Source organism: Pseudomonas sp. SWRI81 (assembly GCF_014268545.1).
In the GTDB taxonomy this organism is placed as follows: domain Bacteria; phylum Pseudomonadota; class Gammaproteobacteria; order Pseudomonadales; family Pseudomonadaceae; genus Aquipseudomonas; species Aquipseudomonas hamedanensis.
This window is the reverse complement of record NZ_JABWQS010000049.1, coordinates 1-41,273: the sequence shown is the minus strand read 5'-3', so window position 1 is coordinate 41,273 and position 41,273 is coordinate 1. Positions and strand designations below refer to the sequence as shown.

Annotated in this window: 35 protein-coding genes, 1 pseudogene and 2 riboswitches; of the genes and pseudogenes, 18 read left to right on the top strand and 18 right to left on the bottom strand. The window is 60.6% G+C overall.

Going from position 1 to position 41,273, the window contains the following annotated elements:
• Positions 1-82: pseudogene (locus tag HU765_RS27115) on the bottom strand (DUF2892 domain-containing protein); the annotation flags it as partial.
• Between the two features lie 21 nt (positions 83-103).
• Positions 104-553, bottom strand: a complete 450-nt coding sequence (locus HU765_RS23350; protein ID WP_064594159.1) for a YcgN family cysteine cluster protein — start codon at positions 551-553, stop codon at positions 104-106.
• Positions 554-717: 164 nt separating this feature from the next.
• Here HU765_RS23350 and HU765_RS23345 point away from each other — a divergent pair, with 164 nt between their 5' ends.
• The 4 genes from HU765_RS23345 to HU765_RS23330 all read left to right on the top strand — a co-directional run bounded on the left by HU765_RS23345 (position 718) and on the right by HU765_RS23330 (position 5,804).
• Complete coding sequence (locus HU765_RS23345; protein WP_186623276.1) at positions 718-1,311, top strand: nitroreductase family protein; 594 nt, start codon at positions 718-720, stop codon at positions 1,309-1,311.
• Positions 1,312-1,525: 214 nt separating this feature from the next.
• A complete protein-coding gene (locus HU765_RS23340; RefSeq protein WP_186623275.1) occupies positions 1,526-2,917 on the top strand; it encodes a GntP family permease in 1,392 nt (463 codons plus the stop codon).
• 7 nt (positions 2,918-2,924) lie between these two features.
• Complete coding sequence (gene hbdH / locus HU765_RS23335; RefSeq protein WP_186623273.1) at positions 2,925-3,698, top strand: 3-hydroxybutyrate dehydrogenase; 774 nt, start codon at positions 2,925-2,927, stop codon at positions 3,696-3,698.
• A 150-nt stretch (positions 3,699-3,848) separates the two neighbouring features.
• Positions 3,849-5,804, top strand: coding sequence for an acetoacetate--CoA ligase (locus HU765_RS23330; protein ID WP_186623271.1), 1,956 nt, complete (start codon positions 3,849-3,851; stop codon positions 5,802-5,804).
• Between the two features lie 38 nt (positions 5,805-5,842).
• Here HU765_RS23330 and HU765_RS23325 read toward each other — a convergent pair whose 3' ends face one another.
• Together HU765_RS23325 and HU765_RS23320 are read right to left on the bottom strand one after the other, a co-directional pair.
• Positions 5,843-9,610, bottom strand: coding sequence for a hypothetical protein (locus HU765_RS23325; protein WP_186623269.1), 3,768 nt, complete (start codon positions 9,608-9,610; stop codon positions 5,843-5,845).
• A gap of 124 nt (positions 9,611-9,734) precedes the next feature.
• A complete protein-coding gene (locus HU765_RS23320; protein WP_186623289.1) occupies positions 9,735-10,844 on the bottom strand; it encodes a PilT/PilU family type 4a pilus ATPase in 1,110 nt (369 codons plus the stop codon).
• Between the two features lie 129 nt (positions 10,845-10,973).
• Between HU765_RS23320 and HU765_RS23315 the strand changes: the two genes are divergently transcribed.
• Positions 10,974-13,511 carry a PAS domain S-box protein gene (locus HU765_RS23315; protein ID WP_186623267.1) on the top strand — a complete coding sequence of 846 codons (2,538 nt, stop codon included), beginning with the start codon at positions 10,974-10,976 and terminating at the stop codon, positions 13,509-13,511.
• 53 nt (positions 13,512-13,564) lie between these two features.
• Entirely contained in the window at positions 13,565-13,840 is a 276-nt protein-coding gene (locus HU765_RS23310) for a peptidylprolyl isomerase (protein ID WP_007912322.1), read from the top strand.
• A 312-nt stretch (positions 13,841-14,152) separates the two neighbouring features.
• Here HU765_RS23310 and HU765_RS23305 read toward each other — a convergent pair whose 3' ends face one another.
• The 9 genes from HU765_RS23305 to HU765_RS23265 all read right to left on the bottom strand — a co-directional run bounded on the left by HU765_RS23305 (position 14,153) and on the right by HU765_RS23265 (position 21,574).
• Positions 14,153-15,085, bottom strand: a complete 933-nt coding sequence (locus HU765_RS23305; protein WP_186623265.1) for a sugar kinase — start codon at positions 15,083-15,085, stop codon at positions 14,153-14,155.
• Positions 15,086-15,220: 135 nt separating this feature from the next.
• Positions 15,221-16,435, bottom strand: coding sequence for an amino acid deaminase (locus tag HU765_RS23300; RefSeq protein ID WP_186623264.1), 1,215 nt, complete (start codon positions 16,433-16,435; stop codon positions 15,221-15,223).
• Between the two features lie 38 nt (positions 16,436-16,473).
• Entirely contained in the window at positions 16,474-17,238 is a 765-nt protein-coding gene (locus HU765_RS23295) for an IclR family transcriptional regulator (protein WP_186546413.1), read from the bottom strand.
• Between the two features lie 144 nt (positions 17,239-17,382).
• Entirely contained in the window at positions 17,383-17,772 is a 390-nt protein-coding gene (locus tag HU765_RS23290; RefSeq protein WP_186546414.1) for a RidA family protein, read from the bottom strand.
• A 31-nt stretch (positions 17,773-17,803) separates the two neighbouring features.
• Complete coding sequence (locus HU765_RS23285; RefSeq protein WP_186623263.1) at positions 17,804-18,595, bottom strand: amino acid ABC transporter ATP-binding protein; 792 nt, start codon at positions 18,593-18,595, stop codon at positions 17,804-17,806.
• Complete coding sequence (locus HU765_RS23280) at positions 18,592-19,254, bottom strand: amino acid ABC transporter permease (protein WP_186623262.1); 663 nt, start codon at positions 19,252-19,254, stop codon at positions 18,592-18,594. Before HU765_RS23280 ends, HU765_RS23285 begins: the two co-directional genes overlap by 4 nt.
• Positions 19,255-19,263: 9 nt before the next feature.
• Positions 19,264-19,926, bottom strand: a complete 663-nt coding sequence (locus tag HU765_RS23275) for an amino acid ABC transporter permease (RefSeq protein ID WP_186546417.1) — start codon at positions 19,924-19,926, stop codon at positions 19,264-19,266.
• A 51-nt stretch (positions 19,927-19,977) separates the two neighbouring features.
• Complete coding sequence (locus HU765_RS23270) at positions 19,978-20,826, bottom strand: transporter substrate-binding domain-containing protein (RefSeq protein WP_186623261.1); 849 nt, start codon at positions 20,824-20,826, stop codon at positions 19,978-19,980.
• A gap of 331 nt (positions 20,827-21,157) precedes the next feature.
• On the bottom strand, positions 21,158-21,574 hold the full coding sequence (locus HU765_RS23265) for a hypothetical protein (protein WP_186623260.1): 417 nt from the start codon (positions 21,572-21,574) through the stop codon (positions 21,158-21,160).
• A 200-nt stretch (positions 21,575-21,774) separates the two neighbouring features.
• Here HU765_RS23265 and HU765_RS23260 point away from each other — a divergent pair, with 200 nt between their 5' ends.
• Both HU765_RS23260 and HU765_RS23255 read left to right on the top strand, forming a co-directional pair.
• Positions 21,775-22,197 carry a thioredoxin family protein gene (locus tag HU765_RS23260; RefSeq protein ID WP_186623288.1) on the top strand — a complete coding sequence of 141 codons (423 nt, stop codon included), beginning with the start codon at positions 21,775-21,777 and terminating at the stop codon, positions 22,195-22,197.
• A 134-nt stretch (positions 22,198-22,331) separates the two neighbouring features.
• Positions 22,332-22,646: a hypothetical protein gene (locus tag HU765_RS23255; protein WP_186623259.1), complete on the top strand. Its 315-nt coding sequence runs from the start codon at positions 22,332-22,334 to the stop codon at positions 22,644-22,646.
• A gap of 376 nt (positions 22,647-23,022) precedes the next feature.
• Here HU765_RS23255 and HU765_RS23250 read toward each other — a convergent pair whose 3' ends face one another.
• The 5 genes from HU765_RS23250 to cobW form a co-directional block, all read right to left on the bottom strand.
• Positions 23,023-24,582: a TerC family protein gene (locus HU765_RS23250; protein WP_186546421.1), complete on the bottom strand. Its 1,560-nt coding sequence runs from the start codon at positions 24,580-24,582 to the stop codon at positions 23,023-23,025.
• Positions 24,583-24,919: 337 nt separating this feature from the next.
• Complete coding sequence (locus tag HU765_RS23245; RefSeq protein WP_186623258.1) at positions 24,920-25,666, bottom strand: VWA domain-containing protein; 747 nt, start codon at positions 25,664-25,666, stop codon at positions 24,920-24,922.
• Positions 25,585-26,592 carry an AAA family ATPase gene (locus HU765_RS23240; RefSeq protein ID WP_186623286.1) on the bottom strand — a complete coding sequence of 336 codons (1,008 nt, stop codon included), beginning with the start codon at positions 26,590-26,592 and terminating at the stop codon, positions 25,585-25,587. The genes HU765_RS23245 and HU765_RS23240 overlap by 82 nt, the downstream gene beginning before the upstream one ends.
• Positions 26,593-26,733: 141 nt before the next feature.
• Positions 26,734-30,582 (bottom strand): cobaltochelatase subunit CobN, encoded by a 3,849-nt coding sequence (gene cobN / locus HU765_RS23235; RefSeq protein ID WP_186623256.1) that lies wholly within the window; start codon positions 30,580-30,582, stop codon positions 26,734-26,736.
• A 3-nt stretch (positions 30,583-30,585) separates the two neighbouring features.
• Complete coding sequence (cobW, locus tag HU765_RS23230) at positions 30,586-31,656, bottom strand: cobalamin biosynthesis protein CobW (RefSeq protein WP_238344758.1); 1,071 nt, start codon at positions 31,654-31,656, stop codon at positions 30,586-30,588.
• Between the two features lie 100 nt (positions 31,657-31,756).
• A riboswitch (cobalamin riboswitch) is annotated at positions 31,757-31,970 on the bottom strand.
• A 346-nt stretch (positions 31,971-32,316) separates the two neighbouring features.
• Here cobW and HU765_RS23225 point away from each other — a divergent pair.
• The 10 genes from HU765_RS23225 (at position 32,317) to cobM (ending at position 41,191) form a co-directional block, all read left to right on the top strand.
• Positions 32,317-33,069: a 2OG-Fe dioxygenase family protein gene (locus tag HU765_RS23225; protein ID WP_186623253.1), complete on the top strand. Its 753-nt coding sequence runs from the start codon at positions 32,317-32,319 to the stop codon at positions 33,067-33,069.
• Positions 33,069-34,349: a hypothetical protein gene (locus HU765_RS23220; RefSeq protein WP_186623251.1), complete on the top strand. Its 1,281-nt coding sequence runs from the start codon at positions 33,069-33,071 to the stop codon at positions 34,347-34,349. The genes HU765_RS23225 and HU765_RS23220 overlap by 1 nt, the downstream gene beginning before the upstream one ends.
• Positions 34,346-36,766: an ATP-grasp domain-containing protein gene (locus HU765_RS23215; RefSeq protein WP_186623250.1), complete on the top strand. Its 2,421-nt coding sequence runs from the start codon at positions 34,346-34,348 to the stop codon at positions 36,764-36,766. The genes HU765_RS23220 and HU765_RS23215 overlap by 4 nt, the downstream gene beginning before the upstream one ends.
• Positions 36,763-37,680 carry a sugar phosphate isomerase/epimerase family protein gene (locus tag HU765_RS23210; protein WP_186623249.1) on the top strand — a complete coding sequence of 306 codons (918 nt, stop codon included), beginning with the start codon at positions 36,763-36,765 and terminating at the stop codon, positions 37,678-37,680. The genes HU765_RS23215 and HU765_RS23210 overlap by 4 nt, the downstream gene beginning before the upstream one ends.
• Positions 37,670-38,368 (top strand): AzlC family ABC transporter permease, encoded by a 699-nt coding sequence (locus HU765_RS23205; RefSeq protein WP_186623244.1) that lies wholly within the window; start codon positions 37,670-37,672, stop codon positions 38,366-38,368. The genes HU765_RS23210 and HU765_RS23205 overlap by 11 nt, the downstream gene beginning before the upstream one ends.
• Complete coding sequence (locus HU765_RS23200; protein ID WP_186546431.1) at positions 38,355-38,681, top strand: hypothetical protein; 327 nt, start codon at positions 38,355-38,357, stop codon at positions 38,679-38,681. The genes HU765_RS23205 and HU765_RS23200 overlap by 14 nt, the downstream gene beginning before the upstream one ends.
• A gap of 33 nt (positions 38,682-38,714) precedes the next feature.
• Positions 38,715-38,936, top strand: a riboswitch (cobalamin riboswitch).
• 121 nt (positions 38,937-39,057) lie between these two features.
• Positions 39,058-39,255, top strand: coding sequence for a CbtB-domain containing protein (locus tag HU765_RS23195; protein WP_186546432.1), 198 nt, complete (start codon positions 39,058-39,060; stop codon positions 39,253-39,255).
• Between the two features lie 11 nt (positions 39,256-39,266).
• The gene (locus tag HU765_RS23190) at positions 39,267-39,956 is read left to right on the top strand and encodes a CbtA family protein (RefSeq protein ID WP_186623278.1); all 690 of its coding nucleotides are present in this window, start codon (positions 39,267-39,269) and stop codon (positions 39,954-39,956) included.
• On the top strand, positions 39,953-40,366 hold the full coding sequence (locus HU765_RS23185; protein ID WP_186546433.1) for a cobalamin biosynthesis protein: 414 nt from the start codon (positions 39,953-39,955) through the stop codon (positions 40,364-40,366). Before HU765_RS23190 ends, HU765_RS23185 begins: the two co-directional genes overlap by 4 nt.
• Positions 40,367-40,444: 78 nt before the next feature.
• Positions 40,445-41,191 (top strand): precorrin-4 C(11)-methyltransferase, encoded by a 747-nt coding sequence (cobM, locus tag HU765_RS23180; RefSeq protein ID WP_186623242.1) that lies wholly within the window; start codon positions 40,445-40,447, stop codon positions 41,189-41,191.
• Positions 41,192-41,273 lie beyond the last annotated feature (82 nt).

The window sequence follows — 41,273 nt, the reverse complement described above, 5'->3', positions numbered from 1 at the left end:
TTGCCGTTTCGGTGGCCACCTCGGCATTGGTTTTCAGCTTGTTCAGCTCTTCCCCGGCCCGCTCGATTTTCGCTCGCGATAGCGGTTTCCAATCCTGTAACTATTAACCCGCACGAAAAATCAGATGATCTTCCCAGTCATCCTCCGGCACGCTGCCTTCGGCAAGCATGCGTCCGGACTGGGAAATCCGCTCATGGTGCACCGCGTCGCGGTCGCCACACACCAGGTGATGCCATAACGGCAGGTCCTTGCCCTCGCTGACCAGACGGTAACCGCAGGTCGGCGGCAGCCATTTGAATTCTTCAGCCTGCCCCGGGGTGAGCTGGATGCAATCCGGAACAAACTGCATGCGGTTCGGATAATCGCTGCACTGGCAGGTTTTCAGGTCCAGCAGTTTGCAGGCGATGCGCGTGTAATAGACGCTGTTGTCTTCCTCATCCTCAAGTTTTTGCAGGCAGCACAGACCACAGCCGTCGCACAGCGATTCCCATTCCTCGTGGTCGAGTTGATCGAGGGTTTTACGTATCCAGAACGGTTCGACTTTGGCGGCCATGGCTCAAGCATCAACATCAGGTGGTGAAAAGGCCGCCAGTCTAGTGCCAGCGAACGCGGGGGCCAAGCGTTGGCGACTGTCGGTAAATCCGCTTGTCAGCCCCGGCGCCGCCCAGTAGGGTTTTTCGACGAACTTCTTATCCAACCGTTGCAAGGAATCCGTGCATGAGTGCCAACCCTCGCGTTGCCGATTACGCCATTCACCCGCAGTTCACTGACCGCTGGTCGCCACGTGCCTTCACCGGCGAAGCGATCGAGCAAGAGACCCTGCTGAGCTTCTTCGAAGCCGCGCGCTGGGCGCCGTCGGCGTACAACTCGCAACCGTGGCGCTTTCTCTACGCACGTCGCGATACACCGAACTGGGAACGCTATCTAGGTATGCTCAATGAGTTCAACCGCAGCTGGGCGCAGCACGCCTCGGCGCTGGTGATCGTCATTTCCAAAACCACCTTCACCGCACCGGGCGCGACCGAAGAAACCCCGGCACTGTGGAGCACGTTCGATACCGGTTCGGCGTGGGGCCATCTGGCGCTGCAAGCGAGCCTCAGCGGCTGGCACACCCATGGCATGGCCGGTTTCGATCAGGAGTTGACCCGCCAGGAACTGAACATTCCCCAGGAGTACGCCCTGCACGCAATGGTGGCGGTGGGCAAAGTGGGTGACAAGGCAACGCTGGCGGAGTACCTGCAAGCCCGTGAAACGCCCAGCCCGCGTCGTCCGTTGAGCGAACTGGTGGCGGAAGGCGATTTCACCCTCTGAGCCACAATGCAAAGCAAATGTGGGAGCGGGCTTGCTCGCGAAGGCGCCGTTCCAGACAGCACAAGTCTCAAGGAAGAGACAAAAAGCAAAAATCCAGCTTCACAAAACAAACAACGCCTTTATATTCAATAACTTAGCGATATGGCACAGTTCTCGCTAAGCCCTCTCCACACCCGTTCCACCCACAAAAATAACAATTCTGGAGAGACACACCATGAGTGTGATCATTGCCTTGGCAGCCCTGGCGCTGCTGATGCTGGCCGCCTACCGTGGCTACAGCGTTATCCTCTTCGCCCCGATTGCCGCCCTCGGCGCGGTCCTGCTCACCGACCCGTCCGCCGTGGCGCCCGCCTTCACCGGGGTGTTCATGGAAAAAATGGTCGGCTTCATCAAGCTGTACTTTCCGGTGTTCCTGCTCGGTGCGGTGTTCGGCAAGCTGATCGAACTGTCTGGCTTCTCGCGCTCGATCGTCGCCGCCGCCATTCGCGTGCTCGGCACCCGGCAAGCGATGCTGGTGATTGTGCTGGTCTGCGCCGTGCTCACCTACGGTGGCGTCTCGCTGTTTGTGGTGGTGTTTGCGGTGTACCCGTTTGCCGCCGAGATGTTCCGCCAGAGTAATATCCCCAAGCGCCTGATCCCCGCGACCATCGCCCTCGGCGCGTTTTCCTTCACCATGGACGCCCTGCCCGGTACGCCGCAGATCCAGAACATCATCCCCAGCACGTTCTTCAACACCACCGCCTGGGCGGCACCGTGGCTGGGCGTGATCGGCACGATTTTCGTGTTCTGCGCCGGCATGCTGTTTCTGCAACGCCAGCGCAACAAGGCACAACGTGCGGGCGAAGGTTACGGCACCGAGCTGCGCAACGAACCGGAAACCGCTGAAGACCTGCAACTGCCAAATCCGTGGATCGCCCTCTCGCCGTTGCTGGCGGTGGGCATCATGAATCTGCTGTTCACCCAGTGGATTCCGCAGTGGTACGGCAAGACCCACAGCCTCGCGCTGCCGGGCATGAGCGCACCGGTGACCACGGAAATCGCCAAGCTCACCGCCATCTGGGCAGTGCAGGCCGCATTGCTGGTCGGCATCCTCATGGTGCTTGCGTTCGGCTTCAAGGCGATTCGCGCCAAACTCGCCGAGGGCAGCAAAAGTGCGGTCAGCGGCGCATTGCTGGCGGCGATGAACACCGCGTCCGAATACGGTTTCGGCGCGGTGATCGCCTCGCTGCCAGGCTTTCTGGTGTTGGCCGACTGGCTCAAGCAAATTCCCGATCCGCTGGTCAACGAAGCGATTACTGTGACGCTGCTGGCCGGCATCACCGGCTCGGCGTCGGGCGGCATGAGCATTGCGCTGGCAGCGATGTCCGAGCAGTTCATCAGCGCGGCCCACGCAGCCAATATTCCGCTGGAAGTGCTGCACCGCGTGGCCGCGATGGCCAGTGGCGGCATGGACACCCTGCCGCACAACGGCGCGGTGATTACCCTGCTGGCGGTGACCGGCCTGACACACCGCGAAGCCTATAAAGACATTTTCTGTATTACGCTGATCAAGACCCTCGCGGTTTTCGTTGTGATCGGCACCTTCTACGCCACTGGCATTGTGTGAGGTATTCATGACCCTTCTTTCGGGCAAGACCGCATTGGTTACCGGCTCCACCAGCGGCATCGGCCTGGGCATCGCCCTGAGCCTGGCCAAGGCCGGCGCCAACCTGATCCTCAATGGCTTTGGCGATGCGTCGAAAGTGATCGCCGAGGTCGGCCAGTACGGCGGCAAGGTCGGTCATCATCCGGCGGATGTGAGTGATCCGGCGCAGATCGCCGACATGGTTGCCTACGCTGAACGCGACTTTGGCGGCGTCGATATTCTGGTCAATAACGCCGGCATTCAACATGTCGCGCCGGTGGAAGAGTTCCCGATCGAGCGCTGGGACTCGATCATCGCGATCAACCTGTCTTCGGTGTTTCACAGCACCCGGCTGAGCCTGCCGGGGATGCGCGCCAAAGGCTGGGGCCGGGTCATCAACATCGCGTCCGTGCACGGTCAGGTCGGTTCGACCGGCAAAGCCGCCTACGTGGCCGCCAAACACGGAGTGATCGGCCTGACCAAAGTGGTTGGCCTGGAAACGGCGACCAGCAATGTCACCTGCAATGCCATTTGCCCGGGCTGGGTGCTGACGCCGCTGGTGCAAAAACAGATCGATGATCGCGCGGCCAAAGGTGTCGATCCGCAGCAGGCGCAGCATGACCTGCTGGCCGAGAAGCAGCCGTCGCTGGAGTTCGTCACGCCTGATCATCTGGGCGAGCTGGTGTTGTTCCTGTGCAGCGAGGCTGGCTGCCAGGTGCGCGGGGCGGCGTGGAATATTGACGGTGGGTGGCTCGCGCAGTAACCGCGCCCCCCTGTAGGAGTGAGCCTGCTCGCGAAAGCGGTTTGCCAGGCACCGTCGCGGCGACTGACACAACGCATTCGGCGGAACGCCGCCCGGAACAGGCTCACTTCCACAAAGAGCAATGCGTAATCTGATAAAAAGAGGCAACCCATGTCCGACATCCTCTGGCAACCCGATGCCAACCGTATCGCCCGTTCGCGCATGGACGCGTTCCGGCGCTTTATCAATCAGCGTCATTCGTTGCACCTTGCCGACTACCCTGCCCTGCATCAATGGAGCATCGATCAGCGCGAAGCGTTCTGGCAGGCGATCGTCGATTTCTTTGCTATTCACTTTCATACGCAAGCCGACGCCGTGCTGCGCGAAGGCGCCCACATGCCCAGCGCCGAATGGTTTCCCGGCGCAACACTGAATTTTGCCGAGCATTTGCTGCGTCGTCGCGACGATGCCGTCGCCGTGGTCGCGGTTGCGGAAAGCGGTCAACGCGAACAGTTGACCTGGGATGAACTGGCCCGCCAGGTCGGCGGGTTCCAGGCCAGTCTGCAAGCGGCCGGCGTCGGTCTCGGCGACCGGGTGGCGGCGTGCATGCCCAACACTTGGCAGACGCTGGTGGCAATGCTTGCAACCACCAGCCTCGGCGCGATCTGGTCGTGCTCGTCGCCGGACTTCGGCACCCAAGGGGTGATTGATCGCTTCGGCCAGATCAAGCCCAAGGTGCTGATCACCTGCGCAGGGGTTCGCTATGCCGGCAAGGACATCGACCAGACGAGCAAGCTCAATGAAATCCTCGCGCGACTGCCTTCGCTGCAACAATTGATCGTCGTGCCTTATGCGCGGCCGCAGGCCCGCAGCGACGACTATCGCACGTCGGCCAACGTCACGTTGTGGGACGATTTTTATCAGCCCGGCGCAATCCCCCACTTCGTCCCGGTGCCGTTCGCGCATCCGCTTTACGTGCTGTACTCCAGCGGCACCACGGGCGTGCCCAAATGCATCGTCCACAGCACCGGCGGCGTGTTGTTGCAGCACGTCAAGGAACACGGTTTGCACGTCGATCTCAGTGCCGGTGACCGCTTGTTCTACTACACCACCTGCGGCTGGATGATGTGGAACTGGCTGGTCTCGGCCCTCGCGGTCGGCAGCGCCGTGGTGCTGTATGACGGTTCGCCGTTTCACCCAGGGCCGGAACGTTTGCTTGAACTGCTCGAAGATGAGCGCATCAGCGTATTCGGCACCAGTCCGAAATACCTCGCGACGCTGGAAAGCAGCGGCGTCAAACCGCGACAAAGCCATGACCTGAGCAGCCTGAAAACCCTGCTCTGCACCGGCTCGGCGTTGTCGCCACAGAGCTATGACTTCGTCTATCGCGACGTCAAGGCCGACGTCTGCCTGGCCTCGATGTCCGGCGGTACCGACATCGTTTCCTGCTTCGTCAATGGCAACCCGCTGTCGCCGGTAAGGCGCGGCGCGATCATGGGCAAAAGCCTGGGAATGGCGGTTGAAGTATGGAACGACGCCGGTCAGCCGGTGATCGGCGAAAAAGGCGAGCTGGTGTGTACCCGGCATTTCCCGGCGATCCCCATCGGCCTGTGGAATGATGCTGATGGAGAAAAACTGCGCAAATCCTATTTCAGTCTGTTTCCCGGCGTCTGGGCGCAAGGCGATTACGCCGAGCAATTGCCCGACGGCGCGATGATGATTCACGGCCGCTCCGACGCGGTGCTCAATCCCGGTGGCGTGCGCATCGGCACGGCGGAGATCTATCGACAGGTGGAAAAAATCAGCGAGGTGCTGGACTGTGTGGCTATCGGTCAGCAATGGCAGGATGACGTTCGGGTGGTGTTGTTTGTGCGCCTCAAGGACGGTGTGGCACTGGATGAAACGCTGCAACAGCGGATCTGCCAGATGATTCGCGCCAACACCACCCCAAGGCATGTGCCGGCGAAAATCGTCGAGGTCACGGATATACCGCGCACCCTCAGCGGCAAAATCGTCGAGCTGGCCGTGAGGAATATAGTGCATGGGGAGCCGGTAAAAAATACCGACGCCCTGGCCAATCCCGAAGCGCTCGAGCAGTTTCAGGATCGGCCGGAGTTGGCGGTTTGACCGGTCAAGGGGCAGGCGTCAACTCAACACCGGAGTCATCACACCGGTTTGTTCAACGTGATGAGCACTGGCTCGACAATGGCCTTGCCACCACTGGCACCCAGGGCACTGGTAATGACTGCCATGTTGCGGTCAAAGCCGGCTTTGTCAGTGCAAAGCTGGCTCAGCAACGAGGTCGCCACCGCCAGGGAATCGGCATTGGCAAACGCTTTGGACGGCGCGTGACAGACCGTGCTGTCCTGCGCGACCGGCAGGCAGCCCGCGGCAATATTGAGCAGCGCAGCGACATCGAGTCGCTGCCCGGTTTCAGCATCGCTCAGCGCATCGGTGGCATAGCCGATATCATCGGTTTGCGCGCTGGCATGAAACAGCTCATGGATCAGGTCATCGGCGACCACGTCATGGTTGAAGCCCAGGCTGACAAAGTGTCTGTTAAGGTTTTTTGTATAGACTTCGACGAAGGCTATATCAGCCCCTTCGCTGGCCCGCGCGCTTTTCCAGCGCGCATAACCGTCCACGTCAAATGCTGCGATCGTGCTGTTTTCCTTGAGGGTATCGAGCAGAATGTTACTCAAGGAAAAACCTGCGAAATCGAAACGGATCAAGCGTAGGTAGTTTACCAGTCGATCAATGGCGACCGATGAGGTATCGCCGAACAACGTTTTCATCAACAGATCGCAATCGCGCTTGATGTCATGCCGAGCGATGGCCTCGATCGCGTTATCGATTTTCACTCGGGCACGAGGCAGACTCTGCTCGATGAACTTGCGCGTATAGCTCTCTGGCAAGGTCTTTGGCATGTTAGGCAAACGCAGCGCAGCGTTATAGGAAAAGCCATCCAGCGGTTTGCCCCACGGGTTGCCACGACGATTCAAGGCGTACCATTTGTTGTCTCGGCGAGCGGCCAGCACAGCAACGGCGTCGCTCGCCGAGCCGCGTGGGCGCCAGCTACCGAGCCCCACTTGCGCGCCGCCGACGCTATCGATCAAATCATAGGACTGCCGGCGCCCAGTGAGCGTGTGCAATTGTCTGTTCGCCTTGGCGATAATGTCGTGGGTGTTTTTGTTGAACCGCAGCAGACCTTTGTGCGCCAGTTTTGCGCCGGATTGTAGACCCGAAGGTACGCCGTCGAGCGGATTGAACAAAGAAATTGCCGACGTGAAGGCCAGTTTGGTGAATCGCGCAGCTTTCGATGTCGTGGATATGGCCTTGGCCGAAACACTCAACGCTTTCGAACTGGCCCCAGCCACCGTTCCCACCAGTCCGATACCATCCATCAAACAGCCGTAGATCCCATCGACCACCTTGTTATGCTCACCGGACGCAATGTCCTCGATGCACTTTTTGAACGGCACCACCAGGTCGATGAAATAGGTGAGTAATCGCTCGCCTTCCTCCTGAGACTCCTCAAGCGGCGTTGGGATACGGACCAGCTCGCGCAGCTCCTGAGCATTGAGGAACGGTCGATACCTGACAATGAAATCGGCGATACGGGCAACCTCCGGAGCGTTGAACCGTGCATAAAATCCTTGCCTGAGCGCCGTCGCAGCAGCGGGCTCTTCCAGTGCGCCAAAATAATCGATGATCCCCATACTGCTGGAGACCGCGGAATCTTGGGCAACTGCATGAGTATGGCACTTCACGTTCAGTGGCAGTTCTTGCAGATGAGTCACTTCAAATTGAGTGGTCAGACTGGCAGCACGGCTCATTCTCGAACGTTGTTCGAGTTTGCGCTCGCGGATGATCAACGCACCCAAGGCATCGTTCTTGCGCAATTCCCCTCGGGATGTGAACAGCTCATAACAAATAAAGGCATTGTTGTAAGACGTGCACATCACCAAGCCAAACCGCCCGGTGGCAGCATCCCGGCTCTGTTGTGTTTCCTTGTCAAAGTCAATATTGAGCGGGCCGTGAATGAGAAGCCTGGTGGTGTAAATCGCCGATTCACGCACGGTGAAAAAGTCGATCCGGCCATTTATGAAGGCTTGTAAATCCGCTGAAGGCATTTGGGCCAGCGCGAGTTTCACCGTCGACGACATGGCACTGTTGAGATCCTTGAAATGCACCGCCAACTGCCGATCCATTTCGTCGTCACAGGATTTGAGTTTCAGTAGCGCTGGATAGCGTGTGTAAAGGCTGATACCCGACGGGTTGTAATTGATCGCCGGACGGGCTATTCCGTTGGTGACCAGGCGAACCGTGCGCCTGTCCCACTTGCCGGTGACGAGGTCACCTGATTGATGCAGGTCCACCATGGACATGACCTGTTGCCCGCCGCTCTCGGACAATGCTTTTTCGTCCAGCGTATCGCAGCCTGGCGCGGCGACTTTCAACGCTGCGCGGGCGATGCCTGCACGGCTGGGCAGCGCGGTCGAAAAGGCCCGGGCGATCTGGGTGAATTTTTCGGTGTGCTGTTCGAAGGCCTCAATTGCCCGTCGTGTGGTCGATTCCTCTGCCTGATCAAGCTCACCCGGGGTGACGACCTGATTGAGCAGCGCCCAATCGACAATCGGGTCAATCATTGCCAGATCGCGCAAATGCTTTTGCGAGTCACTGACCGGCTGCAAATCGGCATAAGCCATTATCTGCGAGTAGGTCAAGACGCGTGCTGCGCCGGTTTTCACCGCCTCGACCAGCACCACGGCGCGACAGAAGTTGATCCATGCGATCGATCCCATGAGAACAGACGCCGGGATGTCCCTGACGATAAACTCTGGCGCCGTGCGCGCGAGCAACAGGTGGGTGGCCAAAGGAACTAAACGGGCATCCACCTTCAGTCGGGTTCGTAGAAACGTCGTCAGTTCCTCGAGTACAACCGAAGGATGCCGGTCAACATAAGTGGCTGCATACAACTCGAACCCAGCGATCTTCCTGCGTTGACAAAAGTTTTCGATGGCCGGATCCAGATCGAGCAACAGCGCCGTCAACAACAGCTGTGGAAGAACCTGTTCGCCAATAGGTTCGCCCGCTTGGCCACCGAGCCACCCCAGTTCTTTCAAATACTTTTCAGCCAGTATGCAGGCAACCGGGTAGTTGACATATTCGTTGATTCGCTGGGCTGCGTTCTCATGCGATACCGGCGCATTACCCGTAACGTTATACAGCGCCGTCAGGAGACTTTTCCCCGGAAGAAGTTTGGCGGTCGCTTGGCCAATGGCTGAAAACTGTTCCTCGGACAGCGTGGCCAGCTTTTGACCGCTCGCTGCAAAATGTTCCCAATAATTGGCCGGCTCCTTGACCGCAGGATCAAACTTTAACAACTCGAGCAAGTTGCTGATTTTTGCGGGTGTGTCAGGGATATCTATCTCGTGAAACTTGAACCACTGATCCATCGTAATGTCCAGATCAGCCCATATATACCCGCGCGCCGCCTCGGCGAAATCAGCGATCAGCTTCAGATCATCCACCGTCGAGCGACTGTATTTAAAATGACCCGCAGCGACCAGATCAACCCAGCCGGCGGTGCCATACACTTCCATTTTGCCGTCAGCGGACACCCGCACAAGGCCGTTATGCTGACTGGCGCGCTCCTGGGAAAGTGCGCTGTTGACCGGACTGCTTTCAAGTAATTGATTGAGCAGGCGCATGCCGGGGTTATAAATTTCGTACAGTGACGAACCTTCCTGCAACTCCAGTTCGTGGGCATACCAGTTGACGACTTCATCAGCAGAATACTGACTCACAGCCTGCTCCAACTGCGCAATCATCAGCTGCCGCTCAGCGGCATCGGCTGCAGTTCTTAGTTTAAAACTGGCAACTACGACATGGTCCGACCAGATCACTTTATTTCTTTCTGCAAAACTCATTAAACAACCTCATCAATCGGTTACGCTGACCATTCAGCTTGATGACGTTGTACGACCGCAATACTTTATACTCCACACTTAAAATATTAAATGCTATTACTGCCAGCAAACTAATGATTGATTTTCAATCCATCAAACCCCACTCCCCCGCCTTCGGCTCATCGGGGTTTTTTATTTCCGTGGCGAACTTTATGCGCAACTTTAGATTATTCACCGAGTCGGCATGTTTTAACGCTTCCTCTTCACTGATGTCACCCTGTGACACCAAGGTGAACAAAGCGCCATCAAAGGTTTGCATACCAAGCTCCGCGGACTTTTCCATCATCGATTTGAGCTCTCCGAACTCACCTCGCCGAACCAGATCGGCGATGGTCGGCGTGCCCAGCAGCACCTCGACAGCCGCCCTTCTCTGACCGTCGAGGGTGCGCACCAGTCGCTGCGAGATAAAGGCTTTCAAGTTATTACCCAAGGCGTGCAACAGCTGCGGACGACGTTCTTCGGGAAACAGATTGATGATCCGGTCCAGCGCCTGATTGGCGTTGTTGGCGTGCAGCGTCGATAACACCAGGTGGCCGGTTTCCGCGAAGGCCAAGGCATGTTCCATGGTTTCGCGGTCACGGATCTCGCCGATCAGGACTACATCCGGCGCTTGGCGCAGGGTGTTTTTCAACGCGGCGTGAAAACTGCGAGTATCGACGCCGACCTCACGCTGATTGACGATCGAGAGTTGATGCCGATGGATGTACTCGATCGGATCTTCAATCGTCACAATGTGCCCGGCGCTGTGACGGTTACGGTGATCGATCAATGCCGCCAGCGAGGTCGATTTACCCGAATCGGTGGCGCCGACGAACAGGATCAGGCCCTGCTTGAGCATGACGGTTTCACGCAGTACCGGGGGCAACTTGAGGTCTTCGAAGCGTGGAATATCAAGCTTCACGTTGCGAATCACGATGGATACGTCGTTGCGTTGCTTGAACACGTTGACCCGAAAGCGGCCAATACCGGCCAGCGAAATGGCCAGGTTCATTTCCAGCTCACGGTCGAACACCTGGCGCTGCTCGGCATCCATCAGGGCGTTGGCAATGGCTGCCACTTCACCGGGTTTGAACGGCTGCTCGCTCAACGCTGTCAATACGCCTTGAAACCGCGCACTGGGTGGCGCTCCCGTGGACAGGAACAGGTCCGAGCCATGCTGGTTGGCCAGCCGTGTTAACAGCACATCGATTTCCATGGTCAAATTCACCCACCGGCTTGAATATTCAGACATGGCCCGCTGCTGTGGCGCAGCGGTACATTGAGCGTCTACCCTCTCGAAGAATAGTAGACGCCGCCTCACCGAACGACGCTCAGGATCGACGCAATGAACGCTGTACCCGGCAACGACGACGCCCAGACTCTGATCGCGCGCACCGACTGGAGCAACACCGCACTGGGTGCCGCCAGTCAGTGGCCGCAGAGCCTGCGCACCGCGGTGGACATCGTGATTCACTCGCCAATGCCGATGCTGTTGTTGTGGGGACCGCAGCTCACGCAGATCTACAACGACGGCTTCGCCATGCTGGCCGGCAGCAAGCACCCGCATGCTTTCGGACAACCGGCACACCAGATGTGGCCGGAACTCAGAGCCTTTACCGACCCGGTCTACAGCGCCGTCCTGCAAGGTCAGGTGCGTACCTACAGCGAACGCCGCTTCACCCTGCAGCGCGATGGCCAGGAATCCGACGTCTGGCTGGATCTGACCTACAGCCCGATCCGGGATGAAACAGCGCTAGTGGCGGGCATCCTCGTCACCGCCATTGAAACCAATGAACGCCGACGCATTGCCCTGGAGTTGCAGCAGCGCTCCGAAGAAAGCCTCAAGGCTCAGCACGAGTCCGAAGAGCGCCTGCAGCTGGCCCTGGCCGCCACCGACGCAGTCGGCACCTGGGACTGGAACATTGCTGAAGACCGGTTTATCGCCGACGCGCATTTCGCCCAATTGCACGGTGTCGATCCGGCCCTGGCCAGCCAGTTGCCGATCAGCGATTACCTGCAAGGCGTCCATCCGGAAGACCGGGCGATGGTCGCGCGCGGCATCAAGCACTGCATCACCCACGGCACCGAATACGCCGAGGAGTATCGCCTGCTGCAACCCGATGGCGAGTTGCGCTGGGCGTTTGCCCGCGGCCGCTGCTACAAGGATGACCATGGCCGGCCGACGCGCTTTCTCGGCGCGGCGCTGGACCTGACCGAGCGCAAACACACCGAGCAGGCCTTGCGCCAGAGCCAGACCGAGCTGCAACTGATCATTAACGCCATGCCGATCCTGATCAGTTACGTCGACCGCGAAGAACGTTTTCGCCTCAACAACGCCGCTTACCTGGACTGGTACGGTCTGACACCGCAAGAACTCTATGGCCGTACGATCCGCGAAGTAATCGGCGAAGAAGCCTACTTTCTGCGCGCGCCGTACATCGCCGAGGCGCTCGCCGGCCGGTCCTGTTCATTCAGCCTCTACACAACGCACCGTGACGGCAGCAACCGCCATGCCTTGATGAACTACCTGCCGCGCCACGGCGCCGATGGTGCGGTCAATGGGTTCTACATCTTTGTGATCGATGAAACCGAACGCAAGAAAACCGAAGAAGCCCTGCGCAACCTCAACGAAACCCTGGAAGAGCGCGTCAGCGCCCGCACCGAACAATTGGCCCAGGCCAACCAGCGCCTGCAGAACGAGATGTTCGAGCGTGAGCGCGCCGAGGACGCCTTGCGCCACGCGCAAAAAATGGAAGCGGTCGGCCAGCTCACCGGCGGCATCGCCCATGACTTCAACAACATGCTCACGGGGATCATCGGCAGCCTCGACCTGATGCAGCGCTACATTGCCGACGGTCGCGCCAATGAGATCGGACGGTTCACCGAAGCCGCCGTGTCCTCCGCCAACCGTGCCGCAGCCTTGACTCATCGTCTGCTGGCCTTTTCCCGTCGCCAGTCGCTGGATCGCAAGACCCTGGACGTCAACGAACTGATTCACTCGCTGGAAGATCTGATTCGCCGGACCAAGGGCGATCCGATCGAACTTAAATTGCGCCTGGCCGACAGTGTATGGCCGGTCAGCACCGACGTCAGTCAACTGGAAAACGCCCTGCTCAATCTGGTGATCAACGCGCGCGATGCGATGCCCAACGGGGGCGAGTTGCTGATCGAGACCGCCAACGTCTACCTCGACGGCAACGACATCACCACGCTTGAGCCGGTCAAGGCCGGCGACTATCTGATGCTGGCGGTCAGCGACAACGGCACCGGGATGACCCCCTCCGTACGCGCCAAGGCCTTCGACCCGTTCTTCACCACCAAGCCCATCGGCCAGGGCACAGGGCTCGGGCTGTCGATGATCTACGGTTTTGCCCAGCAATCGGGCGGCCATGTCAGCCTCGACAGCTTGCCCGACCAAGGCACCTGTGTGCGCCTGTACTTACCGCGCCTGTACCTGCAAATGCCGGAGCAGGCACCTGTCGAGACGATCACTGCGCCTTGCACGGCGACGTCCGGGGAAACCGTCGTGGTGGTCGAAGACGATCCGGCCGTGCGCATGTTGGTGCTGGATTTGCTCAAGCAACTGGGTTACCGGGCGTACGAAGCGGTCGACGCCACCGCTGCGCTGGCGCTGCTGGACACCATTGCCCAAGTGGACCTGCTGGTCACCGATGTAGGTTTGCCGGGCATGAACGGTCGACAGCTGGCGGAAATCGCGCGGCAGCAGCGCCCTGGCCTGAAAGTATTGTTCATGACCGGTTATGCGCAGATCGCCGCGGAACGCCAGGGCTTTCTCGAAGAGGGCATGGACATGGTCGCCAAACCCTTTGCGCTGGAACGCCTGGCGAGCAAGATCCGCACGATGATCAACCCGACGGCGTGACTTGAGGCATAATCCCGCGCCCCGCCGTCACCCCGTTATCAGGTACTGCCACGATGAAAGCTCAAGCCCGCCACATTCTGGTGAAAACCGCCGAAGAGGCCGAACAACTCAAGCAACGCATTGCCAAGGGCGAAGCGTTCGACGTACTGGCGAAGAAATTTTCCACCTGCCCGTCCGGCAAACGCGGCGGCGATCTGGGCGAGGTACGCCCGGGACAGATGGTGGGCGCGATCGACGCGGTGATTTTCAAAAAACCGCTGCGCACGGTGCATGGACCGATCAAGAGCAAGTTTGGTTATCACCTGGTGCAGGTGTTTTACCGGGATTGACTGGTTGGCTTTCGGGCCTCTTCGCGAGCAAGCCCGCTCCCACAAGGGTTTTGTGGGTTGCCTGGAATCTGAGTAGACCCGAAATCTTGTGGGTTGCCGCGAATCTGAATGCCACCGGAAGTCTTGTGGGAGTGGGCTTGCTCACGAAGGCGTCAGGTCAGGCAATTTTTCTGTGGCTGACACTCCGCTTTCGCGAGCAAGCCCGCTCCCACAAGGGGTTTTGTGGGTTGCCTGGAAATTGAGTAACACCCGCAACCCTGTGGGAGCGGGCTTGCCCGCGAACCGATTGCGCAGCAAGCGGCCATGCACTGTTTACTGGGGGATCAGCGCGCCATGTACTTGAATCACCCGACTGGCCAGTTCATGTCCCGCTTGCGCCGCCTCCGCCGGGTTGCCGCCGAGCAAACGACTGGCCAGATACGCCGCACTGAACGAATCCCCCGCTGCCGTAGTGTCGACAACTTTGGCAACTTTTTGCGCCGGCACTTCAAACGCTTCGCCCTCACATTGAATCAAACACGCCTCGGCGCCACGCTTGAGTACCACCTCCGGCGTGCCGATCTGCGCGTAAGCCTCGAACAGTGCCGCGCAATCGCTGAACCCGAACAGCGCCTGCTCGTCGTCCACCGTCAGTAACGCAAGATCGATATGAGGCAAGACGCTGCGATAGGCCGCGCGCGCCTCTTCGGGTGAGGCCCACAAACGTGGACGATAGTTGTTGTCGAAGACGATCCGCGCATCGCGCTGCCGGGCTTCGATCAGCACCTGGATCAGCCGCTCCCGGCCCTGGGCGCCAAGCACGGCCAAGGTGATGCCGCTGAAATACAGCACGTCGTAATCCGGCAACGCGGCCAGAATCGGTTCGGCGGCAGGCGTGGTGAAGCAATCGCGTACCGCCGCTTCATTGCGCCAATAGAGGAAGCGGCGCTCGCCGCTGGCGTCAGTCTGGATGCAGTACAGGCCGGGCAAACGACCCGGCAGGCGCTGCACTTGTTGGAGGCCGATGCCTTCCTCGACCCACTGCCGGCACATGGCGTCGCTGAAGCTGTCGTCGCCCAGCGCAGTCACGTAGTCGACCTGCGCCTTGTCGCCCATGGCGCGGGACAGGTAGACCGCCGTGTTCAAGGTGTCGCCACCGAAGCTTTGCTGCAGGCTGCCGTCGGCGCGCTGCTGCAACTCGATCATGCATTCACCGATCAGGGCGATGCGTGGGGTGTTCGGGCCCAGGGGGCTTAAGGTGTTCATTCTTGGTGGTGTCTCTGTTGATTCAATGGTGTCAGGGCGGACGCCTTCGCGAGCAGGCTCGCTCCTACATTTGAAATGCGTTTTCTGTCGGAGCGAGCCTGCTCGCGAATAGCCGCCGCGACGCAATCTCAGGCTTTAGAAACAAGTCTCCATGCGCTCGACCACCGACAACTGCTCATCCACCAACAAGCCCACCCGCCATTTGTCGAAGGTCAGGCACGGGTGGGACGTTCCGAAGGAGATGATGTCACCCACGCGCAATTCCACCCCCGGCGCGATCGTCATGAACGCGTGCTGGTCCATCACTGCCGTGACCTTGCACGCACCGATGTCATCGCCCATTGCAGGTACAACACCCGCCTTGTAGCGCAGCAACGGCACCGGCAAACCGGCATCGAATGCCACGTCACGCTTGCCCAGGGCAATCACGGCAAAACCCGGCTCCGGCAACGATTGCACATGGGCCCAGACCTCCAGCGCCGGGCGCAAACCCTCGTGCAGATCGCTACGCCGATCGAGCACGCAGCACTGCGCTTCTTTGTAGATGCCGTGGTCGTGTGCCACGTAACTGCCCGGGCGCAACACGCTGAGGAAGCGTCCGCTGGCGTTCTGCTCTTCGAAGGATTCAGCGATCAAGTCGTACCACGCCGAGCCCGACGCGGTGATGATCGGCTTGGCGATGGCGAAAGCGCCGCTGTCCTGCAACTGCACGGCAAGACGCACCAGCGAGGCAGCAAACGCACGGATTCCGCTGACAGCCTGATCGCCATGGATCACCCCTTCGTAACCTTCAATGCCGGTCAGTGCCAGCGCCGGTTGTGCGTCGATAGCTTTTGCCAGCTCAATGACTTCCTGCTCGCTGCGGCAACCGCAACGCCCGCCGACCACGCCGTACTCGATCATCACGTTGAGCCTGACCCCACGCGAAGCGAAATACGCGCCAAGGTCGGCGACGTTGTCCGGGTGATCGACCATGCAATAGAAATCGAAGTCCGCATCGGCCAGCAGGTCGGCAATCAGAGCCATGTTTGGTGTACCGACCAGCTGATTGGCCATCAACACGCGGCGCACGCCATGGGCGTAAGCGGCGCGGGTCTGGGTGGCGCTGGCGAGGGTAATGCCCCACGCACCGGCGTCGAGCTGACGCTTGAACAGCGCCGGCGTCATGCTGGTTTTGCCGTGGGGCGCCAGTTGCGCGCCGCTGCCACTGACAAACGTCTGCATCCAGCGAATATTGTGCTCCAGCGCATCGCGGTGCAGCACCAGCGCGGGCAGGCTGACGTCACGCGTCAACTGCGCGCCGATGGCGGCGTCACCTTTTTCTACTGCAGAGTTGATGGCAGTGGTCATGGTCGAATCCTCACAGTCGCGGCCGCAGGCAGCCGCGGTTATTCGTTGATACGCCGGGCGAGGCTATTGGCGCTGTCAATCAGCACCCGGCGATAGTCGTTGTAATTGTTCTTCGCATCGGCGCGCGGGGCGACGATGCACAGGGTGCAGATGGCCACGCCCTGCGCATCTTTGACGGGCGCGGCGAAGCAATGGGTGAAGGTGTCGGCAACACTGTCGAAGGAGAAAAAGCCATCGCTGCCGGCCTGACGGATCTCCGCCAGAAAACGTTCCAGCGGCAAGCGCTCGCCGTCGGGCAGGATGTAATCGTCCTCATCGATCAGGTCGATGATCTGCTGATCGCTCAAATGCGCCAGCAGCAAACGGCCCGACGCCGTCCACGGAATCGGCGCGTTTTCGCCAATGTCGGAAGAGATGCGAAAATGCCGCTCGCCCTCCTTCATCAACGCCACCGTGTATTTGCGACCGTTAAGCAGACACATCTGCGCGGTTTCGCGGGTCTGGCTGACGATCTCCTGCAAGGCATGATCGGCCTCACGGCTAAGGTCGAAATGACGCAAATGCGCCTGCCCCAGGAAGTACAACTGCCGGCCCAGATAGACATGGCCGTCCTTGCCCACCGGCTCGAGAATCCGCCGCTCCAGCAACGAGGCGACCAGTTCGTAGACCGTGGATTTCGGGCTGCCGATGCCGTTGGCGATGTCGTTGGGGCGCAAGGGCTGGCCGATTTCCTTGAGAAAATCGAGGATATCGAACGCCCGGTCCAGACCGCGTGCCCGGCGTTTGATGGTGTCTTCGGTCATTTCTTCAGTTCCCAATAAAAGTGCCGGGAGTTTACCGAGAGTCCCGTGTCGACAGTTAGACCACCATCGCGAGCAGGCTCACTCTTACAGTTGAAATGCGTTCTCCTGTAGGAGTGAGCCTGCTCGCGATAGCGTCACCTCCGTTCACATCTTCTTTTTGTAGGCAATGCAGTCGATCTCAACCTTGCAATCGACCATCATGCTCGCCTGCACACAGGCCCGCGCCGGGGCGTGTTCGGGTTTGAAATACTCGGCGAACACCTTGTTGAAGCTGGAAAAATCCCGCGGATCGTCCAGCCACACCCCGGCACGCACGACATCTTCCAGGCCATAACCGGCCTCTTCGAGAATCGCGATCAGGTTCTTCATGGTCTGGTGGGTCTGTTCGACGATACCGCCAACGATGATCTCGCCATCCACTGCGGGCACCTGACCGGACACGTGCAGCCAGCCATCTGCTTCAACAGCGCGGGCGAATGGACGAGGCTGGCCGCCGGCGGCAGTGCTGCCGGTGCCGTAACGCGTAATGCTCATGGGTATTTCTCCTGATTGCAAAAGTGCAGATTCAAAACCGCGTGCTTTTGAGAAACTCAGCCAGACGCGGCGATTGCGGGCGTTCAAACAGTTCCTTGGGAGGCCCCTGCTCTTCGATTCGCCCCTGATTCATGAAAACGATCTTGTCCGAGACCTCGAACGCAAAACGCATCTCGTGGGTGACCAGCAACATGGTCATGCCGTCTTCGGCCAGACCCTTGATGACGTTGAGTACTTCGCCGACCAGTTCCGGATCCAGGGCCGACGTGACTTCGTCGAACAGCATCAGACTCGGGTTCATCGCGATCGCCCGGGCAATCGCCACGCGCTGTTGCTGACCGCCGGACAACTGACCGGGAAAGTGATTGCGCCGTTCCAGCAGGCCCACCCGTTCCAGCCATTTTTCCGCGAGCACGACAGCTTCGTCCTTGTGCATTTTCTTCACCTTGAGCAGGCCCAGGGTGACGTTCTGCAACGCCGTCAGGTGCGGGAATAGATTGAATTGCTGAAAAGCCATCCCGGTCATGGCGCGATGGCGGGCGATGACTTTCTCCGCATGACGCACGCGTTTGCCGTTGACCTCGTCATAACCGATGGACTCGCCATCGAGCAGGATCTGCCCGCCCTGGAATTCTTCGAGCATGTTCACGCAGCGCAGCAGCGTGGTCTTGCCCGAACCGCTGGAGCCGATCAGCGTGACGACGTTACCGCGCTGCATACTCAGGTCGACGCCCTTGAGCACTTCCACCGCGCCGTACTGTTTGTGCAGGCCGCGGATATCCAGCAACGCCTGATGCTGTGGGGAAACTTGAGCTTGAGTCATGGCAGGGCCACCCGCTTTTCAATGTGCCGGCCGAGTAATTCGATGCCGTAGTTGATGACGAAGAACAGAAATCCGGCGAACAGGTAGAACTCCAGGGTCATGAAGTTCCGTGCGATGACCTGTTGGCTGCTGAGCAACAACTCAGCGACACCGATCACCGAGAGCAAGGTCGAGGCCTTGACGATTTCGGTGGATGAGTTGACCCAGGTCGGCAGAATTTGCCGCAATGCCTGGGGCAACAGGACGTAGCCGAGGGACTGGTAGAAAGTCAGACCGATGGCCTGGCTCGCTTCCATCTGCCCGCGCGGCAAGGCTTGCAACGCGCCACGAACAATTTCCGCAACGTGCGAGCCGCAGAACAGCGTCAAGCCCAGCGCACCGGCCTGAAACGCACCGATCTGCCAGCCCAGCGCCGGGGCCATATAGAAACAAGCCAGCACCAGCACAAACACCGGTGTGCCGCGAATCAGATCAACGTAAACGCGAAACGGCGCGCGCATCCAGAACTTACCGTAAGTCAGCACCAGGCCGGCGACCACACCGAGCATCGTGCCGAGCACAATGGCCAGCGCCGAAACCTGCACACTGGTCACAAAGCCCTGCCACAGCGGCTCGCGCGCCACCCATAATTCATGCAACCAACTGGGAGATTCGTACATCGCAGCCTCCTATCGGCGGATCGCCAGACGCTGCTCGAGAAAACGCAGCGCCATGGCAATGAGGTAACAGGCCGCGACATACAACGCAGTGGTCACCAGCCAGGTTTCGATCACCCGGTAGCTCTCGACGTTGATCTTGCGCGCGTAGTAGGTCAGCTCCGGCACCGCAATCGCGGCGGCCAGCGAGGTGTCCTTGAACAGCGAGATGAAGTTGTTCGACAGCGCCGGCAGAACATTGCGCAGCATCACCGGCACGGTGATGTAGGCCTTGACCTGCCATTCACCGAGTCCAATGGCCAGCCCCGCTTCGCGCTGTCCCTTGGGAATGCTCAGCAAGCCGCCACGGAACACTTCGGTCAGGTACGCCCCGGCGTATAACGACAGCGTGATGATGAACGAAGGAATCTTGTCCAGCCGGATACCCAGACCTGGCAAGGCGAAGTAGATCAACAGAATCAACACCAGAATCGGCGTGTTACGAATCACCGTGACGTACACCGAGGCCAGCACCCGCAAGGCGCGATGCTTCGACAGCAAGGCAAACGCCATCAGCAGGCCGATCACGCAACCGATGGCGATCGACAACAGTGCCAGTTGCAGGCCCAGACCGAGCCCCGCCAGCAAGGTGTCGAAATCGCGCCACACGGCGGCAAAGTTCAACTGATAATTCATGGTCAGCAGTACCTTGAGCGGGGCGATGTGACTCGCCCCACTCTCACGGGATCATTTGAATTCGACAGGGAAACCGATGGCAGGCGACGGCAGATCGACGCCAAACCATTGCTTGAAGGACGCCGCGTAAGCCGGGAACTCAACGCCGGTCATGGCCTCATGCAGCGCGGTGTTGACGAAGTTCAGCCAATCCTGATCGCCTCGTTTGACGGCGCAGGCGTAGGTCTGCGGACTCCACGCGTAAGTCGGGCTACGGTAGCGGCCAGGGTTCTGCACCATCAGGTATTTGACCGACGACTGATCAGTGGCGGCGGCATCGGCGCGGCCAGAGTTCACTGCCTGGTACATCAGATCGACGCTGTCGTACTGATCGACCTTGGCTTTGGGCAGTGCCTGGTGCACCAGTTCTTCGGCGTATACGTTCTGCAGCACCGCAACGGTAACGTCATCGCCCGCCGCTTGCAGGTCTTCGATTTCCTTGTACTTGCTGTTGTTCGGCAACAGCAGACCAACACCTTCGCGGTAGTACGGCAGCGTGAAGGCGACTTGCTGTGCGCGGCTGGCAGTGACGGTGATGAACTGGCAACTCATGTCGACCTTGTCGGTCAGCAGATTGGGAATGCGCGCATCGGACGACTGCACCACAAACTCGACTTTGCTCGGGTCGTTGAACAACCCTTTTGCCACCATCCTGGCGATGTCGATATCAAAACCCTGCAACTTGCCGTCCGTGCCCTGAAAGTGCCACGGCGCATTGGTGCTGCCAGTGCCGACGATCAATTTGCCACGGGCCAGAACACTGTCGAGCTTGCTGTCGGCGGCCTGGGCCAGGCCCATGACCGAGGAAGCAGCGGCAAGTACGAAAACACACGCTTTGAACAACGAAGGACGGTGATGCATGGCGAGCACTCCAGGTGGTGGTTATTCCGCTATACCGGAACACGGTTTGTTACTACGGAATACACAGCAGAAAGTGTGCCATAGCATCAGTTGGGCGTCTCGAGAAAATAATGGGCTTTTAAATCAGGTATATACGGAAAACGGGGATTGCCGTGAGTGATGAGGCTTGGGCAAGCCTGCGCTACATTTGGCTACATCGCGGGGTCTTGGTGACACATTAAGTGCACGCATCAAACATCGAGCAAGGCCGGTGCGGATTGATCAGGTGGCTTCGCCGGCAAACCCGAGCGTTCCGGCGAAGTGTTCATCGAAGTGGTTTTTCCACTGGTTTTTAGTTATTGGCTGCAAGGCTCAACGTGACGTTGCGATACTTACCACCGGTCAGCTTCCCAACAAGTCCCAAGGTAAAAATATCCTTTCCGTTCGAATCTACGTCGGTGACTGTGAAAGATAGCGCGTAGGGCGAATAATCATCCCCGCCCCGGACAGCTATTTGCTGACGGTAACCTGACAATTCCAGCGCCAGATTTACGTAGCTACCAGTGGTATCGGGAAAAAGCCCCTCAAAGGCCAAGCGATATTTACCGACTTCCAGCAGCACGCTCTGATCTACCGATGCGTCGTTCTGCACCTGGCAATAACCATCACGGATCTCGGCGGATGCGCCTGTACCTGGAGGCAGATAGATTCTCCAATGCGTTTCGCCCTGAGAAAAGTCACCGTTGAGAATTAAGTTTTCTGCGCTCATCTCTGTAACTCCTGTACTGAGTTGACGCCTCCATGCCTCACTGCGGATCAATGTGCTTTGGAAGCGAGCTATTGATTCAATACTCAAAAATGCTTTCGCACACCTGTCAACTCTGACAGTAGACGCGCTTGACGCTTCGCTTGTACCGTCATCAGGTTCCTCGGATGAACACTGAAAAAAAGGAGATGACAGTGAGCACGATGACGTCCTGTTCCAACCTGGCACCGATTTATCGCAAAGCCCTGAAAACCTGGCGCCCGGTCATCTTCTATTTCGCCAACGAACACTGCCCCGCCTGCGAATGGGCCGGGCCGATCTTTCGGCAGATTGCCGAGCCTTACCGACTGCGCGCCAATATCTACATGCTCAACACCAGCCAGTCACCCAGGCACCCGCGCGTGACAGGCACACCTACGGTGCTGCTCTACAAGGACGGCAGGTTGGTCAAAACGCTCAAAGGCATCGGCACCGAGGAAACCCTCGCCAGGGATTTCGCCTGGCACGTCGGCAAGACCAAGGCCCCGGCGGCGCCACGCAAACGCAGGCATGACCTGGTTTGGTTGCGTCAGACGCTTCGTGCCTTGCGCACCGTCTCGCGCTCGCGTCACCGGGTTTTGCGCTGACCTGCGCGCCGGAACACCGCCCGAGCGGGATTGGACAAGCCGTTATCTGCCTGCTTTGCTGTTGAGCGAATACGTTGCGCTCCCGCCCTCACGTTCGGGTGGTTGCCAGGATTGGCGCAGACAGCAGGAAGAGCATGTTCGAGACCATTGAAGCGCAAGCGTTGAAGCAAACCGCCTCGACCGAGTTGAGAGCGGAATTTCTTCAACGTGAGTTCGAGCGACTCAAACCGTTCAGCCTGTTGATTTACGCGGTCAGCATTTTCATGTGGCTGCTGTTTGATCTGATCGTGAGCTTTCTTGGCGGCCAGGGCTTCACATGGCGCTCGGTGGTGTTTCTCGCCGGTTTTGCGCTATTGACGGCGATTCTCGCGTTTACGCGCAAGGTCAGCCATTTCGATGTGCTGACCCTGCTGCTGGTCCTTGGTCTGACAGTTGGGGTGATTCGTTGAATCAGGCCCTGGTCAAGGCGGATGCAGCGCTGTATGAGTCAAAGCATACGGGGAAGGATCGCTTTACATTCCAGTAGCAAACGCAGCGTTCGAACGGATTCGCCGCCTGACACGCCCCTTCGTGAGCAAGCCCACTCCCACAGGGTTTCGCGGCATGACCAGGATTCAAGGCAATCCACAAAACCCATGTAGGAGTGAGCCTGCTCGCGAAAGCGGTCAGTCAGCTACAAATGAATTACCTGACCCGCCGCCTTCGTGAGCAAGCTCACTCCCACAGGGCCTGGGGCGTTCGCGGGACTCAAGGCAACCCACAAAACCCATTGTAGGAGTGAGCCTGCTCGCGAAGCGCTGGGTCATGGACAAATCCACTCAGACCTCAAGCAGCGTCACGCTCCAGCAATACTCGCGTCACCCGCCGTTCTTCAACCGCTTTGACGGTCAGTTGCCAGCCTTCGTACTCGAGTCTGTCGCCGGTCATGGGCAAACGATCCAGCAGACTCATCACCAACCCGGCCATGGTTTGATAGTCCTCGGTCGGCTCGGCGCCGAAGCCGGTGCGTTGGCGCACGCGGGCCAAGGGCAGCGCGCCGCTGACGAGGAACCCGCCGCGTTCTTCGACCACGTCCGGACCTTCGATTTCGCTGGCATCGGGTAATTCGCCGGCAATCGATTCGAGGATATCGGTCATGGTCAGCACGCCGACAAAATCACCGAACTCGTTGACCACAAAAGCAATGTGGGTCGAGGCCGCGCGCATCTGCTCCAGAGCATTGAGAATCGAGTAGCTGTCGAGCAGGTTGATGGTCTTGCGCGCCAAGTGTTCGAGGTTCGGCTCGTTACCGGCCAGGTATTCCTTGAGCAGTTCCTTCTTGTGCACAAAACCCAACGGCTCGTCCACGGCGCCGTCACGAATCAACGGCAGCCGCGAGTAGGACGAATGCATCAGCTTCGTGCGAATCGCCTCGGCATCAGCAGCCAGATCAATCGCATCGACGTCGGCGCGCACGGTCATCAGGTTGCGAATCGGCCGTTCGGCCAGTTGCAACACGCCGCTGATCATCACCCGTTCGCGGCGGTCGAACAGCTCGGCCACCGGCGCCTCACCGTTGTCGAGCAGGTCGGAGATTTCCTCGCCGACCTCCTCCACCGCCAGCTTGCGACCACCGAGCAAGCGCATCACCGCGTGCGCGGTGCGCTCACGCAGCGGACGCATGCCCTGCATCGAACGCTTGCGCCGCGCCCGGGCGATCTGGTTGAACACTTCGATCAGAATCGAAAAACCGATGGCGGCATACAGATAGCCTTTCGGGATGTGGAAGCCCAGGCCTTCGGCCGTCAGGGCAAAACCGATCATCATCAAAAAGCCCAGGCACAGCATGATCACCGTCGGGTGCGCATTGACGAAACGGGTCAGCGGCTTGCTGGCAACGATCATCAGGCCAATGGAGACGATCACCGCGATCATCATCACCGCCAGCTCGTCGACCATGCCCACCGCGGTGATCACGGCGTCGAGCGAGAACACGGCGTCGAGCACCACGATCTGCGCCACGATCGGCCAGAACAGCGCATAAGCGGTGTTGCTCGAACGCTCGCCGACATGACCTTCAAGGCGTTCGTGCAATTCCATGGTGGCCTTGAACAACAGAAACACACCGCCGAACAGCATGATCAGGTCGCGGCCGGAGAAGCTCTTGTCGAACACCTCGAACAACGGCTGCGTGAGCGTGACCAGCCAGGAAATGCTCGCCAGCAGGCCCAGGCGCATGATCAGCGCCAGTGACAGGCCGATAATGCGCGCGCGGTCACGCTGATGCGGCGGCAGTTTGTCTGCCAGAATTGCGATGAACACCAGGTTGTCGATACCCAGCACCAGTTCCAGCACGATCAGAGTCAACAAGCCCAGCCAGGCCGTGGGATCCGCTAACCATTCCATAAAACGTCTCGATCTCTCTTCAGTGAATTCAGAATGCCAGACACGGCAAAGCGCAACGCGAAGGCTCAAGAGCCGCGTTATCAACCATAGTCGGGGGTCGGAAAACCGGATGCTGCGAATGGATCAAGACCGCGCGAAGGCGCGCTGAAGAGTGCTGACTGGGAGGCTCCGAGAGGGTGTTCATGCAAATCCTGAATGAAAAATGGCCTTGGAGCGTACAAGCTCAAGGCACATTTTCCCCAGCGGCAAATCATTTCAAAATCTGTATAAGCAGTGGAAGTCGAGAATGTTCAGTGAGCAGGCTCGCTCCCACGGGGTTTAAGCGGCGCGGGGGTTATCAGGGTAAATCCAGCTCATCGATATGCTGATATTGCGCTTGCAGCGCGGTTGCCAGATCCTGCGCCCGGCCCAGGCGAATCGGCCCACGTTCGATGTCGATCAGCAATCCCGGGCACGCCAGTACAGGCAATCCCGACAGCGCTTTCAAGCGGCCATCGGTCACGATCAGGCAACGCTGCAGTTCGGCGGGAAAGCGCTTGCGCCGCATCGCCAGCCATTGCTGCGCCTGCCCCAACGCCGCGAGCAACGGCGTGCCGCCGCCGGCGCCCAGGCCGTCGAGCCAGACGCGCAAGCCACTGGAGGCTTTCAGGCCTTGCACTTGCCATTTCGGTGTCGCACCACTGGCGGTCAACAAGGCCAGCCGCGCCCGCTGCCGATAGGCATCGTCGAACAATTGCGCGAGCAAGCCTTTGGCGTCGTTCAAGGCCTGATGGCGACGGGTCGAAGCCGAGGCGTCGACAATCACCAGCCACAGCTCCTGCGCCGAACGGGTCCGCATGTGCAGCAGCAGATCGTCGCGCGTCTGCGGTCGCCCGTTGAGCAGTGTGCCCGGCCAGTTGACCCGGCCGCTCACAGCAGCATGACGTTTACCCTGGCGGCCGTTGCTCAGCCGACCGGCGCGGGGTCTGGCATCCGCCCCCACGTCGGATCGGGGGCGAATGCCTAGGGCTTTTTTGCCGGTGGCCAGCTCGGCACTTCGCGGCGCGCTCCGGTGGCCAGTGCGGGCGCCGGCATGTCGCCCCATAGCCCCTGCCCTTCGCTCGGCGCGGCGGGCGTTTCGGCCGGTGACGGTGCCGGTGGCTGAGGACTCGACGCCGCGTGCTCGCGACGCCGATGGCGCAGGGCGAACTCGGCGACGGCGTCGATATCGTCCGCGCCTATGACGTCAGCCCCACGCCATGCTGCGTGCGCGCGCGCAGCGCGCAACCACACCAGATCGGCGCGCAAGCCATCGACGCCAGCGGCGAAACAGCGCTCGGTAATCAGCGCCAATGCCGCATCGTCCAGAGGTATGTCTGTCAACCGCTTGCGGGCGGTTTCGCAGCGCGCGCGCAAGGCTTGTTGTTCGCTTTCCCACTGCGCGCAGAACGCTTGCGGATCGTGATCGAAATCCAGCCGGCGGCGGATGATCTGGCCACGCTCGGTGGGCGCCGTGTGGCCACTGAGCGCAACGTTCAAGCCGAAACGGTCCAGCAGTTGTGGGCGTAGTTCGCCCTCTTCCGGGTTCATCGTGCCGATCAGCATGAACTTCGCCGAATGCCGATGGGAGATGCCGTCACGCTCGATCAGGTTGGTGCCGCTGGCGGCGACGTCGAGCAGCAGGTCGACCAAGTGATCGGGCAGCAGGTTGACCTCATCAACGTACAACACGCCGCCGTCAGCCTTGGCCAGCACGCCGGGGGAAAACTGCGCTCGGCCCTCGCTCAAAGCGGCGTCGAGGTCGAGGGTGCCGACCAGGCGCTCTTCGGTTGCGCCCAGCGGCAAGGTGACGAACTGCCCGCTGGCCAGCAGATCGGCCAGACCCCGGGCCAGCGTCGACTTGGCCATGCCGCGCGGTCCCTCGATCAACACACCGCCGATTTTTGGATCGATGGCAGTCAGACACAGGGCGAGTTTCAGCTCATCGGCACCGACCACGGCGGACAGGGGGAAATGCGGGATGTCGGTCATTGTCATTACTCGGTCATGGTCGGTGAATTGCTTCAACTGTAGGAGCGAGCCTGCTCGCGATGGCGGTGTGTCAGTTAACTCGTTGTAAGCTGATGTGACGCTATCGCGAGCAGGCTCACTCCTACAGGGGATTGCAGTGGGTCAGGTGTCTTCTTCTATATCCAGCAGGAGGTTTTCCAGCGCTTCTTTGTAAGCCCCCGGCGCCTGCCACATCCCGCGTTGCTGCGCTTCGAGCATGCGCTCAGTCATATCCCGCAGCGCATGCGGATTGTGTTCACGAACAAAATCCCGGGTGGCCGGGTCCAGCAAATACGCATCCGCCAGCAACGCGTACTGATGATCGTCGATCAGTTGCGTGGTCGCATCAAATGCAAACAGGTTGTCGACAGTCGCGGCCAGTTCGAACGCGCCTTTATAGCCGTGACGCTTGACCCCGTCGATCCATTTCGGGTTCGCCGCCCGCGAGCGAATCACCCGGTTCAGCTCCTCCTTCAAGGTGCGGATTTTCGGCAGATCCGGCTGGCTGTGATCGCCGTGATAACTGCTCGCCGCCTCGCCGCGCAGGGTTTCTACCGCCGCGAGCATGCCGCCCTGAAACTGGTAATAGTCGTTGGAATCGAGCAAGTCGTGCTCGCGATTGTCCTGATTTTGCAGCACCGCTTGTACCTGGCTCAGGCGCTGGCCGAACTGCTCGCGGGCGGCAGTGCCTTCGTCGGAGCCGCCGTAGGCGTAAGCGCCCCAGTTCAGATAGACCTCGGCAAGGTCCTCGCGGGTCTGCCACAAACGGCCGTCGATGGCGCCCTGCACGCCCGCGCCGTAGGCACCGGGTTTGGCGCCGAAAATTCGCCAGCCGGCCTGACGCCGTGCGGTGTCCTCGTCGACGCCCGATTGCAATAAGGCTTCACGTTCGGCGCGCACCCTGGCGGCCAGCGGGTTCAAGTCGTCCGGCTCATCGAGTGCGGCAACCGCTTGCACAGCGGCGTCGAACAGGCGGATCAAATTAGCAAACGCATCGCGGAAAAACCCGGAGACGCGCAGCGTGACATCGACCCGTGGGCGATCGAGCAGGCTCAGCGGCAGAATCTCGAAATCATCCACGCGCTGACTGCCCGTGGCCCAGACCGGACGCACGCCCATCAACGCCATGGCCTGGGCGATGTCATCGCCGCCGGTACGCATGGTGGCGGTGCCCCAGACTGACAGCCCGAGCTGGCGCAAGTGGTCGCCGTGGTCCTGCAAATGCCGCTCAAGAATCAGCGTGGCGGACTGAAAACCGATGCGCCACGCGGTGGTGGTCGGCAGGTTGCGCACGTCGACCGAATAAAAATTGCGCCCGGTGGGCAGCACGTCGAGACGACCGCGACTGGGCGCGCCGCTGGGGCCGGCCGGGACGAAACGACCGCTCAGGGCGTCGAGCAGACCGCGCATTTCGGCGGGGCCGCAGGCATCCAGGCGTGGGGCGACGATGTCACGCAGGTGGTCGAGGATTGCATTAACCTCAGCCCAACCCGGTCCCTGTAGGAGTGAGCCTGCTCGCGATAGCGGAGTGTCAGCCAATATTGAGTCAACTGATACACCGCTTTCGCGAGCAAGCCCGCTCCCACAGGGGTCGTGCAGTGTCTGGGCGATAAGCTGGGTGGCGAACAATTCAAGCCGTTCGCGAGTGTCGCCGGCGCTACGCCAGATTTCATCGCTGAGGGTTTGCAACTCAATGGGGCGCGGACCGGTCCACGGATCGGCCAATGCGCAATCGAGCGGATCAAAACCCAGTGCAAACGCCTTGGCCAGCGCGCGCAACAAACTCGACTGCGCGCCCTTGCCATCGCCACGCGGTATGCGCAACAGCGCGAGCAAGGTGTCGATGCGCAACCGTCCGCGCGGCGACTCGCCGAAAATATGCAGACCATCGCGAATCTGCGATTCCTTCAAGTCGCACAAATAGGTGTCAAGACGGGGCAACCAGATCGCCGCGTCAGCGTCGCTGTCCAGTCCTGCATCCAGTTGCAGCTCACGGTCGATTTGCGTGTCACGCACCAGTTGCAGAATGTCGCGTTGCAGCTCACGGGCGCGGCGCGGGTCAAGCAACTGCGCTTCGTAATATTCGTCGGCGAGCAATTCCAGATTGCGCAACGGCCCATAGGTTTCGGCGCGGGTCAGCGGCGGCATCAGGTGGTCGATGATCACCGCCTGCGTACGCCGCTTGGCCTGGGCGCCCTCGCCCGGGTCATTGACGATAAACGGATAGATGTTGGGCAAAGGTCCGAGCAGCGCATCCGGCCAGCACTGTTCCGAGAGGCCGACGCCTTTGCCCGGCAGCCATTCGAGGTTGCCATGCTTGCCGACATGGATCAGCGCGTGCGCGTCATAGGCGCTGCGCAACCAGAAATAGAACGCCAGATAACCGTGGGGCGGCACCAGATCCGGGTCGTGATACACGGCGCTCGGATCGACCTGATAACCGCGCGCCGGTTGAATGCCGACAAAGGTCAGGCCCAAGCGCAAACCGGCAATCATCATGCGTCCGTCACGACACATCGGATCGTCTTGTGGCGCGCCCCAGCGCACGACCACCGCAGCGCGATTGGCCGGCGGTAGTGCGTTGAACATCGTCAGGTAATCGTCCATCGCCAGACTTTGCTGGCACGGACGCAGGTCGAGGCTGTCGAGATCGTTGCTGACACCACCGAGCAACTGCTGAATCAACGCGGTGCCGCTATCGGGCAATTCAGCGGTGATCGGGTAGCCCTCGTCCCGCAACGCACGCAGGATATTCAGCGCCGCCGCCGGCGTATCGAGGCCGACGCCGTTGCCGATGCGGCCGTCGCGAGTCGGGTAATTGGCGAGGATCAGCGCGACGCGTTTTTCGCCGTTCGGCGCTTGTGCCAGATCGATCCAGCGCCGCGCCAGTTCGGCGACAAAATCCATGCGCTCCGGCTGCGCGCGATAGCAGACCACATCCGACTGGCTACGCTCGCTGCGCCAGGCCAGGTCCTTGAAACTGATCGGCCGGCTGATGATGCGCCCGTCCAGTTCCGGCAAGGCAATGTGCATGGCCAGATCGCGCGGCCCCAGGCCCTGCTCGCTGTCGCGCCAGCCCGGCTCGTTGTCCTGCGCGCAAATCGCCTGAATCACCGGGATGTTGCGGCGAAACGGCCGCAGGTGCGGCGCCTCCGGGCTGGACTGGGCGAAACCGGTGGTGTTGAGGATCAGCCGCGCCTCGACGTCGTCCAGCCAGTCTTCGACCACTGCCAGGCAGCCCGGCTCTTTCAGACTGGCGACGGCGATCGGCAGCGGATTGAGCCCCGCGGCTTGCAAGCGCTGGCAGAAAACATCGATAAATGCGGTATTGGCCGCTTGCAGGTGCGAGCGGTAGAACAGCACCGCCGCGACCGGTTTTCCAGGTAGCCATTTGGCTTGCCAGTCGCTCAGCGCGGCGGACGTTTTGTCGGGGTGGTAAATCGCCGTGCGCGGCAACGCTTGCGGTTCGGCCCAAGGGTAATCGCGGGCGAGCCAACGGCTGGCCAGACAACGGAAGAAATCCAGCGCATTGCCCATGCCGCCCTGACGCAAGAACTGCCAGAGGCGATCACGATCCACTGCGTCGACGGTACTCAGGTCGCTGAGCTCAGGGTCGGGCCGGTCGTCGCCCGGCACCAGAATCACCTGCACGCCGCGCTCGGACAGTTCAACCAGACGCTCGACACCATAGCGCCAATAGGCGATGCCGCCGTGCAGCGAAATCACAATCACCTTGGCGTGGCGCAGCACCTCGTCGACGTACAGGTCGACCGACGCATGGTTCTGCACCTGCATCGGGTTGGCCAGGCGCAGGCTCGGGTAGTCATCGGGCAGTTGCCGGGCCGCTTCGGCGAGCAGTGCCAGGCTCGAATCGCCGCTGCACAGGATCACCAGGTCGGCGGGGGTTTGTCCAAGGTCGGCGATGTTGTCATCCGAAACGAAACCGCCGGGCTGGGTCCTGAGCAGGTGCATGGATTAAACGCTGAGCGCGGCGCGCAGTTGCGCTTCGAGTTGCACGGCGTCGAGTTGCTGACCGATCAACACCAGACGCGTCACCCGGGCTTCCTCGGCGCCCCACTGGCGATCGAAGTGCTTGTCGAAACGCGTCCCGACGCCTTGAATCAACAGGCGCATCGGCTTGTTCGGGATCGCCGCAAAGCCCTTGACGCGCAGGATGCCGTGCTGCACGACCAATTGGGTCAGCGCGTCGAGCAGCAAGCTTTCGTCAGCTTGCGGCAGTTCGATGGAGATCGAGTCGAAGGCGTCGTGATCGTGGTCGTCGTGATCGTCATCGCCGTCGTGGTGGTGATCGTGATGGCTGTGGCGGCTGTCGATGTGTTCTTCGGAGCCGGCGCCGAGGCCGATCAGCACGTCCAGTGGCAGGCGTCCGTTGCTCGCTTCGACGATTTTTACCGCAGGCGGCAGTTCTTCGGCGACTTCCAGGCGTACACGCGCAAGGTCTTCAGGGCTGGTCTGGTCGGCTTTGTTGAGGATGACGAGATCGGCGCTGGCCAGTTGATCGGCGAACAATTCGTGCAGCGGCGATTCGTGGTCCAGGTTCGGGTCGAGTTTGCGCTGGGCGTCGACCTGATCCGGGAACGCGGCGAAGGTGCCGGCGGCCACGGCCGGGCTGTCGACCACGGTAATCACCGCGTCAACGGTGCAGGCACTGCGGATTTCCGGCCATTGGAACGCTTGCACCAAGGGTTTTGGCAGGGCCAGGCCGGAGGTTTCGATGAGGATGTGATCGAGGTCGCCACGACGCGCCACCAGTTCGCGCATCACCGGGAAGAATTCTTCCTGAACGGTGCAGCACAAGCAGCCGTTGGCCAGTTCGTAGACGCGGCCGCTGGCTTCTTCTTCGGTGCAGCCGATGGTGCATTGCTTGAGGATTTCACCGTCGATGCCCAACTCGCCGAACTCATTGACGATCACCGCGATACGACGGCCCTGAGCATTGTCGAGCATGTGCCGCAGCAAGGTGGTTTTGCCCGAACCGAGGAAGCCGGTGACGATGGTGACGGGGAGTTTGGCCAGTGTTTTCATCGATATGCCCTTTGGCAAGCGGCGGGCATACGGGACGAGAACCGGCAACGCACGCGCGCGCCTGGAGAATTCGCCACCGGATCACCCCGCCCGGTTGAAAGTCAGAAATCTGTGACGAGGCAGGTCTCCTGGCTGACGGTGTTCAGGCCTTGGGCCTGGTATTCGCTGCGCCTTCCCGCTGGCTCCTTGCAAGGGGCCGGCAGTGGCGTGGCAGCGAACAGCACCGTTCACAGTTGCGGGGGCAGCCGCGGCTTTGACCGCGTTCCCTTCTTAGCTTCGGCACGCGCCGAAGAACCTCGAAAGCGCAAGGCTACGCATGCGCGGCAGGCGGGTCAATCTTTGCAATATTATCGCTATATGGACATTAAACTTTCATATATGAATCGAGAACAGATCTCAACTAACACAAAATCTGTAAGTCATCTCTGACATATCAATCGGCCACCAACTAAGTGCAACTCGGCGGACACACTTGAAATAGACCGCCTGAACAACTCAATTACATTTCTTTACAAAAACACCGTTGATAAATCAAAACAGGATATGAACCATGGGCCTCATATGGACTGCGCCCCCACAAGAAAGGAATTCTTGCATGCCTGATTATTATCAGTATTCCATTCTGTTTATTCCGACCCCTCAAACTTGTGTAGCAACAGCATGAGTGCCGGCCATGCATTACGGCATTCAGGCGATGCTGTATTGAAGGAACTTGCCGGACGACTGAGTCATCACCACTACGTGCACAGTGACCAGTATCCGGCGGCGCAGGTTGCGAGGCTGGGGCGCGGAGATTGCCGGGCATTCAATGCGACCTGGGAGCGTTTGCCTCGCGACGGATATTTGCACGCGCAAAACGGTGTCCGCGAGCGGCGCATCTGCAAGTTCGAATATCGTCATCGGGCACACCAATGGACGCCGCTGCCCGACTGCCATTTTTTTCAGGCCCAGGCCCACAACCCGCTGCTGGGCGGGGTACAGCGCACTTATACGCGCAGCGAAGCGGCATTCATCGACTCCGCGGTCCTGCGAACTTTGCTCGCCGCCGACCTGGCACTGATGGAGTTGACCGTCGGCCCGCGTGACTGGCTGGTGACCTGCCATCAATTCCGCATCCTCTGCGATGAACGCAATGCCGGCCACGCCACCCCCGAAGGCCGGCATCGCGACGGGCACGATTTTGTCTTTCAACACCTGATCCAACGCCAGCAAGTCACGGGGGGAGAAAGCCGGATATTTGCGGAAGAAGGCGACTGTGTATTCAGTGCAACTTTGACGGACTACATGGAAACCGTTGTTTTGAATGACCGAATACTTCTGCACGAAGTTTCACCGCTGCAAACATCAGGCATGCATTCGGATCGCGGCAGCCGCGACATGTTGATTATCGACTTCGACCTGGCGGACTATTAATGAATCATTCAAGCCATGCACTTTCAGTCGGCACCCCCGGCGCACATGATTTTATTATTGAACAGTTCCAACAGGCCGGAGCGCGACGAACTTGTACCTTGTCGCTGACGGCCAATGAAAATATCTTGTCCAATACTGCGCGCACACTCGGCCAGAACCGGCATTACGAGCGTTACTTGTTCAACGCTCAAGCCATCGAAGGCCAACGCTACGCCGCTGAATTCAACGGCATGCAGATCGAGCATTTTCCCGAAGTCGAAACATTGAAGGCATTGGCGACCCAGGCCGTGCAGGCGATGTTCAACGCCCCTTTCGTCGAGTATCGCGTGTTGTCCGGCGTGCACTGCACACTGAGCGTGCTGGCCGCCCTGAGCGAACCGGGCGACGCCATTGTGTCGCTGGCACCCGCCAGCGGCGGACATTTTGCTACTGGCCCACTGGTGCAAAAAATCGGCAGGCACAGCGTGTTTTGCAGACTGACCGCTGGCGGGCAAATCGATCTCGAGGATTTCCAGCAACAGCTTCAAACCCTCGCGGCGCCCCCTGTTGCTGTGCTGCTCGACCACGGCCTGACCACCCGGGCGATCGCCCTTCAGCCGTTGCGCGCCTTGCTCGATCGCTGCGGCCTGCAACGCACGCTGATTATCTACGACGCCTCGCACACTCTGGGGCTGATCGCCGGTCAGGCCTTCCCCAATCCACTGGACGACGGGGCCGACATTCTTCAGGGCAACACGCACAAATCCCTCGCCGGTCCGCACCGGGCGCTGATCGTGTCGCGGCGTGCCGACCTCGCCCGGCGGATCGAGCAGACCCTCAGCGGCGGGCTGGTGTCCTCGCCCAACCTGCCCGGCCTGCTGCAATTATTCGTCACCCTTGTGGAAACCCGCCAGTACGGCCAGGCCTACGCCCAGCGCATGTGCGCCAACACCCGCCAGTTGCACGACGCACTGGTCGGCATTCCCGGCTGGACGCTGCACCCCACCGACACGCACCTGCTGTTGCTCGAAGGTGAACAGGCCCGGCAAGCGGCGCAACGGCTCAACGAACTGGGCATTCGGGTCAACAACAAACAGGTCAACGGCCGCGACTGCCTGCGCTTCGGCCTGCAGGAAATTACCCGACTCGGTATCACCGGCGAGGACCTGGATGCCTTGGCGCACATCATCCGCAACGTCCTCAGCGGTGGCGCGAACGGCGTGGACCGCGTCCGCCTGAACCACATCTGTCAACGCCTGAACCGGATCCACTACAGCTTCGACCAGGAGACTTGCCAATGAGCGCGCCAGCCTGCCTGATCATCGGCAACATCCGCGACGGCGAATACGAAGGCCTGCTCGCCGAAGGCATTACGCCGCTGTTGATCGCCGACAGCCGCAAGACCAGCAAGATCGCCGACGCGAGCCGGATTTCGCCCGTGGCCCTGTACGATTTTTCCAAAGGGCTGAGCGCGGAACTGATTGACCTGACGCAGCGCCTGCTCGACGAGCACCGGTTCACCAGCGTGCTGAATTTTCGCGAAGGCTATGTCGCCATCACCGCCCGACTGTGCGCGGCGCTGCCGGCCCTGGCGCATTTGCACCGGAACGTGGAAAACACCTTGGACAAGGTGCTGCAACGCCAACGCTTCCAGCAGTCGGGCAATCCCGATCTGCACGTGCTGTCGCGCGAGGTCCGCATCGACGAGTTGCTCGCGCGCCCGACGGAACTGCCCTACCCGTTCATTCTGAAACCGGCGAACCTCTACAGCAGCCTGTTTGTGCGCTGCCTCCACAATCCACAGGAACTTCTGGACTACGCCCGCCATGAATGGCCCGCGCTGCAACGTTACGTCGCGGGCAAACAGCGTGAAACCGATCAGTTGCTGCTGGAGGAGTTCCTTCAGGGCTCCAACCATTCCATTGATTGCGCTATCGCGGCAGACGGCACGATCCACAGTTTTCCGATTGTCGACGTGATCGCCGGTGTCGATATCGGTCGCGCTGACTTTCACCACTTCGCCCGATACACCCCGTCGACGCTGGCCACCGATACCGCGTTGCAAGCGCGCTGCCAGCGCCTGGCCCATGACGCGGTGAAAGCGCTGGAACTGGCGGGTACGTTTGCCCATGTCGAATTCATTCTCACCGCCAACGGGCCGCGAGTTCTTGAGGTTGGCGCGCGCCCGGGCGGCAGCCGGATCCATGTCATTCGCCAGGCGTGGGGGTTGTCGCTGGACGTCTGTTATCACCGGGCACTCAGCGCGCAAACGCTGCCCCAGCCCCGCCAGACGCCCGCGCCGTTCGGCATCGCCACCCCCTTCGCCCGTGCAGACCGCTTCTATGACGGCCTGCACAACGCCGACCGCATCACCCCCCTGCCGGGCTTCCAGCGCTGGTACGCCTACGTCGATCCGGGCGACAGCATCGGCCCGGTCAGCCACGGTTTTCAGAACTATCTGTACATCGAGTTCAAGCAGCCCGACACCGCGAGCCTGCGTGAATCCTTGCTGGCCGTCGCTGACCTCGATGTCTACGGCGAAACCTCGACGGCGGCGAGTGGCAAGCACGTCTTGCTCATCGGCGGGCGCGATTCGGGGCTGGATTGGGACACTGCGCGGCAACTGCGTTTTACCCTCGTTCAACCACCCGGCGAGGTCTCTGAGTACCAGCGCGAGCATGCAACGCTGGTGCTGACACCAGACATCGCCGATCTCTCGGCCTATAGCGAAACGCTTGAGCGCTTGCACCGGCAGCGGCCATTCGCTGCCGTGGTGTCGTTCTCGGAGCTGGGCCTGTTGCCCGCCTCACAGCTCGGCGAACGGCTGGGCATTACGCACAACAGCCTGCGCAGCGTCGAAGTCAGCCGCGACAAGCTGCGCTTTCGCCAGTTGCTTCAGGGCAGCCGCTACGAGCTGCCGGCGGCGGCGGTGACCCGTGTCGAGGAGGTTCGCGCCTTCGTTCTGCGTCATGGTCCGGCCATCGTCAAACCCGTCAACGGCTCGGGCAGCCAGGGCGTTTATGCCATCAACCAACCGGAGGACGCCGAGCACCTACAGCTTCAAGGCGACAATCTGATCGAGGCGTTCGCCGGTGGCGATGAATACAGCGTCGAGTCGCTGAGCCTGGACGGCCGCCATCAAATCCTTGGTATCACGCGCAAGCACACCAGCGGCGCGCCGGGTTACGTCGAAACCGGGCATGACTTTCCGGCCGGGCTCGACAACGCCACGCGTGTACAAATCGAAGAAGCCGTGCTGTGGCTGCTCGAACGCATGGGCAATCGCTGGGGACCGGCGCATACCGAGGTCAAGCTCGACGGTTCACGCCTGCAGTTCATCGAAACCCAGACCCGCTTCGGCGGCGACCAGATCTGGGAAATGGTCTGGAAAACCACCGGCGTGCACCTGGCCGCCAGCACCCTCGCCGCCATGACCGGCATCGCGCTGCCGGCGCCGGAAAAGCCCTACGTGAAAATGGCGATCCGCTACATCGAAGCGGACCCCGCCACTGACCCGCAACCGCTACAGGCACGTCTGCTGGAGCAACCCTTCGCCCTGCGCGCGAGCCTCAACCACGACAAGTTCGGCCGCCCGATCCGCCGCTCCGCCGACCGTCACGGCTACGTGTTGCTGGCCTGTCGCGAGGCGGACGACCCGGTGCTGTTCAACGCCGCGATTTCCCACCCACCTTTCACTACGCAAGGACAGGCGCAATGACCACACAAGAGACGCTGTACCGCATCGATGGGCCGATCAGCGCTGATTTCCCGCTGATCTCTTTTTCCACCAACGTCTACGACAATCCGGCGGACATTTTCGGTTCGATCACCGATCTGGCCCGCTACTTCAAGGCCGTGGAATTCGAAATCGGCGAAGACGCCGAAAAGGTGTTCTGGTCGCTCAGCACCGAACAACGTGCGAACCTCGCCCGACAAATCCGCAGCTTCACCGAGCAGAACGGCATCACGCTGACGGTGCATGCCGGCTGGTGGGGCCGCGAGTACAACCTGTGTTCCGCGGATCTGGCCGAACGTGCGCAGGCCGTGGACTGCCTGAGCGCCGCCGTGGACTTTTCCCGTCAGGCCGGCGCCACCAGCGTCACCTTCCACCCCGGCTACAAGGATCAACTGGACAACCGCGAACTGCTCGCCAACCTGATCGCCGCGATCAATCAAGTCAAGGCGCGTTGCAATACGACGGGCATTGACCTGTGCCTGGAAAACATGGGCGGTCAGCGGCCGAAATTCCCGGTTTTCACGGTCGAGGAACACCTGCGTTTCCACCAGCAAACCGGCTGCTTCGTGACCATCGATGTGACGCACCTGTGTTCACTGCTGCCGTATGGCGACGAGCTGTTCGCCGCCATCGCCGCTCTCGCGCCGGTGACCCGCCATTTGCACATCGCCGACCTCAACGACACCCACCACCAGCACCTGCCGATCGGCGAAGGCAACCTGCGCCTGAGCGATGTGCTCAATCGCTTTGCAGCCAATGGCTATCGCGGTGTGGCGGTGGTGGAAGAGTTCATTCCGCGCTTTTCCACCGAGTATTACCTGGAGAAAGCCCTGGCCTATAAAAACGGCGTGGAGAAGCTGCTCGCCGACGCGCGCCGCAGCACCCATGCCGGCTGAGTCCGCGCTGGCAAAACCGGCAGCGCACAACGAGATTGCGACCGGCATTCGCGATGCGCTGCCGTTCGTCTTTTCGCTGCTGCTGACCTTCAGCCTGATCGGCATGCTCGGGCGCCGCCATGGCCTGGACTTGCCGGCCATGGTGGTGTTCAGCGGCACGGTGATGGCCTCGCCGTTGCAACTGACCCTGCTGGAAACCCCGGCGCATCTGCTCAATGCTTTCGGCGTGCTGGTGTCGGCACTGAGCATTAACTTGCGCTTTCTCGTGTTCACGCTGAGCCTGAAATCGAGCCTCGACGGCCCGATCAAAACGTTCGTCCCGGCCTTGGCGGTGATGGCTAACGCGGCCTTCACGCTGATGTCGATCCGCAAGGAACAGCAGCCGATCAGCCGCCCGTACGCCAACACCGTGTGCTTGTTGTTGTACGCCGCCGCCCTGCTCGGCACCGTGGTCGGTTACTGCTTCGCCCGCCTGGCCGACGACGCCTTGATGGACCATGCCAGCGTAGTGATTGCGATCTTTCTCAGCGCATCGCTGGGCAAAATGGCGCGCGACCGTCACAGCTTCCATGGACAATGGATTGCCGGTCTGGCCGCTGCCGCGAGTTTGCTCTGGCTGGGCGAAATCAGCCTGCTGTTGGTGTTGGCGGTCACGGTCCTGACGAGTTACGCCTATGACCGACCCTAGTACCTTCTGGCTGTACGTTGCGATCTGCGCGCTGGTGTCGGCGGTGTGCCGCTTGTTGCCGCTGGCGGTCAATGTCGAACGGCTGTCCGGCGGTGCCCGCACCTTCATCGACCGGCTTGGCAAATACACCTCGGTGGCGATGCTGGTCAGCCTGCTGGCCGGGGCGCTGTATCCGCTGGCGACACAACAGGCGGCGGCCATGCCGTGGATTGTGCCGGTGGCGCTGGCCTGGCTGCTGAGCCTGACGCGACTGAAGTCTTACTATGCGTTTCTGATTGCTTTGGCGGTGTACGTGCTGCTCGCCCTGCGCTAGTCGTCGATTGACGGCGATCCCCGCCCATGCTCTCCTACACAACTTGTTACGGGTGCCCTTCACAGGGTGAAACGGGAAACCGGTGAATCATGTGCTTTACTTTCAAGCCATGTCAGTCCGGTGCTGCCCCCGCAACGGTAAGCGAGCGAAGCGTCAGATCCACTGTGCCCCGGCATGGGAAGGTGATGCTTGCAGGTCGGCTTCAATGCCAACCCCTCGTGAGCCCGGAGACCGGCCCGCAACACACAGTGCGCCTCGGCGTCACTGCACCAGACAAACCCGCGGTGGGCGGGCGCTGTTCGAGCCTCTGCGGGCCTGACTCGCGGGGAGTCTGCATGCGCTCTGTTCACCCGCTGACACTTCAGAGGGAAGCGCCATGTCGATTATCAGCAGCACCGGCAACACCACGGACACCATCTCCAGCACCAGCACCCTGTCGCAACGCCTGATCGCCGCGCTCCTGGCGTCGATCCTCGGCGCCGGCCTCGTCTATTTCGCCGGGTTCTCGCACATCGAAGCGGTGCACAACGCCGCCCACGATACCCGCCACAGCGCCGCGTTCCCGTGCCACTGAGACCTGCCGAGATGATCAAGCGCATTGCCCAAACCGCAGGCTTCAGCGGCCTGCTGGCCGCCCTGCTGCTCACCCTGCTGCAAAGCTTCTGGGTGTCGCCGCTGATTTTGCAGGCGGAAACCTACGAGCAAGCCGAGCCGGTGGCCGAAGCTCACGAACACGCCGCCGGGGCTGCTGCTCATAGCCATGACAGCGAAGCCTGGGAGCCGGAAAACGGCTGGCAACGTGTGGTGTCGACCACGGGCGGCAATCTGGTCGTCGCCGTCGGTTTCGCCCTGATGCTTGCCGGCCTGTACACGCTGCGTGCGCCGACGAAAACCTCGCAGGGCCTGCTCTGGGGCCTGGCCGGTTACGCGACGTTCGTGCTGGCACCGACCCTGGGCCTGCCGCCAGAACTGCCGGGCACTGCCGCGGCGGACCTGGCTTCACGGCAGCTCTGGTGGATCGGTACGGCCGCCTCCACCGCTGTCGGCCTGGCCTTGCTTGCGTTCAGCCACAACTGGCTGATGAAGATCTTCGGCGTCGCCATCCTGCTGGTGCCCCACGTGATCGGCGCGCCGCAACCGCAGGTGCATTCGATGCTTGCCCCACAAGCATTGGAAACTCAGTTCAAGATTGCCTCGCAGTTGACCAACGTCGCGTTCTGGCTGGCCCTGGGCCTGATCAGCGCCTGGTTGTTCCGCCGCAAAAATCCGGCATGAATGACGCCAGCACGGCGCCGACCCTGGTGGTCGGCCTGGGCTGCCAGCGTGGCTGCACGGCCGCCACGCTGCGCGCGCTACTTGATCAAGCGTTACAGGCGCATCGCATCGAACTGCGAGCGGTCAAGGCGCTGGCCAGTATCGATTTGAAGCGCGACGAACCGGGTCTGCTGGAACTTGCCAGGCAACTGGAATTGCCCCTGCAATATTTCAGCAGCGCCGAACTGGCCGCTTACCAGCCGCGCCTCAGCCATCACTCTCAGATTGCCTACGAGCGAACCGGCTGTTACGGGGTCGCGGAAAGCGCCGCACTGGCGCTTGCCGAACGGCTGATTCAGGGCCCGGCGAAACTGCTGATTGCCCGGCAAAAATACGCTCAGGCCACCCTGGCGTTGGCCGGCGCTGCCTAAAACCTCGATAATCCCCGCTTTCGATCATGAGCATTGTTCATCTGCGTGCTCATCACTGCGTTTTTCACAGGATCAATCATGACCGTCTACTTCATCGGCGCCGGCCCCGGCGACCCGGAACTGATCACCGTCAAAGGCCAACGGCTGATCCGCGACTGCCCGGTGATCATTTATGCAGGTTCGCTGGTGCCGGCGGCGGTGCTTGAAGGCCATCGCGCCGAAACGGTCGTCAACAGCGCTGAACTGCACCTGGAACAAATCATCGACCTGATCAAGGCCGCCGACGCCAAAGGTCAGGATGTGGCACGGGTGCACTCCGGTGATCCGAGCCTTTATGGCGCGATCGGCGAGCAGATTCGCTATTTGCGTGAGTTGAATATCGCCTTTGAGATCGTCCCGGGTGTCACGGCGACAGCGGCGTGTGCAGCCTTGCTCGGTGCCGAACTGACCCTGCCGGACGTTTCGCAAAGCGTGATTCTGACCCGTTATGCCGACAAGACCACCATGCCGCCGGGCGAAGCACTCGGCAGCCTCGCGCAGCATGGGGCGACCATGGCGATTCATCTGGGGGTCAAGCATCTGGAGAAAATCCTCGCCGAGCTGCTGCCGCATTACGGCGCGGACTGCCCGATTGCGGTGATTCACCGGGCGACGTGGCCGGATCAGGATTGGGTGGTGGGGACGCTGGCGGATATCGCCGGGAAAGTCGAGGCCAAGGGTTTTCGACGCACGGCGCTGATTCTGGTCGGGCGAGTGTTAGGCAGTGAGGTATTCAGCGAGTCATCGCTGTATCGCGCCGGGCATGCTCACCTCTATCGCCCATGAGGCCCCCTTCGCGAGCAAGCTCGCTTGTATGGTTAGACTTGAAGGGGTGGTGGGACGAACAGTTCGCATCTGACTGCTGTAA

Excerpts from the sequence above, each read along its gene's own strand:
- HU765_RS23255 (WP_186623259.1), top strand. The coding sequence starts at position 22,332 with ATGTTCGAGACCATTGAAGCGCAAGCGTTGAAGCAAACCGCCTCGACC.
- HU765_RS23260 (WP_186623288.1), top strand. The coding sequence starts at position 21,775 with ATGACGTCCTGTTCCAACCTGGCACCGATTTATCGCAAAGCCCTGAAA.
- HU765_RS23350 (WP_064594159.1), bottom strand. The coding sequence starts at position 553 with ATGGCCGCCAAAGTCGAACCGTTCTGGATACGTAAAACCCTCGATCAA.
- HU765_RS23190 (WP_186623278.1), top strand. The coding sequence starts at position 39,267 with ATGATCAAGCGCATTGCCCAAACCGCAGGCTTCAGCGGCCTGCTGGCC.
- HU765_RS23310 (WP_007912322.1), top strand. The coding sequence starts at position 13,565 with ATGAAAGCTCAAGCCCGCCACATTCTGGTGAAAACCGCCGAAGAGGCC.
- HU765_RS23265 (WP_186623260.1), bottom strand. The coding sequence starts at position 21,574 with ATGAGCGCAGAAAACTTAATTCTCAACGGTGACTTTTCTCAGGGCGAA.
- HU765_RS23295 (WP_186546413.1), bottom strand. The coding sequence starts at position 17,238 with ATGACCGAAGACACCATCAAACGCCGGGCACGCGGTCTGGACCGGGCG.
- cobW (WP_238344758.1), bottom strand. The coding sequence starts at position 31,656 with ATGAAAACACTGGCCAAACTCCCCGTCACCATCGTCACCGGCTTCCTC.
- HU765_RS23225 (WP_186623253.1), top strand. The coding sequence starts at position 32,317 with ATGAGTGCCGGCCATGCATTACGGCATTCAGGCGATGCTGTATTGAAG.
- HU765_RS23245 (WP_186623258.1), bottom strand. The coding sequence starts at position 25,666 with ATGGGGCGACATGCCGGCGCCCGCACTGGCCACCGGAGCGCGCCGCGA.
- HU765_RS23325 (WP_186623269.1), bottom strand. The coding sequence starts at position 9,610 with ATGAGTTTTGCAGAAAGAAATAAAGTGATCTGGTCGGACCATGTCGTA.
- HU765_RS23305 (WP_186623265.1), bottom strand. The coding sequence starts at position 15,085 with ATGAACACCTTAAGCCCCCTGGGCCCGAACACCCCACGCATCGCCCTG.
- cobM (WP_186623242.1), top strand. The coding sequence starts at position 40,445 with ATGACCGTCTACTTCATCGGCGCCGGCCCCGGCGACCCGGAACTGATC.
- HU765_RS23330 (WP_186623271.1), top strand. The coding sequence starts at position 3,849 with ATGTCCGACATCCTCTGGCAACCCGATGCCAACCGTATCGCCCGTTCG.
- HU765_RS23290 (WP_186546414.1), bottom strand. The coding sequence starts at position 17,772 with ATGAGCATTACGCGTTACGGCACCGGCAGCACTGCCGCCGGCGGCCAG.
- HU765_RS23210 (WP_186623249.1), top strand. The coding sequence starts at position 36,763 with ATGACCACACAAGAGACGCTGTACCGCATCGATGGGCCGATCAGCGCT.
- HU765_RS23250 (WP_186546421.1), bottom strand. The coding sequence starts at position 24,582 with ATGGAATGGTTAGCGGATCCCACGGCCTGGCTGGGCTTGTTGACTCTG.
- HU765_RS23215 (WP_186623250.1), top strand. The coding sequence starts at position 34,346 with ATGAGCGCGCCAGCCTGCCTGATCATCGGCAACATCCGCGACGGCGAA.
- hbdH (WP_186623273.1), top strand. The coding sequence starts at position 2,925 with ATGACCCTTCTTTCGGGCAAGACCGCATTGGTTACCGGCTCCACCAGC.
- HU765_RS23270 (WP_186623261.1), bottom strand. The coding sequence starts at position 20,826 with ATGCATCACCGTCCTTCGTTGTTCAAAGCGTGTGTTTTCGTACTTGCC.
- HU765_RS23300 (WP_186623264.1), bottom strand. The coding sequence starts at position 16,435 with ATGACCACTGCCATCAACTCTGCAGTAGAAAAAGGTGACGCCGCCATC.
- HU765_RS23315 (WP_186623267.1), top strand. The coding sequence starts at position 10,974 with ATGAACGCTGTACCCGGCAACGACGACGCCCAGACTCTGATCGCGCGC.
- HU765_RS23220 (WP_186623251.1), top strand. The coding sequence starts at position 33,069 with ATGAATCATTCAAGCCATGCACTTTCAGTCGGCACCCCCGGCGCACAT.
- HU765_RS23280 (WP_186623262.1), bottom strand. The coding sequence starts at position 19,254 with ATGTACGAATCTCCCAGTTGGTTGCATGAATTATGGGTGGCGCGCGAG.
- HU765_RS23185 (WP_186546433.1), top strand. The coding sequence starts at position 39,953 with ATGAATGACGCCAGCACGGCGCCGACCCTGGTGGTCGGCCTGGGCTGC.
- HU765_RS23205 (WP_186623244.1), top strand. The coding sequence starts at position 37,670 with ATGCCGGCTGAGTCCGCGCTGGCAAAACCGGCAGCGCACAACGAGATT.
- HU765_RS23200 (WP_186546431.1), top strand. The coding sequence starts at position 38,355 with ATGACCGACCCTAGTACCTTCTGGCTGTACGTTGCGATCTGCGCGCTG.
- HU765_RS23240 (WP_186623286.1), bottom strand. The coding sequence starts at position 26,592 with ATGACCGACATCCCGCATTTCCCCCTGTCCGCCGTGGTCGGTGCCGAT.
- HU765_RS23340 (WP_186623275.1), top strand. The coding sequence starts at position 1,526 with ATGAGTGTGATCATTGCCTTGGCAGCCCTGGCGCTGCTGATGCTGGCC.
- HU765_RS23345 (WP_186623276.1), top strand. The coding sequence starts at position 718 with ATGAGTGCCAACCCTCGCGTTGCCGATTACGCCATTCACCCGCAGTTC.
- HU765_RS23285 (WP_186623263.1), bottom strand. The coding sequence starts at position 18,595 with ATGACTCAAGCTCAAGTTTCCCCACAGCATCAGGCGTTGCTGGATATC.
- HU765_RS23195 (WP_186546432.1), top strand. The coding sequence starts at position 39,058 with ATGTCGATTATCAGCAGCACCGGCAACACCACGGACACCATCTCCAGC.
- HU765_RS23320 (WP_186623289.1), bottom strand. The coding sequence starts at position 10,844 with ATGGAAATCGATGTGCTGTTAACACGGCTGGCCAACCAGCATGGCTCG.
- HU765_RS23275 (WP_186546417.1), bottom strand. The coding sequence starts at position 19,926 with ATGAATTATCAGTTGAACTTTGCCGCCGTGTGGCGCGATTTCGACACC.
- cobN (WP_186623256.1), bottom strand. The coding sequence starts at position 30,582 with ATGCACCTGCTCAGGACCCAGCCCGGCGGTTTCGTTTCGGATGACAAC.